A 56,213-nucleotide genomic window follows, 5' to 3' on the forward strand; every position below is an offset into this window, starting at 1 on the left:
CGGCGCAGTTCGTGTGCACCCCGAAGCCGTAGACGCTCTCGTAGAGGTTGGCGCTGCAGCGGGGGAACACCACGTCGTTGCAGTGCGCGGTGTCGGCGACGATGGCCATCATCGCCCGCTCCCGCGGCGGCGCCGACCAGAGGAAGTCGCCGGCGCCCGGGTTGATGCCGTGCAGCGTGCGGGTGCGCCCGGTGTGGAAGGCCTCCCGGTAGTCGTGCAGGTTGAAGCAGTTGAAGTCGACGCACTGCGCCCCGTCGATCTGCTCGATGCGCACGAGCTCGCCGGCCGGCACCTCGAGCGCCTTGCCGGTACCCGGCTGCAGCACGATCTCCTCGAGCAGCTCCCGCTCGGCCCCGACGGAGTGGCGGATGCGCGACCGCCAGTCCTCGGGCCGCGCCGAGGAGGCGGGCACCGGGAACCGCGCGAACTCACCCGCGAGCGACTCGGCGAGGGCGCGCTCGACCAGCGCATCGAGCGTCGCAGCCTCGCCCGCGGCCACGCTGCGCGAGAGCAGGGCGCGCTGCTGCTGATTGAGGCGCAGCTCCAGGATGCGCGGGGAGAGCAGGGTGTCGGTCATGCGTTAAGTATGCATGAATTCAGATTTTGGTATACGTAAACACTATGTTTCGTATTCCTGAGAGTGTTCGGCGCTTCGCGCATCCGTATACTGGCCCCATGTCCGATCGCAGCGCGACCGCGTACTCGGCCCTGCGCGAGGCGATCATGGAGAACGCGCTGAAGCCGGGCACCAAGCTCCCCGAAGAAGACCTCGGGGTGCACTTCGGGGTGAGCCGCACCCTCATCCGCTCCGCTCTGGCCCGACTGTCGGCCGAAGGCCTGGTCGACGTGGGCAAGACGAAGTCGGCGACGGTCGCACAGCCGAGCCCCGACGACGCGCGGGAGGCCTTCGAGGTGCGCCGCGCCCTCGAGCGCGAGGTCGTGCGCCTCGTCGCGCAGCGCTGGACGCCCGAGCTCGACGAGACCCTCACGACCCACATCGACGCCGAGCGCGAGGCCAGCGAGGCAGGCGACCACAAGCGCTCCGTGCGGCTGGGAGCCGAGTTCCACATCCTGCTCGCCGAGACGACCGGCAACTCGCTGCTGCGCCGCTACGTGTTCGAGGTGGTGGGCCGCACCACGCTCATCCTGGCCGTCTACGGGGTGGCGCACCCGCAAGACGAGAGCCTCGCCGAGCACGTCGAGCTCGTGGCCGCCCTGCGCCGTGGGGATGCGGCCGCTGCCGAGGCGCTCGTCGACGCGCACATCGGCTCGGTGCAGAGCCGCGCGCTGCCGGCCGAGGAGGAGCCGACCGACCTCGCGGGCGTTCTGAGAAGATTCACACACTGACAGTTCAGGCGACGGCAACCCCGTCGTGCCAGAATGACGTCGCTACCGCAACATCGTCAGCCGGGTCATCCCGACAGCCCCCGCAACAGAAGGTGCGAGCAACGAACGACATGGCACGCGAACTGAACATCGTCAGCTACAACCTGCGCAAACACCACGCCAGCGGTGAGCTGAACGATCTCGCCTCGCTCTACGACGTCGACATCCTCTGCCTGCAGGAGTGCGACACCGACGACATGCCCGAGCGCATCAAGCACCTCGTGCTCGCCGACTCCACCAAGACCAACCGCCTCGGCCTCGCCGTCTACCACCGCGAGTCGCGCTTCGAGCTGCAGGCCACCCGGGTGTTCGCGCTGCGCAAGTCGATGCACGACCGCGTGATGGCGCCGGCGCACGAGCGCCTGCTCGCCGCGAAGCTGTTCGACCGCGAGATCGAGAAGGAGATCCTCGTGGGCTCCTTCCACGCCGCGCCGCTCACCGCGTCGAACTCGCTGCGCCGCAAGCAGATCGCGGCGGCGCACCACGAGCTGCGCGTGATGGGGCCGGGGCTGCCGACCGTGATGGTGGGCGACTACAACTACCCCTGGTTCCGCTCGAGCCTCAGCGAGCGCATGGAGGAGTCGGGCTACCTGCTGTCGTTCAGCGACAAGCCGACCTACGCGCGCTACAAGTACTTCAAGGGGCACTTCGACTTCGTCACCTCGGCGCACACGCGCATCGACTCGATCGACACGCTGCCGCAGGGCGAGAGCGACCACCTGCCGATCCTCGTGCGTGCGGGCGTGGAGGAGTAGGGGTCAGGCGCCCTTCGGCACCGGGCCGGTGGAGTCGCGCACGAGCAGCGCGGTGTGCAGCCGCTGGTGGTGCACGGGCGGCTCGCCGGTCGACGAGATCGCCTCCACGAGATACTCGGCGGCGAGGCGGCCCTTCGTCTCGATCGGCTGCCGCACCGTGGTGAGCGAGGGCGACGCCCAGTTCGCCGCGACCGTGTCGTCGAACCCGCTCACCGACACCTGACCCGGCACCGACACGTCGGCCTCACGGGCCGCGTCGAGCACACCGAGCGCGATGATGTCGCTGAACGTCACGATGGCGGTCGGCCGCTCCCCCTCGGGCGCGCTCCACAGCTGCTGGAACGCCTGGGCACCCCCCGCCCGCGTGCACGCCACCTCGATGAGCGTGATGCCGGGGCTCTCCGGCGTGAGGTCGAGCGCAGCGAGAGCGGCGATCGCCCCCTGCATCCGCCTCAGCACCGGCCCGCGCCACCCGCGGTGCCCGCCACCCGTGCCCGACTCGAAGGCGACGAGCGCGATGCGCCGGTGCCCGAGGTCGAGCAGGTGGGTGACGAGGTTCTCCATGCCCTCGCTGTCGTCGATCTCGACCGAGGGAACGTCGCCGTGCAGCTCGCTGTCGACGAGAACGAACGGGATGCGCCGCTGCCGCAACGCGTCGACCTCACCTCGGTCGTGCTCCAGCCCGCTCACGATGAACCCGTCGACGGCCGCGTAGGGGATGGTCTTCAGCATCGATCCGCGCAGCGGCGGCGCGAGCAGCAGGGTGAAGCCCTCGCGCTGGCAGGTCTGGCCGATGCCCTGGAGGAACTGCGTGTAGTAGGGGTTCTCGAGCACCCGGTCGAGCTGCTGCGGCAGCAGCAGGCCGAGGCTGTCGGTGCGGCGGGTGCGCAGCATGCGCGCGGCCGGGTCTTGGGCGTAGCCGAGCTCGGCGGCCACCTCGAGGATGTTCTTCACGGTGGCCTCGGAGAGCCGCGTGGAGTTGTTGAACGCCAGCGACACCGCGGTCTTCGACACGTTGGCGCGGTCGGCCACGTCTTGCATGGTGACGCGGCGGTTGCGGGCGCTCATGCGGCGTCCGTCCGCGCGGAGTCCGCCCGAGCCGCGTCCGTCCGCGCGGTGAGCAGCACCGACGACCCGGCGGGCACGAGCACGGCGTCGCCCGCCACCCCCCAGCTCTCACCCGCGGCCAGCGGAGGCAACTCGGTGAGCGGCACCTCGACGGCGCCCCCGCGGTTCACGATCCGCACCGCGGTCTCGCCGTCCTGCATCCTCCGAGTCACCACTACAGTATCGCCGCCGATCGCCGACACCCGCTGCGAGCCCCGGCGCAGCGCCGGCGTCGCCCGCCGTTCGGCCCCGAGCGCGCGCACCCCGGCGAGCAGCCCCGCATCCCACACCGACTCGTCCCAGGGCATGGCCCCCCGGCAACCGGGATCGTTCTCGCCCACCAGCCCCACCTCGTCGCCGTAGTACATCATCGGCGCCCCCTCGGCCGAGAACAGCAGGGTGTAGGCGAGCAGCGCCGCCGCCCGGTCGCCACCGTGCCGGGTGAGCACCCGCTCGGTGTCGTGGCTGCCGAGCAGGTTGAGCATGCCGGTGCGGTAACCCTCGGGGATGCGGTCGGTGAGCCGGTTCATCCCCTCGGCGAACTCCGCCGCCGTCACCGAGCGGTCGGCGGTGAAACCCAGCACGAGGTCGCGCAGCGTGTAGTTCATGGTGCCGTCGGCCAGGTCGCCCTGCAGCCACTCCTCGGGCTCGCGCCACTCCTCCGCCACGATGTAGAGGTCGTCGCCCTGCTCCTTCACCACCTCGCGGAACCCGCGCCAGAAGCTGTGGTTGATGAAGTAGGGCACGTCGAGCCGCCAGCCGTCGATGCCCTGCTCGATCCAGTACCGCGCCACCCGGTGATGGTGGTCGCGCACCTCGGGGTTGTAGGCGTTCCACTTGGGCAGGTAGTAGCAGCCCGAGCAGGTGCGGTAGTTGGGCACCGGATGCGCGGTGACCGGGAACCCCTCCACCGAGAACCAGTTCACGTAGGCCGAGTCGCGCTCCTTCTCCACCACGTCGCGGAAGGCCCAGTGGCCGTCGCCGCAGTGGTTGAGCACCGCGTCGAGCACCACCCGCATGCCCCGCTCGTGCGCCGCGGCGAGAAAGGTCTGGAAGGCGGCGAGGTCGCCGAGCCGGTGGTCGATCGCGAAGTAGTCCTTGGCGTCGTAGCGGTGGTTGGTGTCGGCCTCGAAGATCGGCGTGAGGTAGAGGGCGTTCGCGCCGAGCGACTCGATGTGGTCGAGGTGGGCGGTGATGCCGGCGAGATCTCCCCCGAAGAAGTTCTCCCGGGTGGGCTCGGCGTTCCACGGCACGACGCCCGGCGGGTCGAGCGAGGGGTCGCCGTTCGCGAAGCGCTCGGGGAAGATCTGGTAGAAGGTCGCGTCGGCGACCCAGTCGGGTGTGCTCATCAGTCCTTGAGTCCTGTCGTGGCGATGCCGCGCACCAGGGCGCGCTGGAAGAAGAGGAAGACGACGATGCTCGGGATCGTCGCGGTGAGGGTGCCGGCCATGAGGTAGTTCCACGAGGTGCCGTAGCGGCCCACGAACGAGGCGAGGCCGATCTGGATCGTCCTGACCTCATCCGTGTTGGTCACGAGCAACGGCCAGAGGAAGTCGTTCCACGCGAACAGGAAGCTGAAGATGGCGAGGGTGGCGAACGCCGGCGTCGACAGCGGCACGATCACCCTGAAGAAGGTGCCGATGCGGCTGCAGCCGTCGATGCGGGCCGCGTCTTCGAGCTCGACGGGGATGGTGGAGAAGAACTGCCGCAGCAGGATGATGCCGAACACGTCGGCCAGCCGCGGCACGATCAGCGCCCAGTAGGTGTCGATCCAGCCCAGGTCGGCCACGATGGCGTAGGCCGGGATGATGGTGACGAAGGTGGGCACCATCAGGGCGGCGAGCAGGATGACGAACAGGGCGTTGCGAAACGGGAACCGCAGCCGCGCGAAGGCGTAGGCGGCGAACGCGTCGAGCACGAGGTGGCCGGCCACGATCCCCACCGCCATCACGATGCTGTTGAGGTAGTACTGGCCGAACGGCGCCGCCTCCCAGGCCTTCGCGTAGTTCTCCCAGTGCCATGAGGTGGGCAGGATGGAGGTGTTCGTGTAGGTCTCGGCGCGGGACTGCAGCGAGGTGGTGAACATCCACAGGAACGGCACGATCACGAAGGCGCTGCCGGCGATCAGCACCGCCTGCCGCAGAACGGTGAAGCGGGTCGCGCGCCTCATCGCAGCGACGACTTCCCGGCGCCCGAGACACGCCAGTTCACGAGCGAGACGCCCAGCACGAGCGCCAGCGTGACGAAGGCGATCGAGGTGCCGTAGCCGAAGTCGCCGAGCCGGAACGCCTCGCGGTACATGAGCATGCCGAGCACCTCGGTGCCGCCTTGCGGGCCCCCTCCCGTGAGCACGTAGACCAGGTCGAAGGCCTGGAAGCTCGTGATGAGCGCCTGCACCACCACGAAGAAGGTCATGGGCGCGAGCAGCGGGATGGTGAGGTGCCGCAGCCGGTGCCAGAACCCGGCGCCGTCGAGCTGGGCGGCCTCGAACACGCCCTGAGGCAGCGCCTGCAGGGCCGTGAGGTAGAGGATGGCGTTGAAGCCCAAGTTCTTCCACACCGTGAGGGCGGTGAGGGCACCGAGCGCGAGCCAGCGGTCCTGCAGCCAGTCGGGGCCGTCGATGCCCACGAGGGCGAGCAGGCCGTTCACGAAGCCGGCCGGGTCGAGCATGTACTTCCACACGATGGCGGCGGCCACCGAGGAGGTGACCGCGGGCAGGAAATAGATGCCGCGGTAGAACCCGCGACCACGCAGCGGGGCGTCGAGCAGCAGGGCGATGGCGAGCCCCGTGGCCACCGAGAGCACGCACACGCCGACGGCGTAGACGCAGGTGACCAGCAGGCTGTTCCAGAACTCGGGGTCGTTGAACAGCCGCACGTAGTTGTCGAACCCGATGAACTCCTTCACGGGGTCGAAGCCGTTCCACGAGGTGAGGCTGATCTGGCCCGCCGCGACGATCGGGTAGACGACGAAGACGCCGATCACGGCCAGGGCGGGCAGGAGGAAGAGGGCGGCGGTGAGCACCTCGTCGCGGGCGTAGCGCTCGCGGCGCGCGCCGCGCATCCGGCCCTCGTCGCGGGGGTGGGAGGGGGGAGCCCCGCCCCGGCCGCCAGCGCGACCGGGACGGGTGCCCGATTCGATCACGGCCACGGAGCCGCTCAGCCCTGCTCGATCACGTCGTCGACCGCGGCCTCGGCGGCGTCGAGCGCCTCCTGCACGGTGGCGTCGCCGCTCAGCGCCGTCTCGATCGCCGTGGCGAAGGCCATCGAGATCTTCGGGTAGAGCGGGGTGTTGGGGCGGGCGTGGGCGTCGGCCATCTGCTCCACGTAGGGCAGCAGCCGGGGCTCGGTCTCCTCCACCCAGCCGAGGTAGTCGTCGCTCGTGGCGACCGAGGTGGTGACGGGCAGCATGCCGGTCTGCTCGCTCCAGCTCGTGACCTGCTCGGGCTCGAGGAACCAGCTGAGGAAGTCGGCCGCGGCCTCGGTGGTCTCGTCGGAGTTGTCGAACACCATGGCCTGCTCGCCGCCGAGGTTCGTGGCCGGCACCCCGTCGGAGGGGTACGGCGCCTTCGCCGTGCCGAACTCGAAGGGCGGGTCGGCGGCCCAGATGCCCACCATCCACGAGCCCTCCTGGGCGGAGCCGCCCTGGCCCTTCTCGAACTCGCCCCACTTGGCGTACGGGCTCACGCCCGACTCGATGAGGTCGACCCAGAACTGCAGCGCCTTCTCGCCCTCGGGGGTGTTGAAGGCGGCGGCGGAGTTGTCCTCGGTGAGGAACTCGCCGCCGGCCTGCCACAGGTTCACCTGGAAGTTCCAGGTGAGACCCTCGCCGTTGTCGCCGGCCTGGGTGAACAGGTCGTAGCCCGGCAGGCCCGTCTTCTCGAGCACGGCCTTGCCGTCGGCCATCAGCTCCTCCCAGGTGGTGGGCGGGTCTTCGGGGTCGAGGCCGGCCTCCTCGAAGAGGGTCTTGTTGTACATGTAGGCCAGGTTGTTGGCCGAGACCGGCACCGACACCTGCTTGCCGTCGATCGTGCCGAACGAGGTGAGCGCCGGCGTGATGTCGGCGAGCGTGTCGGCCGGGATGTACGGGGTGAGGTCGGCGAGGCTGCCGATCTGCTCGATCTGCGGCACCCACACGAGGTCGCCGATGGCGAGGTCGGGCAGGGTCTTCGAGGTCGCCGAGGCGCGCAGCTTCGTGAGGAAGTCGGCGTTGGGCACCTGGGAGGTGCTGATCTCCACGCCGGGGTGCGAGGAGTTGTACTCGTCGACCATGGCGTCGAAGGTGTCGGCGTTGGTGCCGTCCCAGTAGTGCCACACGGTGACCTCGGTGGTACCTCCGCCGTCGCCGCCCGAGGCGCTGCAGCCCGTGAGGGCGAGCAGGCCCGCGGCCCCGATCGCGGCGAGTGTGAGTGGTGTGCGGTGCATCGTTGCTCCTTGGTGTGATCGCGGGCTCAGGCGCCTGCGGGGTGGTGAGGGGAGGGGTGCGAGTCGTCGTCGACTCCGTGGTGCGCCCCGGCGGTCGCCTCCGCGTCGGCGGCCGTGGGGTGTCGCGCGAACCAGGCCGCGCTGTCGGGCTCGACGAGGTAGGCCTCGCCGGGTCCGGGGTCGTGGGGGCCGCTGTGGGTGGCGGCAGGGATGGGCGGTGCGGAGTGGAGCACCGGGCGAACCGCCCAGTCGGCGGGCACCGTGACGGCGGCGTCGCCGAAATTCACGACGCAGACGCCGTCGCCGCGCCGGAAGGCGAGCACGTGAGGGTCGGGATGCTCGAGCCACTCGAGCGCAGGGGTGGCGGTTGTCGAGAAGAGCGATCGACGCAGCCGCAGCAGCTCCTCGGTGAGGCTGAGCGTGGAGGCGGGGTCGGACCGCTGCCGATCCACCGCGAACGCGTCGAACCAGCCGGGTTGCGGCAGCCACGGCGACGCGTCGGAACCCTCCGGCGTGAAGCCGAAGTTCGCGGCGCCCGCCTGCCAGGGCAGGGGCACGCGGCAGCCGTCGCGGCCGATCTCCTCGCCGCCCGAGCGCAGCCAGATCGGGTCTTGGCGCGCATCCGGTGGCAGGTCGAGCACCTCGGGAAGGCCGAGCTCCTCCCCCTGGTAGAGGTAGGCGGTGCCCGGGAGGGCGAGAAGGAGGAAGGCGGCGGCGCGGGCGCGGCGCATCCCGAGCTCCACGTCGACGGCGCCCGTGCGGCGGGCGGCCGAGATCATGTCGGTGGGGTCGGGGGCGCCGAGGTGCTGCTCCTGGCCGTAGCGGGTGGTGGCGCGGTGCACGTCGTGGTTGGCGAGCGCCCAGGCCGGGGCGCCGCCCGTGGCCGTGCCCTGCGCGAGCCCCGCGGTGACGGCCGCGCGCATCCGTTCGGCGTGCCAGGGCTGCACGAGCAGGTCGAAGTTGAAGGCCTGGTGCAGCTCGTCGGGGCGGAGGTAGGCGCCGAGGCTCTCGATCGAGGGCACCCAGATCTCGCCCACGAAGTACTTCGGCTCGGGGTGCCGTTCGCCGAGCGCGCGCCAGGAGCGGTAGATCTCGTGCACCTCGGGCTGGTCCCACATGGCGTAGTTGTGGCCGCCGGTGCCGTCGTCGGCGCCCGGCCAGTCGGCGAGTTCGGCGCTCTTCACGTGACCGTGGGCCACGTCGATGCGAAAGCCGTCCACGCCGCGGGCGAACCAGAAGTCGAGCACGCGGTCGAAGTAGTCGGCCACCTCGGGGTTCCGCCAGTTGAAGTCGGGCTGGCCGGAGTCGAAGGCGTGGAAGTACCACTGGCCCGGCCGGCCGTCGCCCTCCACCACCCTGGTCCACGCCGGGCCGCCGAAGACGCTCTGCCAGTTGTTCGGCGGGGTGTCGCCGCCGGGGCCGCGACCGTCACGGAAGAGGAAGCGCTCGCGCTCGGCGCTGCCCGGGCTCGCGGCCAGCGCATCCTGGAACCAGGCGTGCTCGAGGGAGCAGTGGTTGGCCACGAGGTCCATCAGCACGCGGATGCCCCGCTCGTGGGCGGCTTCGACGAGCTGTTCGAGGTCGGCCACGGTGCCGTAGGCGGGGTCGATGTCGAAGTAGTCGGAGATGTCGTAGCCGTGATCGCGCTGCGGCGAGACGTAGCAGGGGTTGAGCCACACGGCGTCGACGCCGAGGCGGGCGATGTCGTCGAGGCCGTCGCGGATGCCGGCGAGGTCGCCGATGCCGTCGCCGGAGGAGTCGCGGTAGGAGCGCACGTAGATCTGGTAGACGACGGCGTCGCGCCACCAGGGTGCGGGCGGGGTGGGTGCCGGGGGTGCGGTGGTGGCGGTGCTGGCGGCGAGGCCGCCGGTCGCGCTAGCGGTATCGGTGCCGGTGGTTGTCGTGTTCACGGATGCGGGCTTTCGGGTCAGGAGGCTGGGTGGCCCGTCCGGGCGGCGCCGTTCGCGGCCGCGCCGCCCGGACGGGGGCTGGGTTCCGGGTCAGAAGGTCGGATAGACGTCGATCACGTCTCCGCCCGTCCCGGTGAAGTTGGAGCCCGTCGACCACGTGGTGTCGTCGATGAGCGCCTTGAACTCGAAGGTCTCGCCGTCGGGGATGCGCTCCACCTCGAACTCCCACACGTCGGAGGCCACGTTGCGTGCGCCGCGCCCCGCCGTCCAGGTGAAGGGGTACTCGTCGCCGCGGATGGCGATGGAGTGCCCGAGACCCACGTTGTAGTGCACGCGGATCTTCGTGGTGTTGCGCGCCTCGGGCGAGTAGCTCGACACCGGGGTGCCGGGGGCGTACACCTTCGACTCGTGCTCGCCGAGGCTCACACTGATCTGCTTGCCCGTCACCCCGCCCGAGGTCACCGTGACGGTGTCGCTCGTGTTCATGAGGTTGGTGAGCACGGTGCCGACCGTGATGGAGCTCTCCGACCGCAGCGGGATGGTGCGGGTCTGGGTGCTCCACGAGTTCGACGACAGCGTGATGGCCTCCGCCCCGGTGGTGTCGACGCGGCGCGAGAAGCCGTACACCGAGGTGTCCGACCACATCTCGCGCTGGGTGCCCACCTGCAGGGCGGGGTAGGCCGCCTTGATGGTGGTGAGGCGCTGGATGTGGTTGTAGAGGTTGGAGTCGTCGTCGAACGTGGTCATGTCCTTACGGTTGTCCTTGTTCGCGATCGGAACCTCGTAGGGGTTGCCGTTGCCGTCATCCGCCTGCTCGGTGCCGTAGTAGATGACGGGCACGCCGCGGCTCGTGAGCAGGAAGGTGAGCCCGGAGCGCAGTCGCTGGTAGTTGTCGTCGGCCCAGGTGAGGAAGCGCGCCCGGTCGTGGTTGTCGAGGAAGGTCTCGAGCCGGTTCGGGTTGGAGTACTTGTAGTCCTGGTCGAACAGGTCGCCGAGGGCGTTCATGTCGGTGTCGGCCGAGAAGGCCTCGCGCACGGTGAAGAAGTAGGGGAAGTCGAGCACGCCCCACTCCGAGTCCTGGTACTCCGACACGTAGTCGACGTCGCCGACGAACACCTCGCCGAAGGTGGGCACGCCCATCTCGGTCTCGAAGTCCTCCAGCCAGTCCTTCGGAACCGAGCGGGCCGCATCCACCCTGATGCCGTCGAAGCCCATGTCGACCCAGTCCTTGTAGGTCTCCATGAGGTAGTCGTTGACGTCGGGATCGGACTGGTCGAGGTCGTCGAGGCCACCCAGGTCGCAGTTCTCGATCTGCGTCTGGGTCTCGAGACCGTTGAAGAGGCAGTCCCCGTTGTGGTGGAAATAGGACGGGTCGTCGAGCGGCGCGGCCGGCTTGTACGTGGAGGGCGAATAGGTGGTCGAGGTGCCGGCCAGGTAGTCGGCCGTGTGGTTGGGCACGGCGTCGAGGATCATCTTGAGGCCGAGACCGTGGGCGGTGTCGATGAGCTCCTGCAGCTCTGCGGTGTCGCCGAAATGCTCGTTGGGGGTGGCGAAGTCCTTCGTGAAGTAGCCGTGGTAGCTGGCCTCGAGGCCGTCGCGCGAGAGCGGCTGCTGCTCGGAGACCGGGGAGAGCCAGATGGCGGTCACGCCGAGGCCGGCGATGTAGTCGAGCTCCTCGGTGAGGCCGGCCCAGTCGCCGCCGTGGTAGAAACCGAGGTCGTCGGGGTCGTACTCGCCGTCGCCCTGGTCGTTGTTGGTGGGGTCGCCGTCTTTGAAGCGGTCGACGAGCACCTGGTAGATGACGTCGCCCTCGGCGAGCGGGCCCGGGGAGACGGGCGGGTCGGCGTAAGCGGGGGTGGAGAGTGCGGGGACGGTGAGCGCGGTGGCGCACAGGGCGAGCCCTGCGGTGACCGCGGTGGTGCGGCGCACGCGCTGCGATGCGCGTGCCCTCTGGCGTGTGGGTGACATTCGATACCATCCTGACTTCGTCGTCGGAAATGCATCTTGGCCGCGAGATACACAATTTACTAAATCGATAAAACAGGATGGCGTGGAGGTGTGTCAAGGGGGTGTTTTCGGGGGGTGCGGCCCGCGCGGCGGGCCGCGACCGAGCGCTACGGGGTGCTGCGGCGGCTGCCGGCGCCGTACACGACGATGCCGGCGATGGGGATGAGGGCGAAGAAGATCCACGACCAGCGGAAGCCGTCGGGGATGAAGTACCCGCAGAGGAAGAACAGGCCGAGCGCGATGAACGGCATGATGCTCACGATCACGACACCGGCGCTGCCCCAGAGGGGGCGACGCCGGGCGGAGTCGTAGTCGTCGCGCGGCGCTGGCGCGGCCGGGGCCGCCGCCGGCGCGGCGGGCTGGAAGCCCGAGGCCGGCGCGGGCTCACCCTCGTGCACGGTGTCGGGCAGATCGGCGAACAGCGGCGCGAGGTCGCCGCGCGTGACGGCGGCGCGGGCCGAGGCCGACCGCTCGGTGAACTCGTCAGCGGTGATCCGCCCGTCGGCGAGCGCACGCGACAACGCCGACACGGCAGCGTCGCGATCGGCGTTGCTCAGCCGCAGAGCAGCGGTCGCGGGATCGTCGTAACTGGCCATACCCCCACTTTGCCGCATCCCCCCACCCCAGCGCATCACCCCTCTGGCGATTTCCACCCACCCCGTCGCTCGCCTCACGCACACGGTTCTGCATAAGAATCCGGGGTGGCGTGTGCATAGTGTCGATGCCACCCCGGAATCCTATGCAGAACCTACGCGCCCCTGACCGAGCAAGCGGTCGACCGCCGCGACGGCTGCCGCGCGGCGCGACTCAGGGGTGGCGGAGGGGTCGGTGGCGAGCAGGCCGGCGGGCGCGAGCTGCCACGCCTGGGCGATGGCGTAGATCATGACGAGCAGGTCGACCGCCGTGAACACTGCCGGCACGCGCATCCGCACGGCCTCGGCCTTGGCGAGGTAAGTTTCGAGGGGTTCCGACGCCGACTCGGGACGCTCGAGCTGCGCCCAGAGGCAGATGCGCAGCACCTCGGGGCGGCGCTGGTGGAAGTCGAAGAGCTCGCCTGTCCACGCCGCGAGATCGTCGGCGCGCGGCGGCACCTCCTGCGCCATGCTCTCGATCGCGTGCGTGAGAGCGGCGTCGAAGAGGCCGCTCTTGTTGCCGAAGTAGGCGTAGATCATGCGCACGTTGCTGCCGGCGTCGCTCGCGATGCGATCGACCCTGCCACCCGAGTGCCCGTGGGCGGCGAACTCGGCCACCGCGGCGGCCAGGATGCGCGCCCTCGTCGCCTCCGCATCTCGCTGGACCATGCCAACCCCTCCCACTGCCGTTTGACAGCTCCGCTCTCCGCGCCTAGCCTATAAGTAAATAGATACTTACTTAGGAGCATGATGGATCCGCGAATCGCGCAGGCGCTCGCCATCACCCCGGCTTCACGCGCCCGGGAACGTACGATCGACATCACCACCACCGGAGCCCGCACGGGTCGCGCCCGCCGCATCGAGGTGTGGTTCTACCGGGTGGACGAGCAGGTGTACCTCAGCACGTCGCCCGCATCGCGGAGCTGGTACGCGAACATCCTCGCCAACCCGGAGTTCCTGTTCCACCTCAAGCACGGCGTGCGGGCAGACCTCCGCGCCATCGGCACCCCGGTGCTCGACCGGGCCCGCCGAACCGCCGTGTTCTCGGCGATCGTCGACGACCTCAATCAGCCGTGGAACCCTGCCGGCATCCGCCAGCCCGTCGAACCCGTCGAGGAGTGGGTTGCGGTGAGCCCGCTGGTCAGCATCCGCTTCCCCGACCTGGAAGAGTCCGACCGCGCCACCCCCGAAGGAGACCCACGATGACCGAGCCCACTGGGCCCACCGACTCCACCGCTCCCACCCCGAAGATCGCCACCGTCACGGGCGCCAACCGCGGACTCGGGCGCGCGACGGCGCTGGCGCTCGCGGCGGCGGGTTTCCGGGTGGTGCTCACCCACCGCGGCGGGTCCGACGAGGCCGATCGCGTGGTGGCCGCGATCCAGGATGCGGGTGGAGACGCGCTCGCTCTACGACTCGATCTCGCCGAGGTCGAGTCCTTCCCCGCTTTCGTGACCGCGCTCCGCCAGCAGATCGACATGCGATGGAACGCCACCACGATCGACGTGCTCGTGAACAACGCGGGCATCGGCCTCTTCGGCCGCCTCGAAGACGCGACCGTCGCCGACTTCGACACGCTCATCGGCACCAACCTGCGCGGCACGTTCTTCCTCATCCAGGCCCTGGTGCCGCTCATCGGGCAGGGAGGACGCATCATCAACGTCTCCACCTCACTCACCCGGCACGTGAGCCCCGCGACCTCGCTCTACGCCGCCTCCAAGACCGCGGTCGAGGCGCTCACCCGCAGCCTGGCCGTGGAGCTCGGGCCCCGCGGCATCCGCATCAACAGCATCGCGCCCGGCCCGACGGCCACCGACTTCAACGGCGGCGCCATGCGCGACGACCCCGAGCTGCGCAGCACTCTCGCGGCCCACACCGCTCTCGGCCGGGTCGGGCAGCCCGACGAGATCGCCGACGCGATCACCGCCCTCGCTTCCGTCGGGATGCGGTGGGTGACGGCCGAGCGCATCGAGGTCTCGGGCGGCAGCCTGCTGTAGGCCTGCGGCTTCGCACTGGTGCGGTGCCGGCGGATACTGGAGGCGTGCCCCTTTCCGGACCGATGGCTCAGGGGATCGCCGTGATCCTGTCGGTCGTCGCCGCCATGGCCGCCGGAATGCTGTTCCTGTACCTGTTCTACAGCCACGGGTACGAATGCCCGACTGTGGTGATCGACGGCGTCTTGGAGGCGACCGAGGCTCGCACGGGCTGGTGGCCGGTGGGAATCTCTTGCCAGCGATCGGACGGATCCGGCGCACCCGATTGGGGCCTCACCCTGTTGCTGCTCATCGGGCTGGGCACGGGTTTCGCCTCCATCCCGCTCTGGGTGCGCCTGGCCAGGACGCGCGGCACGGTCGGGGCGTAGCGGCGGATCGGCTGACGCGATCAGTGGCAGGAGTCCTCGGGGATGCCGCTGCCGTCAGGGTTGTTCACGACGAGCGAGATGGCGGGCGCGGTCGAGATCGTCGCGGCGGCCTCGCCCACGCTGCGCAGGGTGCCGGTGAAGCTCGGCGTGGTCGGATCGGCCGTGGTCGCCCAGGCGACTTCGACGGTCGCTCCGAAGTCGGTCGAGAGGTGGCCGGTGAGAATCCAGACGGCGGCGTCGGGGTCTGGATGCGCGCGGAGGCTGCCGACCGAGGCGGCTTCACCCGGCTGCGGGGTGGTGATGGTGGCGTTCACGGCGGCGACCGTGGCCGCACTCGCGTCTGTGCAGCGAGGCGTGTCCGGCGAGGCGCCGTCCGGCCAGAGGTCGCCGCCGGCGGGTGTCGGCGACGAGGGCGAGCCCGGTCCTGATGCCTCAGCGACAGCGGCAGGGGTCGCCGTTCGGCCCAGAATCAGGTCGCAAGGAAGCACGGCGTCCCATCCCTCCGGTGCCGTGGGGATCGTGGCCTCCGAGGCGCCGGCGCGGCAGCTCTCCAGCGCGGCGGCGTAGCCCGTCCCCCAGGCCGGGCCGTCGTCGCGGCGAGTGACCGGCGCGGTGAAGTTCAGCAGCTGCACCGCGACGCACGCGACCAGCACCACGGCACCCAGCACCCTGACCGCGATCGATCGGAAGGCGAGGAGCTTGTCGGCGGCGAGCACCACGAGTGCCAGCAAGAACATGGAGGGCACCAGACCGTATCGGAGGATGAACACCGATGCCAGCTGCTCCTGCGTCTGTTCCGAGTAGAGCAGTCGCGGGCCCGCGTTCGCCACGGCGCTCGCGACCCAGGTGACGGTCGCGCCCGCGAGCAGGGCGAGAAAACCCGGGTAGTCGGGCCACCGCGATCGCGCGGCTATGAGCCCGGCGGCGAGCACGAACGGCAGCGCGAAGACGAGCCCGATGGCCCATCCGTAGGTCGTGAGCAGCTGCCCGGTGTCGGCGGCGGAGCCGGTCATCCCTCCGACGAGAACGTTCTGAACATAACCGAGAAGCGCATTGAGGGCCGTCATGGGCGGTCCCGAGCTGGGATCACGCGGCGAGATCAGGGTGCCGATCACCTGAGCCGCGCCGCCCACGAGAAGAGCTGCCCCGACCGGCCAGGTCTTCTTGTGCCGGATCTGGAACGCGACGAGCGGAAGGAACAGCAGCGCCTGGATCTCGGTCAAGACCGTCGCCATCATGAGGGCCGCCAGAATCGCCGACTGCCACCATCGACTCGGTCGGAACAGCAGCAGCCACGGTGCCAGCCAGAGGCACAGCCAGTGGATGTTCGCGGAGTTGCCCAGCACCTCGAAAGGCAGCATCGGGGCGAGCACGGTGATCAGGGCGAGAGTCGCACGCGCCCAGAGCGACGAGACGACGTCTCGACTGAGGAGGAACACGAGACCCGCGATGGCACCGGTGAGGAGGCAGATGAGCCTCGTGACGGTGAGGCCGTAGTCCGACAACGGTGCGATCGCGGTGGCGGCGTCGGTCACGAGGCGGGGCACGAACTGCAGGTAGCCCTGGTAGACGTGGAAGAGGCTGCCCAGCATGCCGAGGTCGTACCGTTGCTCGAGGAAGAAGCGCCCGTCCTCTGCCCAGACGACCCCGCGGGCTACGGCGGGGATGCGCGCGTAGGCGATGAGCGCGCAGGCGAGGGAGATCGCGGCGGTCAACGTCGGGATGACCCATGGCCGGCCGGCTCGGCGCGCGCGATGGCGCTGGGGCTGGGGCTGGAGCTGCCTCGCTTCTGGCGCGGTCACACGAGGGCCAATCGAACCCGGCGGGCGGCGGTCTCCACGACAGCGGAGCTCGCTGAGAAGACCCCGAACCGAGCCCACATCACCACCGGAAACTCCCGCGCCTGGCCATCCACCACGATCGCTAACCAGAGCGCGCGTAGGGTCCAGAGCCCCTCTCTCGTGGTGCCTGCTGTCACGCTCACCACGCTCGCCGCATCCATCACCGCGTCGGCGGGCTCACGCCCACCGTGCCTGACTTGCAGCCCGTCGGGCGTCACGACCAGAAGGAAGTATCGGCCCAGCGGTCGCCGGGCAGCAAGCACCGAGCGCATCGTCCTGTCCTCGTCGAGCAGCCGCCTGAGGTGGGGTGATGCTCCGGCTCGCACGATGACCGCATCCGGTGTCTCTGTCGCCACCGCGCGGGCCGCCGACCACGACCAGGCCGAGATGAGTCCCACGGCCAGGCCGTAGATCGCCAGAGACCCGACGACCAGGCCGAGAATCGTCGTCAGCCGGTCGATGGCCTCGGACTGCGTCGCGTGGCTCAGGGCGAGGATCGTCGAGCCGGCCCCGATGATGCCGAGGGCGGCGAAGTACACGGCATTGCCGGTTGCGGGGTCGGCGTTTCGTGCCATGGTCACATCCTGCCGTCTTCGGCTGCCGTCGCTGCGCTCAGCACGGCCGAGATCTCGGCGGCCAGCGTCGAGGTCGCTGTCCCGCCGCGGGTCAAGATGCCTGTGCGGCCAAGCGGCGCGAGCCGCACGGGTTCAGCCAGCCCCGTGACGGTGATTTCGAGCACGTGCACAGGACTGGTGGTCGCGAGTGCGGCGTAGCCGACTCCGACGCTCGCGACATCGGATGCGGGGATCACGGCGACCGGCCTCGCTGCGGTGCCGCCCCACCACAGTTCGATCCCGTTCGAGCCCACGTGGACGGGCGTGAACACGTGGGGGCTGTCGGACGCACCAGTGCCGTAGCGAGTCCAGGCTTCGTGGATCGATCTGTCGCGGGCGGCGATGAAGCGGACGCCCGTGCCGGACCGTTCGCGCGTCATCACGCGAAAGGCGAGGCGGCCCGGTAGGAGCACCGCGAGGCCGACGGCGGCGCACAGTCCGATGGCGGTGAGCGCACCCCAGAGCGGCACCCAGAGGTCCGGCGTGCCTGACGAAGTCGACGAGCGGACGAGCGCCACGACGATGAGGAGTGCGACAGCAGCACCCCCTACCGCTACTGGCACGAGAACACGGAACCTGGACAATCGCCTTCAGCCTCCCGTGAATCGCACGACCCGCGCCTCGCGAATCCGAAGCCGCGTGTTGGTTCGGGTCACGCGCCGACCTTCAGGATTGCCGCGGTCAGGACAATGACGCTGATGAGGAGGAGCGAGCACCCGTAGAACACGAAGAAGCTTGGCGTCGACTTCTGTGCGGAGTCTCTGGGCAGGGGCGTCCGCTTCGTCTCGATTGTCACGGCAAGGAGTTCGGCGAGAGAACGTCGGAAGGCAATCGCAAGGACACCGGCTACCCCCGCTATAAGACTGAAGACGATCATTTCACCTCACTCTGATGGGTCGAGATCACGGAAGTGCTTGTCACATGGGTCGCGCGCCCGTCACCAGCACTCCGCACGATCGCCGCTATGGTCGCTCCCGCAGGATCAATTCGCCTGAAGACTTTCGCAGTTGATCCATGTGCGTCGACTGCGCAGGATCAAGGGGCCGAAAACCGGTCGGAACGGGCTGAGCAATCGGGAGTTCGAGTAGCACTTCGGGGAGCTGAAGTGCTAACGCGGCAAAGCGGTATGACCGCACTCCTTTGGTGCTCACGAATCCGACTACGACAGTATCGAGATCGATCCTCGCCAGTTCGACGGGCTCGCCCTCATCCGATTTGCTCTCCCAGAACACCAACGCTCCACCCTCAACAGTTGCAAGCCAGAACAAGCGACCACCGAGATACACGCTTGGCACCTTCGACTGCGAGAACGTTGCAAGTACAGCCGCGGTTTCGGGAGTGTTCATGACGATGAAACCGCGCTCAAACAGCTCCTTCGCAATCTTCGAATCGGATCGGGATCGGAGCATCCAGATGGCACCGACTCCTGTCACGACGATGGGCCCCCAGACGAGCCGGAAGACCGCGCTCGACGACCATGTGTCCAGCGACAACCCTCCGACCAACAGGCTGACCGAAGCGGGAACGATGTACGACAGCACGACCCCCACGATGAATCCCCAGCGCCGTTGGTTCGAGTGCACGGGCGATCTCCTCGAGCGCACGATCGATAGTCCGCTCTGACGTTTCAGAGCGATTGCCTCGGCTCTTCGCGCACGCCTGGTCGCAGGTGAGAGCCGCGGAGTACCCGCTTCGCGAATCACGTACCCGGTGCGCGGATCCACTTCGTCCAGATGAAAGTAGCCCACCGGGCTCGTTGTGTACCCGTTCGCAATCTCGGACTTCACCTTCTTCTCCAAGCGATTCACGGCGAACCAGACGAGGCCAACCCCAAAACCTGTCGTTGCCAAGGCCGCAAGAGCCAAGGGATTGTTCTGGATGACGACCTTGCCGCTCACGATCGCGAGCATCGCAAGTGCGAGGAAGATTGCAACAATCACAATGCCCACGATCATGAGCCTGTACCACGCGATTGAGCTGAGCCCTGGCACTTGTTTCACGAGCTTCATGTGGCTACCCCGCGTTTCCCGAGAACGACGTGTACGCGTCGATGTCGATACCCGTGTCAAGATAGCCCACTCCTGGCCCTGCCCCTGCCCCTGCCGCTGCCCCTGCCCCTGCCCCTGCCGAGATTCCCAACAGAGCGAAACGGAGTGCATGCGGGCACCCATCTCGATCGTGGCGATGGTTGAGGCGTGCCCGTACAGCTTCGAGTTCGCGCCCTGGCGCCGGGGCCACTCGTAACTACACGGACGCCGTTCGCGGCTGTCTTCATATGGATCTGTCCCTCAGCAGTCACGTCCTTGCCGCACAATCCACTTACGGGCAAGGAACGTCGGATAGCGATCCGTCAGAGAGAAGCCAGGTGCTCGAATCGACAGGGACGTCTGCGCTGAGGAACGCGGCCCTCATTGGGGGCTCCATGTAGTTCTCGTCACGATCCCAGATGGTGACTTCGATCACCATTCCGGGTGTGGGGGTGAACGGCGTGGCGTAGGAAACCCACTCCTCCGGATATCGCGAGGGTGAAAGCACATCCCCCTTGGTGAGCTCCGCGTCGTGGCCGGCATTCCAATACCCGCCCACCGTGGTCGCGGTTGATCCTTCTCGACTGATGGAGACAGAGATCCCACTCGACTTGAAATCGGCGCACACGGCGATCTGCAGTTCATCCCCTACAGCTCGCACCGCGAGCTTGTCATAGTCCGTGTAGCTGCACGCCGCTAGCAACATGGCGGCCGCTGCTACGCCGACGACCTCTCCGAGCCTCCGAAGAACTATCACGCGCACCATCTCGAACGCACACCGAACAGCTTCAACACAGAGCCGACCCCGCCTTGCAGTGCGAGAGCGGTCTCGCGCCCCCTGCGCTGCCCCTGAGCACTGTAGAGGGAATATAGGGTGCTAGAACCGACGAGCACAAATCTTGAACACAGAGTTCATTTTCGCTTCGCACATGAAAGGTCATACTCAGACTTTAATGATGTTTCGTCGCTTTTATGAGGGGCCGGCACGTTGACGCTCTCGCGCATCGGCGAGACCAAAGCTCGTCGGCACAATCGTCTGAGCAGGCGCGCCGGTTTTCGCGCATCCTGAACACGCCGAACCCAGAGAGTGCGACGCCCCGTGAACTGCGAGATCGCGCTGGCCACCCGACGGTCGGCCATTTCCCGACCGAAGCCAGCAATCCGCCAGGCGTCACGACTAGCCCGGCAAGAGGCCGTTTATCAGTTCCTTCAGGAGTGGAGCCTGGTCTGACTTCTTGAGCACCGACATCCCGGTGATGCCTGCCCCGTTCGGCGCGACGAACAGGTCACCTTCCGGATCGGCGAGCGAAATGCGGATGCCGGGGAAGGTCGCGCCCCGCTCGTACCTGATAGCTGGCTCGATGCTTGATATCTGTTCGGCCCGAACAGCGAAGATGCGGCGATAGCGGCTCCAGCCGTACCAGAATTCGAGTCTGCGTCCGTCGGCGACCACGGTGTAGTAGCGGGGCAAGAACCGCTCCGCAGGCTCTCCGTCCAATCGCTCCAGTCGGCGCAGGAATCGCAGTGTCGGGGAACCCGCGGCGAATCCGAAGACCACCGCATCCGTGTATCTGCGGGCGAGTGAACTGTCCCGTCGGCGAGCAGCCACAAGCACAGGCGTCACGGCGAGCGCGATCACGACACCGAGGAGGATGGCTCCGCCGACGGTCGTGATAGCCGCGCGGACGGCCTCCGGCCAGTCCGCCGCTGGGAGGCTTTGTGCGAGTACGAGTGCCCCGAGTCCACCGATTCCCGCCATGGCGAAGCACAAGACGACGAGCAGTGCTCGTGCTCTCGCTCGTCTCTTCTCACTCACGGGCAACGGCACTTCACCGACTCTCCTTGCAGTCCTCACGAAAGACCTCAGATTTTGGCACTCAGTGAATACAGTGCAGCCACGTCGTGAGCTAGATGCGCGACGTTTCTCTTGCTGGCAGTCAAGTATCCTGTCGGGCCGCGGACGACGAACGAGATCGTGTGCACTCCGTCCTCGGTGGCGACGTCGATATCGATGGTGTTGAACGGCCAGATGCCGTCACTAGTCCTGCCCACAGACACGCGCTCGATGGAGGTTCGCTCTACACTCCCGGTCAGTGCTCCCCGACCCGACCCGTGCCAGATCTGAATGTCGTCGACATCGAAGACCACGAGAAACTGCATGAACGGTGGGCGCCCTCGAGCGAGCGCCTTGCGAAGGGGTTCGCTCGATTCCAGAACACTCTTGAAGGCAGGCGACGAGCCGCTTCGGACGATGATGGCCGCGGGCCGTTCGCGGCGAATCCTCTTCGCCGCGCCGTAAGCCCAGAGCGAGATGAGGAAGAACAGCAGGAACGCAGAGGCCCAGATGACGAGTGACCATCCCAGGATGAAGCGCCAACGCTCTATGCCTTCACCGGGCGGGCCGCCGCGGAGGTTCACGATCGTGAATCCGATGCCGCCGAGCACGACGAGACCGATGCCAATGAGATACGTGCCAGGCGACCTATTCCCGGTCATTGTGTCCGGCTCCACATCCCGAAAGCTCCATCTGGATGGCTAATGCCGTCCGCACCGAGGCTGGCGATCATCCGTCGACCCGGCCGAGACGCACCGCCGCACGCAGATACGCCTCCAGCCCCTGTCGTCGACCGACGGCCACCGCCTCGACTGCAACCGCCTGGACCTCGTTGGGTGTAAATCGATAGACCAATCGAAAGCGCGGCTTGCGTGACCCGTCGGGATCGAAATAGAGCTTGAAGCAGTCGCCGAGGTCACCGGTTACGGCTCGCTCCTCGAGCGCCACCCCGCGCACGCGACCCGAGCGAACGTGCACGAGCATGTCGATCGCCATCTTCCGGGTCGCCAGGTCTGGCAGGTCGTTGATGTCGTCCTGGAATCCCGCCAGCGCGACGAGTGCGAGCTTGCGCCCCATCTACTCGTAATCGGCGGGATCGAGACCGATCGAGGCGGCCACCTCGGAGAGTGGAGTCACCGGACCAGCGGCGGATCGCGCACGAACGATCTCAGCGATCTCGAGGTCTTCAATCGCTGGCAGCAGCCGCGCGTACAGCTCGAAGGGGATGACGACGGCCTCAGGCTTGCGGTGCGACCCGAAGATCACCGGCGCGGCCAACTCCTTCTCGACGCGAAAGCGCCTGAGAACGGCCGGCAGTTGCTCGCGCACCTCACTGCTGGGCCACACGAGAGGCACCGAATTGGAGATCGACATGAAATGATCATAGTTTCCGTGCACTAAGTTGTACATATTATTGTGGATAAAGATGGATGCTTTAGCGCGACGGGCTGCGGTTATTCGAGGTGGCACGCAGCGAGAGTAGCCCGTATATGACTCTTCGTCACTATCGATCCCAGCCTACGATCGCCACCCAGTCGGGCTCGGCACCAATGAAGTCCCCGGAACCATCGGCTCCTCTACGAATGTCTCCATCGTCGCGGATTCGTCGCCCGAGGAGTAGGCGCAGGACCACTCCCAGCGACGGTCTGCCCGGTTCGGGTTGTCGGCGACAGTCTGACCGGTCACGACGAATCCGGTCGGAACGGTATTCACGGCGATCTCGTCGGACAACACGAGCACGGGGATCTCATTCGGCCAGTCCTCTGCCATTTCCAGCGCAAGCTCGCCACACGCTTTCGCTGGCAGCGGGAACTCGCCGGAGTAGTCGACGGCCACCCCATCTCTAGACTCGACACCCACGCATCACTGGCAGCCGAGAAGGATGGCCCCGCCGAACACCGAAACCACGATCGCCCGCCGCCATGTCACGCGCATCCCCCCTCGAACCCACGACGTCGCTCATCAAACCACTTCCGCGTCGGCGGAGTAAGTTCTGCATAGGAATCCGGGGTGGCGAGCGCTTATACGGCTTGCCACCCCGGACTCTTATGCAGAAGTTACACGCGCCCGCCCCAGCGAGCACGCACGATCCACCTTCCGCCGCGGCGGCACGCGGGTGTAGCTTCGCCGCATGGAGACGGTGGTGCGCACCGAGGCCCTGCGCAAACGGTACGGCCGCTCGGCCGCGCTCGACGGCCTCGACCTCGAGGTCGCCCATGGCGAGGTGCACGGCTTTCTCGGACCCAACGGCGCCGGCAAGTCGACCACCATCCGCATCCTGCTCGGCCTGGCCCGCGCGAGCGGCGGCACCGCGACCGTGCTCGGCGGCGACCCGTGGCGGGATGCGGCACGCCTGCACCGGAGGATCGCCTCCGTGCCCGGCGACGTGAGCCTCTGGCCCAACCTCTCGGGCGGCGAAGCGATCGATCTGCTCGCCCGGCTCCGCGGGGGCGCAGCGGCCCGCAGCGACACCTACCGCCGCGAGCGACAGCGCCTCGTCGACGCCTTCGAGTTCGATCCGCGCAAGAAGGGCCGCGCCTACTCCAAGGGCAACCGGCAGAAGGTCGCGCTCATCGCCGCCTTCGCGCTGCCCGCCGAGCTCTACGTGTTCGACGAACCCACGAGCGGACTCGACCCCCTCATGGAGCGCGTCTTCCAGCGCGAACTCGCCAGGGTGCGGGATGCGGGGGCGAGCGTGCTGCTCTCGAGCCACATCCTCTCGGAGGTGGAGCAGCTGTGCGACCGGGTGAGCATCATCCGCGCCGGTCGCGTGGTGGAGACGGGCACCCTCGACGAGCTACGCCATCTCACGCGCACCGAGGTGTCGTACGCGGCGGCCCCGGATGCGCGGGGCCCGACTCCAGGCGCGGAGGCAAGTGCGGCATCGGATGCGCACGAGGCGGTCGCAGCGATTGCACCGGAGGCGGACGGCGCGATCGCAGCCGCGGAGCGCATCCCCGGCGCCCACGACGTGACGGTTTCCGACGGACGGGTGCACCTCACCCTCGACTCCGACGCGGTCGCCGCCGCCCTCCCCGCGCTCGCGGCGCTCGGCGTGCGCGGGCTCCGCATCGAGCCGCCGTCGCTCGAAGAGCTTTTCCTGCGTCACTACGGCGAGCATCCGGCCGACACCTCTGTCGAGGGCAGAGACCCCGCCAAAACCACCACCCACCCATGACCGGCTTCCTCCCCCTCCTCGCCCTGCGCATCCGGCGCGACGCCACCCAGCTCACCCTTTGGATCGTCGGCACCGCCGCCCTCGCCGGCCTCAGCTACGTCGGCGTCACCGGCTCCTACGGCACCGAACAAGACCGCGCCGCCCTGCTCGCCGCCGCCGTCGCGAACCCCGTCATCCTCCTCTTCCGGGGTCTGCCCTCGGGAGCCGGCGAGGGCGCGTTCCTGGGGTTCCTCATCCTGCCGTTCCTCGCGATGCTCGCCGCCTTCATGAGCAGCTTCCTCGCCGTGCGCCACACCCGCACCGAAGAGGAGCAGGGCCGCGCCGAACTCGTCGGCGCCACCGCCGCCGGGCGCATCGCCCCGCTCGCCGCCACGGTCGCGCACGCGGTGCTCGCCAACCTCGCACTGGCCGTGCTCTGCACGCTCGCCCTTCTCGCGACGGGGCTCGGGATGCGCGGTGCCATCACCTCAGGCCTGGCCACCGCCGCCGCCGGGGTCGCCTTCTTCGCCCTCACGCTCCTCGCCGCCCAGCTCGTGCGCACCTCGCGCTCCGCGAACGCGGCGGGGGTGTGGATGATCGTGGTCACCTTCGTGCTGAGCGGCATGGGCAACGCGGCCGGCACTCCGAGCACCGACGCCACCCGGATCGAGAGCGGGTGGCTCGCGTGGGTGTCGCCGTTCGGCTGGATCGAGAACACCCGGCCGTACGCGAGCGACGACCTCGCCCCGCTGGCGCTGTGCATCGGGGTGCTGGTGCTCGGGTTGGGGGCGGCGTTCGCGCTGCAGGCCGGGCGTGACGTAGGCGGGAGCCTGCTGCCCGAGCGGCGCGGGCGTGCGAGGGCGAGCGTCGCACTGGGCAGCGGACTCGGGCTCGCGTGGCGGCTCAGCCGGGGTGCGGTGCTCGGGTGGGCGGTCGGCGGGCTCCTCACGGGCGTCCTGGCGACGCGGCTGTCGGCGGTGCTCGATCAGGTGAGCACCGAGATCCCGTCGGTGGCGCAGCTGACAGAGGCGCTCGCGCGGGGCGGGTCGCTCGAGCAGGCCGCCGTGGTCATCTTCTTCACGATGCTCGGGGTGCTCGCGTCGTGCTGTGCGGTGCAGGCCGTGTGCCGCGCGCGGCAGGAGGAGGTGCACGGTACGGCCGAGCCCGTGCTCTCGGCCGCGGTGGGGCGGGTGCGGTGGCTGGAGGCGTATCTCGTGGTGGCCGCCCTCGGGATGGTGGCGACGGTGGCGGCGGGTATGGTTGGGGCTCTCGCGGGGATCGCGTCGCTGCCCGAGCCCGACTGGTCGCTCACCGAGACCGTGGTCGTGACCGCGGGCGGGCAGGTGCTGGCGGCGGGGGTGTTCCTCGCGGTGACGGCGGTGGTGTTCGTGCTGGTGCCGCGCGTCACGGTGCCGGTGGGGTGGGCGCTCGTGGTGGTCGGGATGCTGCTGGGGCTGTTCGGGCCGCTGTTCGGGTTTCCGGAGTGGCTGGTCGATGTGTCGCCGATCGCGGTGGCGCCGACGGTGGCGGGCGACTCCGTCGAACTGCGCGGGGCGGTGTGGCTGGGGGTGGCCGTGGTCGCGGGGGTGGGCGGCGCGCTCGTGCTGATGCGGCGACGGGAGCTCGCGCCCGCGGACTGAGCGGGGCACCGCTCGCCTGCCGAGCCCGCCCGATCGGCTGGGTGACGTGTGTTGCGGACGGCTTCGGCGCATCCTGTACTCGGTCTTGCCAAGTAGTGGTACTCGGCGTTACTATCTAGCGGTAGTCAGCATCACCGAGTAGAGAGGGCCGCGATGGCGAAACTGATGACCGAGATGCTCAAGGGCACGCTCGAGGGCATCGTGCTGGCGATCCTCGCCGAGCGTCCGGCGTACGGGTACGAGATCACGGTGCGCCTGCGCGACGAGGGGTTCAGCGACATCGTGGAGGGCACCGTCTATGCCCTGCTCGTGCGGGTGGAGCAGCGCGGGCTGGTCGACGTGGAGAAGGTGCCCTCCGAGAAGGGCCCGCCGCGCAAGGTCTACTCGCTCAACACCGCCGGGCGCGGGTACCTCGACGAGTTCTGGGCCAGCTGGTCGTTCCTCGCCGCGCGCATCGACGCGCTCGCACCCACCGCCCCCACACCCGCACCCCGCGCCACGATCGAAGGAGACCACTGATGGCCGCGAAATGGATCGAGTTCCTCACCGGATCGCTCGAGCAGAAGAAGCAGTACCGACAGGCGATGGCGCGCATGGAGTCGCTGCCCGCCCCCTACCGCGACTCCGCGAAGGCCCTGCACCGCTACTTCATGTACGCGGGCGGACTCACCGACGGCGACGTGCTCGTGACGATGGTGGTCGACCACGTCGACCTCTGGGAGCGCGCGGCCGTCGACGGCACCCCGGTGCACGAGATCGTCGGCGACGACCCGGCCGAGTTCGCCGAGACCTTCGTGCGCTCCTACGCCGGATCGCAGTGGATCGACAAGGAGCGGGCACGGCTCGTCGCCGCGATCGAGGCCGCGGAGAGGATCGGCTCATGAGCGGGGCAGCTGCCGCCACGCTCACCCGGCCGGCCATCCGCATCCGGGGTCTGGTGAAGTCTTTCAAGGGTGTGGAGGTGTTGAAGGGCGTCGACCTGGAGGTGGCGCCCGGCAGCATCGTGGCCCTGCTCGGCTCGAACGGGGCGGGCAAGACGACGCTGGTGCGCATCCTGTCGACCCTGCTGCGCGCCGATGCCGGAGAGGCCGCCGTGAACGGGCACGAGGTGTCGGCCGAGGCGGCGGCCGTGCGCGAGCAGCTGAGTCTCACGGGGCAGTTCGCCGCTGTGGACGAGGTGCTGAGCGGGCGCGAGAACCTCGTGCTCATCGCACGGCTGCGGCACCTGCCCGACCCCGGGTCGATCGCCGACGATTTGCTCGATCGGTTCGGGCTCACCGAGGCCGGGCGGCGGCGCGCCGGCACCTACTCGGGCGGGATGCGGCGCAGGCTCGACATCGCGATGAGCCTCATCGGCGATCCGGCGGTGATCGTGCTCGACGAGCCCACCACGGGCCTCGACCCGCAGGCGCGGCTCGACGTGTGGGCGACCGTGCGGCAGCTCGCCGCCGGCGGCACGACCGTGCTGCTCACCACGCAGTACCTCGACGAGGCCGAGCAGCTCGCCGACCGGATCGCGATCCTGCACGAGGGCGTCATCGTGCACGAGGGCACGCTCGCCGAGCTCAAGGCACTGCTGCCGCCGGCGCGGGTGGAGTACGTGGAGAAGCAGCCCACCCTCGAAGAGGTCTTCCTCGCGTTGACCGGAGGTGCACGATGAGCACGCTCGCACTCGCCGACACCGCCGCCCTCACGGGCCGGTCGCTGCGGCACATCCTGCGTAGTCCCGACACCATCGTCACCACCGCCGTCACGCCCGTCGCCCTCCTGCTGCTGTTCGTCTTCGTGCTCGGCGGGGCGATCGACACCGGGTCGGCGGGTTCGTACATCGACTACCTGCTCCCCGGCATCCTGCTCATCACCGTGGCTTCGGGCGTCGCATACACCTCGTACCGACTGTTCCTCGACCTGCAGGGCGGCATCGTCGAGCGGTTCCAGTCGATGCCGATCGCCCGGCCCAGCGTGCTGTGGGCGCACGTGCTCACCTCGCTGGCGGCCAACCTCGCCGCCGTCGCGATCGTGACGGGGGTGGCGCTGCTGTTCGGGTTCCGCAGCGGGGCGTCGGTGCTCGCGTGGCTGGCGGTGGCGGGCATCCTGGTGCTCTTCACGCTCGCGCTCACCTGGATCGCCGTGGTCGCCGGCCTCACCGCGAAGAGCGTCGACGGGGCGAGCGCGTTCAGCTACCCGCTCATCTTCCTGCCGTTCATCAGCTCGGCGTTCGTGCCGACGGACTCGATGCCGGGGCCGGTCGCGTGGTTCGCCGAGAACCAGCCGGTCACGTCCATCGTCGACACGCTGCGGGCGCTGCTCGCGGGCACCGCCGTGGGGCCGGAGATCTGGGTGGCGCTGGCGTGGCTCGTGGGGATCGGAGCGGTGGCGTACGGGGCGGCCGCGGTGCTGTACCGGCGGCGGATGCGGTGAGCTGTCGGCCAGAAGTCGAGCTCGGGGTGCGGCTGGTGGTGTCTCCGATACCAGTTCAGCGAGTGCAGGAGGGTCATGCCACCGCCCTCCCCCGCAGGTGACGGCAGCACACCGCGCCGCGGCAGGGGACCGAGACGAGGTCGCCCGCACGCACATCGGCGGGCAGCACCATGGCGCCGTTCCCGACGGCGAACGCGGTGGCCCTCCGCGTCGACGCCCTGCCGATCAACCGGGCCTCGTCGAAGTGTGCGGCGACCTCCGAGAGCTCGGCGTCGAGCACGAGCATCCCGTCGCCCGTCACCTCGAGCACCTTCGTCACGACGACCGACGCCTGCTCCCGGTCGGAGGGGCGCCCGCCCGATCCGGGCACCACCGCGGCGGCGACGTGCACGCAGGGCGTCTCGCAGATGTCGACGAGGCGCCGCAGCGAGACACCGCCCACGACCACGTCGTCGACCGTGGGGTGCGTCTGCTCCGGCCAGCGGTCGAGCGCGATCGGGTCGGGGAGGGTGGTGCGCAGGCTGGGGAGGATCGTCGTGAGTGTCACATCCGGAGGTCTACGCCGCGGCCGTCGGCCGCACGGCGATCCTCACGGAATCCGAACGGCGGCGGGCCCGAATCCTGACGGGATGCGCCCCGCTCGCGGTTAGTGTGAGGTCGTGAAGCAGGGACGGCTGAGAGTGCTGCTCGGCGCCGCGCCGGGTGTGGGCAAGACCTACACCATGCTCGAAGAGGGCCGGCGCCTCAAGTCGGCCGGCCGCGACGTGGTGATCGCCGTGGTCGAGACCCACGGGCGCGCGGCGACGAAGGCGATGACACTCGGCCTCGAAGCGGTACCGAGGCGCCTCGTTCAGCACCGCGGCGTCTCCCTCGACGAGATGGACCTCGACGCCGTCATCGCCCGCGCCCCCGACGTGGCCCTCGTCGACGAGCTCGCCCACACCAACGCGCCCGGCAGCCGGCACGAGAAGCGCTGGCGCGACGTCGACACCCTCCTCGACGCCGGCATCGACGTCATCACGACGGTGAACATCCAGCACATCGAGTCGCTGAACGACGTCGTCGAGCAGATCACGGGCGCGCCGCAGCGCGAGACGGTTCCGGATGCGGTGCTGCGGGCCGCGGATCAGATCGAGGTCGTCGACCTGGCCCCGCAGGCGCTCCGCGACCGCCTCGCCGAGGGTGTGGTGTACCCGGCCGCGCGCATCGATGCCGCGCTCTCGAACTACTTCAGGCTCGGCAACCTCACGGCGCTGCGCGAGCTCGCCCTGCTCTGGCTCGCCGACGAGGTCGACTCCGCCCTACAGAAGTACCGCGCCGAACACGGCATCGGCGAGAAGTGGGAGGCCAGGGAGCGCGTCGTCGTGGCGCTCACCGGCGGGCCCGAGGGCGAGACGCTCATCCGGCGCGGGGCCAGGATCGCCGCCCGCTCCGCCGGGGGTCGTCTCGCCGCGGTGCACGTGGTGAGCCAGGACGGGCTGCGCGGCCCCGACCCGCGCGCGCTCGCGGCGCAGCGCACCCTGGTCGAATCCCTCGGCGGCACCTATCACCAGATCGTCGGCGACGACATTCCCGAGGCCCTCGTGCAGTTCGCCCGCAGCGCGAACGCCACGCAGCTCGTCATCGGGGTGAGCCGCCGCTCGCGCCTGGCCGCGCTGCTCACGGGTCCCGGCATCGGGGCGACCGTCGTCCGCGAGTCCGGCGACATCGACGTGCACATCGTCACGCACTCCGCCGCGGGTGGCCGGTTCGCCCTGCCCCGGCCGCACGGGTCTCTGACTCTGAGGCGGCGCATCCTGGGCTTCGCGCTCGCGCTGGCGGGCGGGCCGCTGCTCACGTGGTTGCTGACCGTCTTCAGGTCGGGCGAGTCGATCACCTCCGACGTGCTGAGCTACCAGCTGCTCACCGTGGTGGTGGCGCTCGTCGGCGGCATCTGGCCGGCGCTGTTCGCGGCGGTGCTCAGCGGGCTGACTCTCGACTACTTCTTCGTCGACCCGCTCTACACGGTGACGGTCGACGAGCCGCTGCACCTGCTCGCGCTGGTGCTCTACGTGGTGATCGCGGTGCTCGTGTCGATCGTAGTCGACCAGGCCGCGCGACGGATGCGGGCGGCGCGACGGTCGTCGGCCGAGTCGGAGCTGGTGGCGAGCGTGGCGGGCGAAGTGCTGCGGGGGCGGGATGCGCTGCAGGCGTTCGTGACGCGCACCCGCGAGGCCTTCGGGCTGACCGAGGTGCGGCTCGCGGTGGCGGGGCAGGAAGTCGCGTCGGCCGGGGAGGAGACGGCCCCGGATGCGGATGACCCGGATGTGGATGACCCGGATGCGGGTGACCCTGATTCCGGAACGAGAGACGGTGCCGCGGCGGCGCACGGGATGCGGGTGGACCGGGTGCCGGTGAACGACACGGCGGTGCTCGAGCTGGTGGGGCGGCCACTGCGATCGAGCGACCGACGGCTGCTCGCGGTGATCGTGGCGCAGCTCGCCTCGGCGCTCGAGCAGGCCGACCTCGAACAGGCCGCGCGCGAGATGGCACCGCTCGCCGCCGCCGACCGGGTGCGCAGCGCCTTGCTCGCAGCGGTGGGGCACGACCTGCGCCGCCCCCTCGCGGCCGCGACCGCCGCGGTCACCGGGCTCCGCGCATCCGGTTCTTCGCTCTCGGCCGCCGACCGCGACGAACTGCTCGACACCGCGGAGACGGGACTGCGGTCGCTCACCGAGCTGCTCACCGACCTGCTCGACGTGAGCCGTGTGCAGGCCGGTGTGCTCGCCGTCACCCCGCAGAGCGTCGATCTCGCCGACCTCGTTCCGTCGACGCTCGACGAGCTCGGAGTCGGGCCCGACTCCGTCGAGATCGATCTGCCCGCCGAGCTGCCGGCCGTCGTCGCCGACCCGGTGCTGCTCGAGCGGGTACTGGTGAACCTGCTCTCGAACGCGCTCCGGTACTCGCCGGCGGGCGAGCGGGTCGTCGTGGCCGCCTCCGAGTTCCACGGCTCGGTGCAGATCAGGGTGATCGACCGGGGGCCGGGGGTGGTGGCCGAGCGGCGCGACGACATCTTCCTCCCGTTCCAGCGGTCGGGCGACACCGACAACACGACCGGTCTCGGATTGGGGCTGGCGCTCTCCCGCGGTTTCGTGGAGGGTATGGACGGCACGCTCGAGTTCGAAGAGACCCCCGGCGGAGGTTCGACGATGGTCATCACCCTCAGGGCCGCGTCGTGAGAATCCTCATCGCCGACGACGACCCGCAGATCCTGCGCGCCCTCCGGGTGACGCTCGGCGCGCTCGGGCACGAGGTCGAGACCGCCGCCGACGGGCGGGAGACGATCGCGGCCGCGGCCGCGCATCCCCCCGACCTGCTCGTGCTCGACCTCGGCATGCCCGAGCTCGACGGGGTGGAGGTGATCAAGGCGGTGCGCGGGTGGTCGGCCGTGCCCATCCTCGTGGTGTCGGGGCGCACCGACTCGGCCGACAAGGTCGACGCGCTCGACGCGGGGGCCGACGACTACGTGACGAAGCCGTTCGCCATCGACGAACTGCTCGCGCGCGTGCGTGCACTCACCCGGCGCACACCGGCCGCCTCGACCGCGCCGGCGCCCGTGGTGACGATCGGCGACGTGACGATCGACCTCGCCGCGCACCTCGTGACGCGGGAGGGGGTGCGCGGGTCGGTGCGGTTGACGCCGACGGAGTGGAAGATCCTCGAGCTGCTCGTGCGCAACCCGCACCGGCTCGTGACGCACGCCGACCTGTTCACGCAGATCTGGGGAACGGCCGACGTGCGGGAGACGGGGTACCTGCGCCTCTATATAGGGCAGCTGCGCAAAAAACTCGAGGCCGACCCGTCGCGGCCGGTGCACATCCTCACCGAGGCGGGGATGGGGTACCGGTTCGAGGCCGACCCGGGGGCGTGAGTGCGGTTCTCGGAGCGGCCCCGCGTCAGCTGCGCTGGAGCTCGTGTCCGGCGAAGTACCGGGCATGGGTGCGACGGACGGTCTCGAACGAATCGCTGTTCAACGAGACGATCTCCACATCGTCATCGACTCGAGCGTCTTCTCGCTTCAGCCTCTCGAGAAGCGCATCACGATGACCATCGGGTCCGGGGAACTCCTGAACCGACCACTCCCCGCTCCGGCGGTGGTACTCGACCACGAATCCAGGCATCGGCTAGCCCTCTCCTTCATGTCGCATTCCCGCGAACGCTCTCTCCATAGCATTGATCTGGGTGCGCAGTTCGTGTTGCATCTGGAGGACGGTCGCTCGGAGCGACTCCAGACTACCGCCTGCTTCCTCATCGGAGCCTGATCGAAAGAACGCCTCCGCGCGTGGCGTCTTCTGCTTCTGGGCGATGTTGAGTTCCAGGAGATGAATCTCATTCCTCTGGCGCTCGATGCTCCGCACCCTGTCGTAGGAGAGCTCCTGCAGTTGCTCCACTAGAGTGCGGGCCGGCTCTTCGCGCGGCACCTGTCCATAGCGAATACCCCTGCCCAGCACGTCGGCCGCACGCTCGTACATGTTCGCCCACTCGCCTTGCAGAGTCGTCCGTACCTGCACTTCTACTCTGCCTGTCGTCTGGATCCAGACATGCACGGCCCGATAGCCCGAGTGGTGCGCATCCCGCAGGTCGTGGATGTATTCCGACTCGGGCCGCAACCCGAACACGCCCGCGATCGCCACTGCGACCGCCATCTGCTCGTCGAGAGTCATGTCGGCCTCGAACCTGACGCCCGCGATGTCCTGCACCCGGTGCAGAGGGATCGACTCCTCTCGCCGTAGCTTCTGCACGAGGGTGTCTCTCGTCTTTCCGCGAGAGGTGATGTTCGGCGTACGGGTGTCGAGGAGACTGCTCCAGTCGAGGTCTCGGATGCTCTTCTGCACGCTGGCGGCAAGCTCGTTGTACCAGAGCATGACGTCGACATAGTTCGGAAGAGTCGCCGGTACCTCTCGATCATGTTTGAGGCACGTGCCGAGGCGCCGCAGCTGGCTGTCGCTCCAGGGCCTCGTCATGAAGGGAGGTTACCTCATCTTAGGCCCTGAGGAGAGGCTACTTTGGTGCGCCGCAGCAGGGGCGGGTCAGGCGCCGGCGCGCTCCGCGGCCGCGAGGGCGGCGGGCGACACCGCGCGCGGAACGAGGCGCTCGAGCTGCGTCACGTGCGACGGGTTCAGCTCTTCGAGCGCGTTCACCCCGAGCAGCCGCATCGTGCGCGTGATCTGCTCCGACAGGATCGCGATCATGCGGTCCACACCCTCGCGCCCGCCGGCCATCAGTCCGTACAGGTACGCCCGCCCCACGAGCGTGAACCGCGCCCCCAGCGCCACCGACGCCACGATATCGGCGCCCGACATGATGCCCGTGTCGAGGTGCACCTCGTAGTCCTTACCGAACTCGCGCGCCACCTCGGGCAGCAGGTGGAACGGGATCGGCGCCCGGTCGAGCTGCCGCCCACCGTGGTTCGAGAGCGTGATGCCGTCGACCCCGAGCTCGGCGAGCCGCCGTGCGTCGGCGAGCGACTGCACGCCCTTCACCACGACCTTGCCCGGCCACTGCTCCTTGATCCACGCGAGGTCGTCGAAGGTGACCGTGGGGTCGAACATCGAGTCGAGCAGTTCGCCCACGGTGCCCGACCAGCGGTCGAGCGACGCGAAGGACAACGGCTCGGTGGTGAGGAAGTTGATCCACCACTCCGGCCGCGGGATGGCGTTGATGACGGTTCCCGCGGTGAGCTGCGGCGGGATGGAGAACCCGTTGCGCTTGTCACGCAACCGCGCGCCCGCGACCGGCACGTCGACCGTGACGAGCAGCGTGTCGAACCCGGCCGCCGCCGCGCGCTCGACGAGCGCCATCGAGCGCGGCCGGTCCTTCCACATGTAGAGCTGGAACCAGTTGCGCCCCGTCGGGTTGGCCGCTTTCACGTCTTCGATGGCGGTCGTGCCCATGGTCGACAGCGAGAACGGGATGCCCGCCGCACCGGCCGCACCGGCGCCTGCGACCTCGCCCTCGGTCTGCATCATGCGCGTGAACCCCGTCGGCGCGATGCCGAACGGCATCGACACGGGCGCGCCGAGCACGTCCCACCCGGTCGAGACCGTGGAGACGTCGCGGAGGATCGACGGGGTGAACTGGATGTCCTCGAACGCCTGCCGCGCCCGCTGCAGGCTGATCTCGGCCTCTGCCGCGCCCTCGGTGTAGTCGAAGGCGGCTTTCGGCGTGCGGCGCTTCGCGATGGCCCGCAGGTCCCACACCGTGAGCGCCGAGTCGAGCCGGCGCTTCTTCGCGTTGAGTTCGGGCGCCTTGAACTGCATGAGCGGGGCGAGGTCTTTGATCTTCGGGATTCTGCGCTGAACCATGGGGGCTCCTAGTCGGTGGTCGGGGTGTGGGGTGGAGATGCGACGAGGGTCTCGGCGTGGTACTCGAGGATGTGCGCGCGCACCAGCGCGCTCGCGAGTGCGGGATCTCCCGCAGCGACGGCGTCGACGACGGCTCGGTGCTCGGCCTGGAGCCGAGCACGCGTGACAGGCCACGAGGGCAGTGAGTCCGCACCGGCACGCACGTAGGACTCGATCGAGTCGCGGAGCCCGGTCATCATCGCCGCGATGACCGCGTTGCCGGATGCGTCGGCCAGCGCCGCGTGGAAACCCTGGTCGAGCGAGAGGAACTCGTCTCGCAGCTCGCCCTCGCGCGCGCCGGCGCCGTCATCCGTGCCGACCGCGCCGACCGCCTCCATCGCAGCCAACAGCTCGCGGACGGGAGCCAGCAGGGAGTCGGACTCCGCATCCGCATCCGCCACCCGCACCGCGAGCGCAGCCACGATCTCCGACTCGAGGGCCACGCGCGCCGCCACCACGTCGGGCACCGAGAACCCCTGCGCCGCCACCTGCAGCCGCAGGAATACCGCCATGCCGCCGGAGGGGCGCGCGACGATGACCGCGCCCGACTGCGGGCCCGAGCCTGTGCCGGTGCGGATGAGGCCCATCACCTCGAGCACGCGCAGCGCCTCCCGCACCGAGGAGCGGCCGACACCGAGTTCGACGGCGAGCGTGCGTTCGGCGGGCAAGTGGTCGCCGGGGGCGAGGGCGCCCGACACGAGATCGGCCTCGATGCGGCGGAGCACGGTCTCCCACGCGCGACCGCCGCCGTGGATGTCGGCCGGCGACGCTGAAATCAGCCCCGCATCCGGAGCAGCGGCGAGAGCACGCGCCGACACCGACCGATCGCTCACCGCGCCTCCTCCTGTGGTCTGACCATGTGGTCCGACCACAGTACCACGCCCTCGCCGGGCGATACTAGGAGCGATGTCCCGCCCCACGATCCCCGCCCCGCTGCTCGCCGTCGCCGCGATCTTCAGCGTGCAGTTCGGCAACGCCTTCGCGGGATCCTTCTTCGCCCAGGTCGGCCCGCTGGGCGCGGCGGCGATGCGACTGGCCTTCGCCGCCGTCATCCTCGTGGCGGTCGTGCGCCCGTCGCTGCGGGGGCGGGATGCGCGCACCTGGCTCGGCATCGTGCTGCTCGGCGTCGGACTGGCCGGCATGAACTGCCTCATCTATCTCGCGATCGCCGAGATCCCGATCGGGGTCGCCGTCACCGTCGAGCTGTTCGGCCCGCTCGCGGTCGCGGCCGCGGGCATCCGGCGCCCCCTCGACGCCCTCTGGGTGCTGCTGGCCCTCGGCGGTGTCGCTCTGCTCGGTCTCGAGTCGAGCGGCGGACTCTCGCTCGCCGGGCTCGCGCTCGCGGCGGCGGCCGCGGCGTTCTGGGCGCTCTACATCGTGGCGTCGTCGAAACTCGGCCCGCGGGTGCAGGGCGTCGACGGCATCGCGCTCGCGATGGTGGTCGCCGCGGTGATCGTCGTTCCGCTCGGCGCGGTGCCCGCGACGACGGCGGTGGTCGGCGCGCCGTGGCTGCTCGCCGTGTTCGCGGGAGTGGCGCTCGTGACCTCGGCGGTGCCCTACGCCCTCGAGTTCATCGCCCTGAAGTCCATGCCCGCCCGCGTGTTCGGCGTGCTCTCCAGCCTCGGGCCAGCCGTCGCCGCCCTCGCCGGCCTCCTCGTGCTGCACCAGCTGCTCACCCTCCCGCAGCTCGCCGCCATCGCCCTCGTCATGGCCGCCTCCATCGGCGTCGTGCTCACCGCCCGCCGCCGCGGTGCCCCACCCGCCGATCCCCCGCTCACCGCATCCGAACCCTCCCCCACCCCCCAGCTCTGACCCATCCCAATCCCTCACGATCCGCCAGAAAGTCTGCACATTCGCGCCTTCATCGAAGGATTTCTGGCGGATCGCGGGGTGGTGCCGGGCGCGTCAGCGCGCGGGGCGCGGGAGGTACCGGCGCGGCGGGTGGGTGCGCGCAACGAGGGCGCGGAGCGCCTCGAGCGAGCCCGACACGAGCCCCCGAGCGCGGGCCTGCACCAGCACGTTGCCGATCGCGGTCGCCTCCACCGGCCCGGCGAGCACGGGCAGCCCCGTGCGGTCGGCGGTCAGCTGGCACAGCAGCTCGTTCTGCGAGCCGCCACCCACCACGTGCACCACCGACACCGCGGCGCCCGACAGCTCGACCGCCGTACGGATCGACACGGCATACGCCTCCGCGAGGCTCTCCAGGATGCTCCGCACCACTTCGGCCCGCCCCGACGGCGCCCGCAGACCCCGCGACCCGAACCACCCAGCGATCCGCCCCGGCATGTCCCCCGGCGCGATGAACACGGGGTCACCCGCCGCGAACACTCCCACCGGATGCGCGACCGCCGCCGCCTGCGACAGCAGCGTCGGCAGGTCGAGGGACTCGCCGCCCTCCCGCTCCCAGGTGCGCACCGACTCGCTCAGCAACCACAGCCCCGACACGTTCTGCAAGAACCGCACACGCCCGTCGACGCCGCCCTCGTTGGTGAAGTTGGCCTCCCGGCTGGCGTCGGTGACCACCGGATGCTCTAGCTCCACACCCACGAGCGACCACGTGCCGCTCGAGATGTACGCGAAGTCGGGCGCCGTCGCAGGTACGGCCACCACGGCCGACGCCGTGTCGTGCGACCCGATCGCGATGACGGGCAGCGACGGCCCGGCAGCACCAGCGCCCGCGCCCGACCCCAGCCCGAGCTCCGCCCGCACCGACGGCAGCAGCTCCCCCACCACAGCGCCCGGCCGCACCAGCGGCGGAAACAGCCGCCTCGGCAATCCGAGCCGCGCGATCAGCCCCTCGTTCCACTCCCCCGTCGCCACATCCACGAGCCCCGTGGTCGACGCGTTCGTCGCCTCGGCCCGCCTCTCCCCCGTGAGCTGGAACGCCAGCAGATCGGGCACGAGCAACGCGGTGTCGGCCGCATCCAGCCACCCACCGTCGCGATCGGCCGCGAGCTGGTACAGCGTGTTGAACGGCAAGAACTGCAGCCCGTTGGCCCGGTACAGCTCCTCGAACGGCGCCACCTCGTGCACGAGCTCCACTCCCCGAGCCGTGCGGTCGTCCCGGTAGTGGAAGGGCGCCCCGAGCATCCGGTCACCGCGCAGCAGCGCGTAGTCGACCGCCCAGGAGTCGATGCCGATGCTGCTGACCCCCGGCTCCTCGCGCACCGCCGAGGTGAGCCCGGCGATCACGCTGCGGTACAGCTCCAGGATGTTCCAGTGCAGCCCGTCGACCGTGCGCACCGGCTGGTTGGGAAACCGGGCGACGGGCACGAGCCGCATCTCGTCGTGCCCCACGTAGCCGAGCATCACCCGGCCGCTGGTGGCTCCGAGGTCGACGGCGGCGACCGCGGCGGTCATCGGCGGGGCTCCGGATGCGGGAGACGGCTGGTCATCGGCGGCTCGCTGTCATGAGGGGAGAGGGATGAGGGAGACACGGTGTGAGAGGAAGAGGATTCCGCCGTGCCACCCACCACAGCGCACGGCGGAAATCGAGGAGGGGCGCAGAGCCCCGCGGGCTACGCGCCCCAGCCGGCCTGCACGCCACCGGCGCGCTCGGCCACGATCTTCTCCTGGTAACCGGAGGCCTTGAACGCCGCGATCGGATCGGCCGGCAGCTCGCGCGACTCGCGCCAGGCGGCGAGGTCGGGGCGCACATCCGTGTAGAAGGCGTCCATGAGGATGGCGTTGGCACCGAGCACGTCGTTGGCGTTCTGCGCCTCGAGCAGCGCGGCGCGGTCGACGAGGAGGGCGCGGGCGGTCATCTCCTGCACGTTGAGCACGCTGCGCAGCTGACCGACGATCTTCTCCTCGATGTTGTGGCACTGGTCGAGCATGAAGGCCACGGGCGAGTCGACGTCGTAGCCGCCGCCGCGCACCACCTCGTAGAGGATGCGGAACAGCTGGAACGGGTCGGCCGAGCCGACGATGAGGTCGTCGTCGGCGTAGAAGCGGGAGTTGAAGTCGAAGGAACCGAGCTTTCCGAGCCGCAGCAGCTGCGCCACGATGAACTCGATGTTCGTGCCCGGCGCGTGGTGACCGGTGTCGAGGCAGGTGAACGCCTTGGGGCCGAGCGCGGTCACGTGCGCGTAGGAGGTGCCCCAGTCGGGAACATCGGTGTGGTAGAACGCCGGCTCGAAGAACTTGTACTCGAGCACGAGACGCTGCTCGTCGCCGAGCGCGTCGTAGATCTCGCGCAGCGACTCGGCCAGCCAGTCCTGCCGCGAGCGGATGTCGCCCTGACCCGGGTAGTTGGTGCCGTCGGCGAGCCAGATCTTGAGGTCGCGCGAGCCCGTCTGGTGCATGATCTCGATGCACTCGAGGTGGTGGTCGATCGCCTTGCGGCGCACCGAGGCCTCGCCCGAGCTCAGCGAGCCGAACTTGTAGGCCTCGTCTTGGAAGGTGTTGGAGTTGACGGTGCCGAGGTCGACCCCGAGGTCGTTGGCGTAGGAGCGCAGGGCGGCGTAGTCGTCGACCTTGTCCCACGGGATGTGGATGGCCACCTTCGGGGCGAGGCCGGTGTAGGCGTTCACCTGGGCCGCGTCGGCGATCTTCTCCTCGGGCGTGCGCGGGGTGCCGGGGGTGCCGAACACGCGGAAGCGGGTTCCCGAGTTGCCGAAGGCCCAGCTGGGCAGCTCGATGGCCTGCCGCTCGAGCTCGGATGCGATGTCACTGAACTGCACCATTGGAATTCCTTTGCATCATGGCCGTGGACCGTTCCGCAGCCGAAATGAATCGTTTCACTATACGATCGGGCCCCCGGATGCGCAAGCGATCCGCTCGCAGAACACGAGATAGCGGCGCTCGAGTTCGGCGCTGAGGCGCTCGTCGGGGTCGACCTCGGTGCGCACGCCCGAGAAGCGCTCGGCGATCTCGGCGAGGGTGCCCGCGCCCGGCAGCGCCGAGGCCGCCAGCGCCGCCGCTCCCCGCACACTGCCCGCACCCTCCACCACCACGACCGGGCAGGCGAGGGCCGAGGCCCGGATGCGGTTCCACAGCGCGCTGGCCGAGGTGCCGCCGGCGAGGTGGTGGCGGCTCTGCTCGACGCCGAGGGCCGCGAGTCGCTCGAGTCCGAGGCGCTCGACAAAGGCGACCCCCTCGAACACCGCACGGAAGCGCTCGACCGGCGTCGCCGCATCCCGCGCATGGCCGTGGAGGTCGGCCGAGAACCCCGCGAAGGCCGGGTCGGCGACCGGGAAGCGCTCGCCCCGTCGCGCCAGCGGGTAGGTGACCACGGGCGCCGGGCCGAGAGCCTCGATGGCGGCGGCGACCACCGGGTCGGCGGGGTCGATGCCCTCGGTGAGACCGGTGCGCAGCACTCCGGCACCGGTGTTGGAGGCGCCGCCCGGCCAGAACAGGCCGTCGGGCGAGCCGTGGGAGTAGATGCCCGCGGCAGTGTCGATCACCTCGTGGGCCGAGACGGCCTTGAGCACGAGAGTGGTGCCGAGCACGCCGACGGTGTCGCCGGCCGCGACGGCGCCGGTGGCGATCTGGCCGGTGGAGCCGTCGGTCATGCCCGCCACGATGAGCACACCCTCGGGGAGGCCGAGTGTGCCGGGGTCGGCGACTTCGCCGATGACGGTGCCGGGTCGCAGGAGGTCGGGCAGCACCTCGCGGGGGAGGTCGAGGGCGGCGAGCGCCGCGTCGTCCCAGGTGGCGGTGACCGGGTCGATGCCGCTCTTCAGCGCGTGCGAGGTGTCGGACGGGAGCAGGCGCCCGGCGAGCGCCGCGGCGACGATGTCGGGGGTGAAGAGGTAGCGAGCGGGGAGGCCGTCGGAGGGCAGCACACCAGGAGCGGCGAGCGCGCGAGCGGCGGGTGAGGGCGCACGCTGCGCCACAGCCTCGGTGTGCATCCAGGAGGCGCGGGCGAGCGCGGCCAGCGGGCGGCGGGTGAGGCCCGCCTCGGCGAGCCGGCGGAGCTCGGCGGCCCCGCGCGGATCGTCGTAGAGCACGGCGTCGCCGAGCGGCCGGCCCGCGTCGTCGGCGGGGACCACGGTGCCCGAGGTGCCCGTGATCGAGAGCGCCCGCACCTCACGGGCGCGGCCACCGAGGTCGTGCGCCACCGCCGCGACGAGGTCGCGCGCCAGATCACCGTGCCGTGCGGGCTGCTGCCGCGCTCCCGGCTCCGCACCGGGCTCGCCGGCCGCGCGCACGGGCAGCGGCGCCTTGCGCTCGGCGAGCGCCGCCCCCGTCTCCACGTCGACGGCCTGCACCCGCACGTCGGCGGTGGCGAGGTCGATGCCCAGTACGACGGTCACGGGCGGCTCCCCGCAGTCCCGGCAGAACCGCCTCTCACGCCGCACCCCGCGAGGCGACGAGCGACTCCAGGCGCGGCGCCAGCCCCTCGAGGCCGGGCACCGCGATGTCGGGTTCGGCCAGCTGCTCCGCGGTCGGCTCGTCGGGAGCCTCCCCCCGCAGCACCCACACGGTGCCGAGCCCGAGCGCCGCGGCCGGCCGCACGTCGGTGTCGAGGCGGTTGCCGATGTGCACGGCCTCGTGCGGCTGCACTCCGGCGGCGTCGAGCGCCCAGCGGAAGAGCTCCGGCGACGGCTTCTCGTAGCCCACGATCGCCGATACCCCCCACACGTCTATATAAGGGGCGACGCCGTCGCGCTCGAGCGCCTCGACGACCGGCGCCTCCTGGTTGGCCAGCACCCCGACCGCCACGGGCGAACCGAGCGACTCGGCCACCTCGCGCAGGGAGCGGAAGAACGGCAGCACGTCGTCGTAGAGAGTTCCCGGCGGGTGGAACCAGTGCTCGCGCGTGCGCTCGTGCAGCTCGCCGCGCCGAGACGCCGACCCGAGGAACTCCTCTGCCAGCGCTCCGCGCAGCGAGACGCCCTGCGCCGCACGGCTGCGGTCGTAGAGCACCCGGAAGGCCCCGCGGTCGGCCGGGCCGAGCCCGTCGGCCGCCCGCAGCTCGTCGAGCGCGGTGAGCACGGCGGCCACGAAGTTCTCGTCGTCGTAGATCGGCCCACCGACGTCGCAGAACACGGCGCGCAAGCGCGCACCGGCACCCGCGCCGACACCCGCACCCGCACCCGCACCCGTCATCAGGCCGTGCCCGCCAGGTTCTTGCGCCGCTCCACCATGTCGGTGCGCTCGAAGTAGTGCGCCACGGTGTCGTCACCGAGCCCCTGCACCCCGCCGATCGACAGCGCGTCGAGACGCACCCGCGCGCCCTTCACGGTCATGAGCGTGATCGCCTCCGCCGCCTGCGCGCTGCCCGCCACCGCCACCATGCCGTGGTTGCCGAGCACGATCGACGACGGCAGCTCGCCGCGCTTCTCGGTGTACTCGCGCAGCCGCGACAGGAACACCCGCCCGAGGTCGATGCCCGGAGCAGCGTACGGCACGAACAGCGGCACCCCGATCACCACGGCCTCGTCGGAGTACACCCACTCGTCGAACGCCGTCTCGGCGTGCACGCTCGCGAGCAGCCCCACCACCGGGGTGGGGTGCGTGTGCGCCACGAACGCCGTCGGCGCCACCGACTGCACGGCGGCGTGCACGAGCGTCTCGATCGACCCGCGGCGACGCGCCCCGGACTGCACCCCCGCGTCGAGGAGCGCCGTGAGGTCCTCCTGCGTCTTCGAGGCGTCCTCCATCATCGCGATGAGCGGCTCCACCTCGGTCACCACGAAGTCGTCGCGCGTGGCCGACGACATGTACGAGCCGGAGGCCTTCACCACGATCCGCCCGTCGGGCAGGCGCTCGGAGGTGTTGCCCTCGGCGAGGATGACGAGGTCTTTCGCGGGGTCGCCGAGCGTGGTGGTGAGGGCGACGAGCTCGTCGCTCACGAGTTCGGGCTGCCAGGTGGTTGCCATGGGGTGTGTCCTTCGATGGGGGTTCGGATGAGGGTGTTCAGCGCCCGGGCGGTGCCGTCGACGACCGCACCACGAGCTCGGGCTCGAGCAGCACGTGTCCGTGCCGGTGCTCGTCGCCGCGGTCGATCTCGTCGAGCAGCAGCCGCACGGCCTCGCGCCCGAGTTCTTCGCGTGGCTGACGCACGGTGGTGAGCGGAACGGCGGCCGCTCCCGCCCAGGTGAGGTCGTCGAAGCCGACGACCGACACGTCGCCGGGCACGCTGATGCCGTGGCGGGCGAACTCGAGCAGGATGCCGAGCGCGATGAGGTCGTTCACGCACATGACGGCGGTGGGCAGCTCGGCCCGTGGCCGTTCGGCGAGCAGGGCGCCGACGCGCCTGCCGTCCTCGATCTGCCACGACTCGGTGGGGATGCGCTCAGGAACGACGCCGGCGGCCCGTGCCGCCCGTTCGAAGCCCTCGAAGCGGTGGTCGGTCTGGGTGGTCTCCCCGAAGCTGCCCGCGAAGGCGAGCCTGCGGTGACCGAGGCCCACGACGTGTTCGCCGGCGATGCGCCCGCCGGCCGCGTCGTCGGTCTTCACCCAGCACCGCGGCGAGGTGGAGGAGACCCGGTCGACGTAGACGAGCGGGATGCCCCGCGCATCCAGTTTGTCGAGCTTGGGGTCGTCTTCGTGCACGGGGGTGATGATGATGCCGTGCACCCGCTGCTGCACGAGGATGTCGAGGTTGTGCTGCTCGCGCGCGGCGTCTTCACCGTTGTGGATCATGACGACGCCCACGCCGAGGCTCTTCGCCTCGCTCTCGGCGCCGAGCGCCACGTCGACGAAGAAGGGGTTCGCGAGGTCGGCCAGCGCGAGGCCGAGGGTGCGCTGGCGCCCGGTGCGGAACCGGCGCGCCTGCTGGGTGGGGCTGAAGCCGAGGTCGGCGATCACGTCGAGCACCCGCTCGCGGGTCTCGGCGGCCACGTAGCTGGGCCGGTTGAGCACGTTGCTCACCGTGCCCGCGGAGACGCCGGCGCGCACTGCGACGTCGCGGATGGTCGCCATGGGCCGGCCTCCTCTCGGGGTGAGCCGGGGCCCGCCACGCGCGATGCGTCACGGGCCCCGGTTCTGGCTGATCGGTGTCAGAGAACGACTAGAACGAGAAGTCGCCCACGTTGTCCTTGTCGAACACGAACATCGGGCCGAGCACGATCTCGCCGTTCTCGCCGACGGTGTACTCGCCGAGCTTGCCCGCCTCGAAGGTGTCGCCCTCGGCACCGGTGATGGTGCCGTTGATGAGCGCGTCAGCCGCGTAGGAGGCCAGGTAGCCGAGGTCCTCGGGGTTCCACAGGCCGAACTGCTCGACGATGCCGCTGTTCACGTACTCCGCCATCTCGCTGGGGAGACCGAGGCCGGTCACCCACACCTTGCCCTGGTACTCCGGGGTGTCGGCGAGGTAGTGGGCCGCTTCCTTCACCGAGACGGTGTCGGGGGCGATGATGGCCTTGAGGTCGGGGATCGACTGCATGAGGCCCTGGGCCTCCTGGTAGGCCTTCTCGTCCTGGTCGTCACCGTAGGCGACCTTGGCCACCGTGATGTTCGGGTGGTCCTTCTCGATCAGCGCCTGGATCGCGTCGACCCACGCGTTGAGGTTGGCCGCGTTCGCGCCACCGGAGAGGATGGCGATGGTGCCGCCCTCGTCTCCGAGGTGGTCGGCGGTCAGCTGCACGAGACCCTCGGCGATGCCGTCGACGGTCGCCTGGTTGACGAACACGTCGCGGCAGTCGGTGTCGGTGTCGTAGGCGACGACCTTGATGCCCTGGCTCTGCGCCTGCGAGAGGTCGTTGCAGACGGCGGTGGGGTCGTTCGCGGCGATCGCGATCGCCTTCTGGCCGGTCTGGATGGCGGTCTGGATGAAGGGCACCTGGTCGGCCGAGCCGGTCGCCGTGGGTCCCTCCTCCTTGAACGTCATGCCCAGCTCCTCGGCGCCTTCGGCGGCACCCTTGTCGGAGGCCTCGAAGTACTTGTTGCCGAGGCTCTTCGGGATGAAGGTGACGCTCGCGTCACCGCCTCCCGCGCTGTCGGTCGACCCGGTGGTGCCTCCGCCGGCACAGCCGGCCAGCAGCAGCGCCGACGCGGCGAGCGCGGTGGCCCCGAGGACGGCCTTGCGGGAGAACCCGCGTGATGTGAACCTCATTGTTCTTCCTTCCCTTGCGGTGTGTGGTGCAGGTGTGTGACTCGTGATGGATGGATGGATGTCATGCCGCCGCGGTGACCGCGGAGGCCTTCGACCGTCGGCGCCGCGAGATGAATCCCGCGATGCTCGCCACGACGACGGAGAAGATGAGAGCAGCACCGGTGACGATGCTGATGGTGTCGGAGCCGATTCCGGCCAGCTGGAGAGTCTTGTTGAGGGCCGCGATGAGGAGGCCGCCGGCGAGGGCGCCGAGCAGGGTTCCCTTGCCGCCCCAGATCGAGACGCCGCCGAGCACGATGGCGGTCACCACCTGCAGCTCGAAGCCGAAGCCGTTGGTGCCGATGGCGTTGGAGTACTGGAGCGTGAAGTACACCCCGGTGGCTCCGGCGACCAGCCCGCTCAGCACGAACAGGATGAGGCGGGTGCGGTTCACCGGCACGCCCGAGAACGCGGCGTTCTCGGGGCTCAGGCCGATGGCGAACACCCCTCGGCCGAACGGCGTGAAGTGCAGCAGCAGCCCGAACGCGATGGCGAGCACGATGATCGCCACGGTCACCACCGGGAACGGCAGCCCGAGCAGCGGGGCGGTGAGGAACCGCGGGATCTCGGCCGGGAAGTCGGTGATGGAGGTGGTGCCGAGCAACCCGACCGCGATGCCGCGGAACAGCGCCAGGGTACCGATCGTGACCGCGAGGCTCGGCAGCCCCACCACCGTCACGAGCACCCCGTTGAGCACGCCGACGAGACCACCGGCCACCACGCCGATGACCGCGGCGAGCCCGACCGGCACGCCGGCCTGGAAGGCCAGGCCGAACAGCGCGCTCGAGAACCCGAGGATGGAGCCCACCGAGAGGTCGATGTCGCCCGTGATGATGATGAGCGTCACCGGCAGCAGCATGATGAGCACCGGGGCGGCGTTGAGGATCATCGTCTGGTAGGTGTACGGCTGCGCGAAGAACGGCACGGTGAGCGTGCCGACGATGAGCAGCAGCACGATCGCCAGGATGATGACCGACTCCGGCCGCAGCAGCGCGCGGCGCCAGAGCGGCCGGCCGTGGCGCAGGTAGCGCGTGGCGTCGGTGGGCGCGGTGGTCGTGGCGGCGGTCATGATGCGCTCCCGCTTCTCTTGGCCCGCCGGGTGCGGGTGATGAACAGGATGCGGTCGAGCAGGATCGCACCCACGATGAACAGACCCACCAGCGCCTGCTGCCAGAGGCTCGGCACTCCGAGTACCGGGAGGGCGCTGGAGATGGTGGCGAGGAAGAAGGCGCCGAGCGCGACGCCCCAGATGGTGCCGGAGCCGCCGACGATCGCGACGCCGCCGACCACCGCGGCCGCCACCGCCTCGAGCTCGTAGCCCGTGCCGACCTTCGCGTCTCCCGTGGCGTAGATGGCCAGGTAGACCAGGCCCGCGAGACCCGCGAGGGCACCACTGGTGGTGAAGGCGGTGAGCGTGAGCCGACGCTCGCTGAGACCGAAGAGCGTCGCCGCCTCGGGGTTCGAGCCGAGCGCGTAGAGGTCACGTCCCGCCCGCCGGCTCGTCATGAACCAGCCGACCAGCAGCACCACGATGAGCACCACGATCAGCAGCAGCGGGATGGTGAGGAAGGGCGTGGTGCCGAACTGGCGGAACTCGGGGGGCAGCCAGCTCGAACGGATGAAGTGCGGTCCGATCCAGAGGATCGCGATGCCCCGGTAGGCGTACAGCGTTCCCAGGGTGATCACGAGCGATGGCACCTTGAGGAAGGCCACGAGCAGACCGTTGATGAGACCGAGGAACGCGCCCAGCGCGACACCGATGAGCACCACCAGCGGGATCGGCATGCCCTCCACGTTCGCGAACAGGAATCCGGAGGTGTAGGTGGAGAGGCAGAGGATCGAGCCGACCGAGAGGTCGATGTTCCTCGTGATGATGACGATCGCCTCGCCGATGGCGATGAGGATGAGGATGGTCGGCTGCCGCAGCAGCTCGCGCCACCCGCCGTCGGAGAAGACGAAGGTCGGCTGGATGGCCGCCGTCACCGCGACGAGCGCGATGATGAGCACGACCAGGCCGAACTCGCGGGCTCTCAGCAGCTTCTGGATCCAGGATCTGCCCGCCTCGACGGGCGGGACGCTGTGGGTGACGCTCATGCGGCGGCCTCCCCTTCTTCGGTGGCGTGGGTCGCGGCGTACATGACGTTCTCGGGGGTGGCCTGTTCTCGGGAGAGCTCCGCGGTGATGCGGCCCTCGCGCACCACGAGCACGCGGTCGGCCATGCCGAGCACCTCGGGCAGCTCCGACGAGATCATGAGCAGGGCGACGCCCGTGCCGGCGAGCTCGGAGAGCAGGCGGTGCACCTCGGACTTGGTGCCCACGTCGATGCCGCGGGTGGGCTCGTCGACGATGAGGAACTTCGGCTGCGTGGCGAGCCACTTGCCGAGCACCACCTTCTGCTGGTTGCCGCCGGAGAGCATCGAGGCCTCGGTGTCGAGCGCGTGCGTCTTCACCTGCAGCCGCGATGCCCAGGTGCGCGCCGCCGGCTCCTCGAGCGACGAGGTGATGAAGCCGAACTTCGCCAGGTTCTCGCGGATGGCGAGGGTGATGTTCTGCTGCACCCCGGCCGCCATCGCGAGACCCTGCTTGCGCCGGTCTTCGGGAACGAAGCCCATCCCGAGCCGCATGGCGGCCATCGGGTTCTTGGGCGGAACCGCCTTGCCGCCGATCGAGACCGATCCGGAGTCGTAGCGGTCGACGCCGAACACGGCGCGGGCGATCTCGCTGCGCCCCGCGCCGACGAGTCCGGCGAAGGCCACGATCTCGCCCGAGCGCACGGTGAAGCTCACGTCGTCGAACACCCCGGCGCTGGTGAGGTTCTTCACTTCGAGCACGGGCTCGCCGATGGTGGTCTCCTGCTTCGGGAAGAGGTTCTCCACGCTGCGGCCCACCATCTGGCGGATGATCGCGTCTTCGGTGACCTCGGCCGCCTTGTTGGTGGCGATGTAGGTGCCGTCGCGCATCACGGTGATGGTGTCGCAGAGCGAGAACACCTCGTCGAAGCGGTGCGAGATGAAGATGAGCCCGCGGCCCTCGTCGCGCAGCTGCCGGGCGATGCCCATCAGCCGGTCGACCTCCACGCCCGAGAGCGCCGCGGTCGGCTCGTCCATGATGATGACCTTCGCGCCCACCGAGATCGACTTGGCGATCTCCACCACCTGCTGGTCGGCGATCGAGAGCCCGCGCGCCTCGCGCTCGGGGTCGATCGGCACGCCGAGCCGGCGGGTGAGCTCGAGGGTCTCGCGGCGCATCTTGGCGCGGTCGAGGCCGCCGAAGCGGGTGTAGGGCTGGCGGCCCACGAAGATGTTCTCGGCCACCGTGAGGTCGGGGAAGAGGGTGGGCTCCTGGTAGATCACCGCGATGCCCGCCTCCTTCGCCTCCTTCGTGTTGTGGAAGTCGACGCTCTGGCCCTCGAGGGTGAACTCGCCGTCGTCGCGGTGGTAGAGACCGCCGATGATCTTCACCAGCGTCGACTTGCCGGCACCGTTCTCGCCCACGAGCGCGTGGATCGATCCCGCCTCGAGGGTGAGATCGGCGCTGATGAGGGCCTTGACGGCGCCGAACGACTTGCTCACGCCGGTCAGCTGCATCAGTGGGGTGGTGTCGGTCATGCGGTCACCTCGATCTGGATGGAGTAGGAGCGGCTCTCCCCGGGCTGGAGCTCGGGGAGCCGGCCGTTCTCGCGGGCTGCAGCCCGGCCCTGAATCTCCGGCGTGTTCGCCGGCTCCAGGCCGAGCACGAAGTGTTTCGTGGCGGTGAGCTTCCACTGGAAGACCGCCGGGAGGGTGTCGGAGTACCGGAGGGTGAGCGCCATGCCGCGGGTGGGGTTCACCACGCGCGCCACGCGCTCGTCGCCCGCCTCGTGGATGTAGACCTGCTCACGGAACCCGACGGTCGGCTCGCCGATGCGGGTGCGCTCCTCGAAGCCCTCCACCGCATCCGGGTCGCGCGGCACGACGCTGCGGGCCGGGATGTCGACGGTGGTGCCGGCCTCGAGCAGGGGCCAGCCGAGGTTCACGTGGTAGAGCACCATGTGCGGGCTCGGGTTCTCGCCCTCGTTGGTGACGGTGTCGTCGATGGTGAACGAGTTCGACCCCACCTCCGACCAGATGCGGCGGGTGAGCACCAGGTTCTCGTGGAACACGGCGGTCTGCCGCACCTGGCCGCCCACGGCCACGATCTCGGGGGTGGCGGTCACCTCGCCGACGCGAGCCGGGATGCTGCCGATGCGTCCGTGCATCCCGACCACACCGGCCTCGTCGTCGGCCGGTGGGCCGAAGCTGTCGAGGCCGCAGGTGGTCACCAGGCCGCCGCCGAAGGTGCGCAGCCAGCCGCGGCCCTCGGGCTCGTAGGCGTCGGGCCGGGTGATGCCGGTCGACGAGATCCACGCCAGCGGCACCCCGTTGTATGAAGCGGCACCGATGTCGAGACCGCGGTCGGGGTGCACGTCGAACTCGAGCCCGCCGCCGTTGACCACCCTGAAGCGCCGGGCGCCCCGGGCCGGACCGTCGTCCTCGACGAAGCGGTCGACCCTGGCCACCTGCTCCAGCGAGCCGATGCGGGGCAGCGCCTCGGGCAGCGCTGTTCCGAAGATGTCAGCCAATGTGCCCCAGCTCCTGGTTCTCGGGCCCGAAGTGCTTCAGCACCACGAGGTCGTCGGTGGCGCTGCGGTTCGAGATGGTGACGCCGGCGCGGGCCGCCTTCTCCGACACGAAGAACTCGTCCTGGCTGAGCTGGCCGAAGCGGATGAGCGTGGCGGCCTGGGCGTCGTGGTCACCGAAGGTGCCCGCCCCCTGCACCACGATGGCGCCGTAGGCGTCCTGATCGGTGATGGTGACGGTCTGGCCGGGCTTCACGGTGAGCTCCTTCGCGCTGAAGGAGGTGGAGCGGAAGACGATCCAGTTCTCGACGTAGGCCGAGCCGCCGTCGGCCGCCGAGGCTTCCGTGGCGTAGGGGCGCATGAAGCGGTTCGCCACGAAGTCGGCGTCGACGTTCTTCTCCCAGTCGAGCAGGTCGAGCACGAAGTCGTAGTCGCCGTGGTGCTCGTGCGGAACGTCTTTCCAGAGCAGCTCCTCGGGCACCTCGCGGTTGTTGCTCCACGACTCGCACATGCAGAACACGTCGCTGGCCGACTGGGGCTCGTAGGTGCAGATGCTCGCGGGGGCGTGCAGCACGCCCGAGGGGATGTCCCATCCGGTGCCGAGCTGGGTGCGGTAGCCGAGGGAGTAGTCGGTGATGCGGTTGTCACCGCCGCGGGTGAAGCGCTCGAGGCGCTCCTTCAACTGCTCGCGGGTCGTAGCCGGCTGGAGGCCCAGGAACGACACGGCCTGGTCGCCGGTGTAGTTGTTCATGTGCGGCGAGTAGTAGTAGGCCTCCGGCTTTCCGACCTTGTCGACCAGCGCGGCCTTCTCGTCGCTGTGGTGCACGTGGAAGGGCAGCGGCTGCAGGTTGTCGTAGAACTTCGAGTACATCGTCCAGCCGCCGAACTTCTCCTGCAGGCGGGAGCCGATGACCTCGGCCTTGTGGTGCGACACGAACTCGTCGAAGGGCAGCAGGCCGCCGTCGGGGTCGACCACGAGGCTGAGGCCCTCCCACGGGCCGGTGAGCGGGCCGTTGTCGGCGCGCACGGTGGAGGCGAGCCAGCGCTCGTCGACGCCGCCGCGGGTCTGCTGGAAGGGGAAGTAGTCGTCGGGGTGCAGGCGGATGCGGCGGCCGGGAGTGCAGAACGCCCTGGGAACCCAGGCGGGTGCGAAGCGCACGATGCCGTTGCCCGCATCCAGTGCTCGATCGAATCCGCTCGCCGAGGAGGAGACGTTCTCGTAAGGCTCCGAGGTCATCGTTGACGCCCTTCATTGGGTCGAGGCGTCGACGATTCCCACCGCGACGCTGCTTACAGGAGATGGTTCAATGAACCACGTCGGAAATGTAACACCGGCCATTTTGTGTGTCAACGGTTTTTCTCAACACACGTTCGATCCCCGGTTTTTCAAGCGTTATAGACCTGTGATGTTAGATTTGCGTAAGATGTAACATCAATCTCACAGCAGGGCGGAATCACATGGCCACCACCAGCAGCACCGAATCCGAAGAGCGCCGCGCGCAGCTGCTCACCATCCTCGAGCGCGACAACGTCATCCGCCTGGCCGAGGCCGCGGAGTCGCTCGGCGTCTCGGCGATGACCATCCGGCGCGATCTGGCCGACCTCGAGGCCGACGGCATGCTGCGCCGGGTGCGCGGCGGAGCCATCTCCGTCATCGGCCCCCGCCCCTACAGCGACCGTCAGTCGGTGCACTCGCGGGCGAAGGACATCATCGCCGAGAAGGCGCTCGCCTTCGTGCCCCGCTTCGGCTCGGTGGCCTTCGATGCCTCCACCACGGTCGGCACGCTCGCCGCCCGGGTCGGCCCGCGCTCCGGTCTCGTGGCGAGCACGAACTGCTACCCCACCTACGCCACCCTCAAGGGCACCCACGGGGTCACCCCCATCCTCATCGGCGGCGAGACCGAGGAGTCGACCGACACCTTCGTGGGCCCGCTCGCCGTGCAGGCAGCGGAGTCGCTGCGGTACCTGCGCTTCTTCTCCTCGGCGAGCGCCGTCGACTCGAGCTTCGGCACCACCGAGGTGTCGCTCGCCGAGGCACAGATGAAGCGCGCTTTCGCCCGGGTGTCGAAGGAGGTGGTGCTCTGCGTCGACTCCTCGAAGCTGCAGCAGGAGGCCACCGCCGCGTCGCTCGAGCTGGGGCGCGTGTCGGTGCTCATCACCGAGCTGGCGCCGGGCGACTCGCGGCTCGACGAGTTCAGGGACGTCGTCGAGGTGAGGTGAGCGCATCCGGGGCCCGTGCATCCGGAGTTCACGCATTCGTGTCTTGTCCGCGACGTGATTACTTGTTACATTTCACATCGAAACGCACGTTTCGTAACAACCACAGCCGACATCGAGGTCGGACCATGAGCGGATTGAGGCCATGAGCGACACCAGAGCAGAACTCGTCGGGCGGTCGAACCGCCTGGGGAGCGACCCGAAGAACACCAACTACGCCGGCGGCAACACCTCTGCGAAGGGCGTCGACACCGACCCCGTCACGGGCGAGCCGGTCGAGCTGATCTGGGTGAAGGGCTCGGGCGGAGACCTCGGCACCCTCACCGAGGCGGGCCTCGCGGTGCTGCGACTCGACCGCTTCCGCGCCCTGCAGAACGTCTACCCCGGCATCGACCGCGAAGACGAGATGGTCGCGGCCTTCGACTACTGCCTGCACGGCAAGGGCGGCGCGGCCCCCTCGATCGACACCTCGATGCACGCGCTCGTCGACGCCGACCACGTCGACCACCTGCACCCCGACTCCGGCATCGCGATCGCCACCGCGGCCGACGGTGAAGCCCTCACCGCGACCATCTTCGGCGACAAGGTCGTCTGGGTGCCGTGGCGCCGGCCCGGTTTCCAGCTCGGGCTCGACATCGCCGCCATCAAGCGCGACAACCCGGATGCGGTGGGCTGCATCCTGGGCGGCCACGGCATCACCGCGTGGGGCGACACGAGCGAGGAGTGCGAGAAGAACTCGCTCTGGATCATCGACACCGCCGCCGCCTACATCGCCGAGCACGGCGTGGCGGAACCCTTCGGCGCCGTCGTGCCCGGCTACGAGGCCCTGCCCGAGGCCGAGCGCCACGCCAAGGCGGCGGCCCTGGCCCCCACCATCCGCGGCATCGCCTCGCGCGACAAGGTGATGGTGGGCGACTACAACGACTCGCCCGAGGTGCTGGAGTTCCTCTCCCGCGAGAAGCTGCTGCCGCTGGCCGAGCTCGGCACCAGCTGCCCCGACCACTTCCTGCGCACCAAGGTGAAGCCGATGGTGCTCGACCTGCCCGCCTCGGCCGGCATCGAGGAGTCGATCGCGCGCCTCAAGGAGCTGCACGAGCTCTACCGCGCCGACTACCAGGCCTACTACGACGCCCACGCCGACGCGTCGTCGCCCGCCATCCGCGGCGCCGACCCGCTCATCGTGCTGGTGCCGGGTGTCGGCATGTTCAGCTACGGCGCCAACAAGCAGACCGCGCGCGTGGCCGGCGAGTTCTACCGCAACGCCATCAACGTGATGCGCGGCGCGGAGGCGCTCTCGACCTACACCCCCATCTCCGACGAGGAGAAGTTCCGCATCGAGTACTGGGCGCTCGAAGAGGCGAAGCTGCAGCGCATGCCGAAGCCGAAGACGCACCAGGGCCGCATCGCCTTCGTCACCGGTGCCGCCTCCGGCATCGGCAAGGCCATCGCCACCCGGCTGGCCGCCGAGGGCGCCTGCGTGGTGGTGGCCGACCTCGACCTCGAGAAGGCGCAGGCCGCCGCGGCCGAGATCGGCAACGCCGATGTCGCGGTGGGCGTGGCCGCGAACGTGGCCGACGCGGCCGCCGTGCAGGCCGCCCTCGACGCGGCCGTGCTCGCCTTCGGCGGCGTCGACCTCGTGGTGAACAACGCGGGCCTGTCGATCGCGAAGACCCTGCTCGAGACCACGGAGGCCGACTGGGACCTGCTGCACGACGTCATGTCGAAGGGCTCCTTCCTCGTCTCGCGCGCCGCGGCGTCGGTGCTCATCGAGCAGGGCCTCGGCGGCGACATCGTGTACATCTCGTCGAAGAACTCGGTGTTCGCCGGCCCCAAGAACATCGCCTACTCGGCCACCAAGGCCGACCAGGCCCACCAGGTGCGGCTGCTCGCCGCCGAGCTCGGCGAGTTCGGCGTGCGCGTGAACGGCATCAACCCCGACGGCGTCGTGCGCGGCTCGGGCATCTTCTCCTCGGGCTGGGGCGCCGACCGCGCCAAGACCTACGGGGTGAAGGAGGAGGACCTCGGTCAGTTCTACGCCGACCGCACCCTCCTCAAGCGCGAGGTGGTGCCCGAGAGCGTGGCCGACGCGGTGTTCGTGCTCACCGGCCCGGAGCTCAGCCGAACCACCGGCGTGCACATCCCGGTCGACTCCGGCGTCGCCGCCGCGTTCCTGCGGTAGCCGGCCGTGCCGAACGGATCCGTCGCCGCCATCGATCTGGGGGCGACGAGCGGGCGCGTGGTCGTGGGGCGGATCGCCTCGGGTGCGGGTGCCGGCTCGGTCTCGCTCGAGATCGTGCAGCGCTTTCCGAACAACCCCGTGCACCACTGGGAGGGCAGCGCCGAGGGGCTGCACTGGAACCTGCTCGAGCAGTACCGCGCCATCAGGATCGGGCTGCGCGCCGCACTGAAGTCGGAGGGTGCGCTCGCGAGCGCCGCTGTCGACTCGTGGGGGCTCGACTACGGGCTGCTGCGGGCGGGCGGCGAGCTCGCCGGCAACCCCTTCCACTACCGCGACGAGCGCACGGCGCGCGGGGTGGAGGCGGTGTCGGCGCTCGTCTCCGACGAGGAGCTCTACGCGATCAACGGGCTGCAGTTCATGCCCATCAACTCGGTGTACCAGCTCGCCGATGACCGCCTGCAGGGGCGGTTGACGGCGGAGTCGCGGGCGTTGCTCATCCCCGACCTCATCACCTACTGGCTCACCGGGCAGCTCGTGGCCGAGCGCACCAACGCCTCGACCACTGGGCTGCTCGACGTGACCACGCGGGCGTGGGCGACCTCGTTGTTCTCCCGGTTGGGGCTGCCGACGGGGCTGTTCCCGACGCTGGTCGATCCCGGCACCTCGGTCGGGCCGCTGCTGCCGGGGCTCGCCGCCGAGGTGGGCGCGTCGATCCCGGTGCACACCGTGGGGTCGCACGACACCGCATCGGCGGTGGTGGGGCTTCCCGTCACCGACGAGTCGTTCGCCTACGTGTCGTGCGGCACCTGGGCGCTGGTGGGCGTCGAGCTCGAGCAGCCGGTGCTCACCGAGGCCGGCCGCCTCGAGAACTTCACCAACGAGGGCGGCGTCGACGGGCGCATCCGGTACCTCAAGAACATCATGGGGCTGTGGATCCAGTCGGAGAGCATCCGCACCTGGGAGCACGAGGGGCAGACCATCGACCTGCCCGTACTGCTCGCCGAGGCGGCCGCTCTGCCCGGAGGGTCGCACTTCGACGCGAACCACCCGCGGCTGCTCGCGCCCGGCGACATGCCGGCGCGCATCGCCGAGTGCTGCGAGGAGGCCGGGCAGCCGGTGCCGCGCACGCCCGCGGAGTTCGTGCGCGCCATCAACGAGAGCCTGGCCGATGCGTTCGCGGCGGCCGTGCACTCGGCGGCGGCGCTCTCGGGCAAAGACGTACGGGTGGTGCACATCGCCGGCGGCGGGTCGCAGAACGAACTGCTCTGCCAGCTCGCGGCCGACCGGCTCGGGTTGCCCGTCGTGGCAGGGCCCGTGGAGGCCACCGCGCTCGGCAACGTGCTCGTGCAGGCGCGCGCGGTGGGGCTCGTGCCCGCCGACGGCTCGCTCGAGTCGCTCCGCGCTCTCGTCGCCGCGAGCGCCCACACCCGCCGTTACGAGCCCCGCGCCCGCACATCCTGATCGCGGCGGCCCACCCAGCCCGCCGCCGACCCCCCTCCTCCCGCCCCCTGACCACGTCGGCCCACCCGGCTGCCCGGTGACCAGCCCACCCCCACCGCGCATCCCCGCACCCCACCCCGCACCCGCGTGCTGTGAACCGCCAGAAAGTTGTGGATGCGGGGGTTCAGTGAAGGAGTTTTGGCGGGTCGTAGGAGGTGGGGAAGGGGCTGGGGGATAGCGGCGCGGCGAAGGTATGCAGGTGGAGCCGGAGCTGGGCATGCGGGTGAGCGCGGGATGCGCGAGGCTGGATGCGGGCGGGGATGCGCGAAGCGGGTGGGATGACGGGATAATCGGAGGATGCCGGCTGCGAACGTGCGCGATGTCGCCGCCCTCGCGGGCGTGTCGGTGGGGACGGTGTCGAACGTGCTCACCGGCACCAAGCGCGTGTCGCCCGCGACCGAGCGCCGCGTGCTCGACGCCATCGAGAGCCTCGGGTTCGTGCGCAACGACGCGGCACGACAGCTGCGGGTGGGGCACTCGAGCACGGTCGGGTTCATCGTTCTCGACGTGGCGAACCCCTTCTTCACCGACGTCGCCTCGGGCGCCGAGGAGGAGCTCGCACCCGCACGCCGCCCCCTGCTGCTCGCCGACGGCCGCGAGAGCGCGGAGCGCCAGTTGTCCTATCTCGAGCTGTTCGAGGAGCAGCGGGTGTCGGGCCTGCTCATCACACCGGTCGGCGATCTGCGCGCCCGGCTCGAGCGAGTGCGATCACGCGGCATCCCGGTGGTGCTGGTCGACCACCACGACGACGCCTGGCCGTTCCCCTCGGTGTCGGTCGACGACCGCAGGGGCGGCGAGCTCGCGATGGGGCATCTGCTCGACACCGGCAGTCGGCGGCCCGCCTACCTGAGCGGGCCCTCCGCGATCCCCCAGATGCACGCCCGGTGGCAGGGCGCCCAGGCCGCCGCGGCCGCGCGCGGCGTCGCCGCACCGCTGCTGCTCGAGCTCGACTCCACCAACGCCGCGGCGGGCCGGGCCGGTGCGCGGCGGCTGCTCGACCTGCCCGCGGCATCGCGCCCCGACGCCGTTTTTGCGGCGAACGACCTCATCGCGCTCGGTGTGCTGCAGGCGCTCACGCTCGCCGGCGTGCGGGTGCCCGATGACATCGCCCTCGTCGGCTACGACGACATCGCGTTCGCCGAGACCGCGGCGATCCCGCTCACCTCGGTGCGGCAGCC

56 protein-coding genes (2 of these 56 cut by a window edge) are annotated in these 56,213 nt (G+C 69.8%); 18 read left to right on the forward strand and 38 right to left on the reverse strand.

Annotated features, from left to right (window positions below):
- Positions 1–577: the 5' portion of a DUF1989 domain-containing protein gene (locus N1031_RS03230; RefSeq protein ID WP_259478153.1), read on the reverse strand. It extends 542 nt beyond the left edge of the window; only the first 577 of its 1,119 coding nucleotides appear in the window; it begins with the start codon at positions 575–577; its stop codon lies beyond the left edge, outside the window.
- Positions 578–675: 98 nt separating this feature from the next.
- Between N1031_RS03230 and N1031_RS03235 the strand changes: the two genes are divergently transcribed.
- Together N1031_RS03235 and N1031_RS03240 are read left to right on the forward strand one after the other, a co-directional pair.
- The gene (locus tag N1031_RS03235; RefSeq protein ID WP_259478154.1) at positions 676–1,347 is read left to right on the forward strand and encodes a GntR family transcriptional regulator; all 672 of its coding nucleotides are present in this window, start codon (positions 676–678) and stop codon (positions 1,345–1,347) included.
- Positions 1,348–1,457: 110 nt separating this feature from the next.
- On the forward strand, positions 1,458–2,141 hold the full coding sequence (locus N1031_RS03240) for an endonuclease/exonuclease/phosphatase family protein (protein ID WP_259478155.1): 684 nt from the start codon (positions 1,458–1,460) through the stop codon (positions 2,139–2,141).
- Positions 2,142–2,144: 3 nt separating this feature from the next.
- Here N1031_RS03240 and N1031_RS03245 read toward each other — a convergent pair whose 3' ends face one another.
- The 9 genes from N1031_RS03245 to N1031_RS03285 all read right to left on the reverse strand — a co-directional run bounded on the left by N1031_RS03245 (position 2,145) and on the right by N1031_RS03285 (position 12,890).
- Entirely contained in the window at positions 2,145–3,209 is a 1,065-nt protein-coding gene (locus N1031_RS03245; protein WP_259478156.1) for a LacI family DNA-binding transcriptional regulator, read from the reverse strand.
- Positions 3,206–4,597: a glycoside hydrolase family 13 protein gene (locus N1031_RS03250; protein WP_259478157.1), complete on the reverse strand. Its 1,392-nt coding sequence runs from the start codon at positions 4,595–4,597 to the stop codon at positions 3,206–3,208. Before N1031_RS03250 ends, N1031_RS03245 begins: the two co-directional genes overlap by 4 nt.
- Positions 4,597–5,418 carry a carbohydrate ABC transporter permease gene (locus tag N1031_RS03255; RefSeq protein ID WP_259478158.1) on the reverse strand — a complete coding sequence of 274 codons (822 nt, stop codon included), beginning with the start codon at positions 5,416–5,418 and terminating at the stop codon, positions 4,597–4,599. Before N1031_RS03255 ends, N1031_RS03250 begins: the two co-directional genes overlap by 1 nt.
- Positions 5,415–6,311 (reverse strand): carbohydrate ABC transporter permease, encoded by an 897-nt coding sequence (locus N1031_RS03260; protein WP_259478159.1) that lies wholly within the window; start codon positions 6,309–6,311, stop codon positions 5,415–5,417. Before N1031_RS03260 ends, N1031_RS03255 begins: the two co-directional genes overlap by 4 nt.
- Before the next feature lie 95 nt (positions 6,312–6,406).
- Positions 6,407–7,672, reverse strand: coding sequence for an ABC transporter substrate-binding protein (locus N1031_RS03265; protein WP_259478160.1), 1,266 nt, complete (start codon positions 7,670–7,672; stop codon positions 6,407–6,409).
- Between the two features lie 26 nt (positions 7,673–7,698).
- Entirely contained in the window at positions 7,699–9,582 is a 1,884-nt protein-coding gene (locus N1031_RS03270) for a glycoside hydrolase family 13 protein (RefSeq protein WP_259478161.1), read from the reverse strand.
- A gap of 90 nt (positions 9,583–9,672) precedes the next feature.
- Positions 9,673–11,550, reverse strand: a complete 1,878-nt coding sequence (locus tag N1031_RS03275; protein ID WP_259478162.1) for an alpha-amylase family glycosyl hydrolase — start codon at positions 11,548–11,550, stop codon at positions 9,673–9,675.
- Between the two features lie 146 nt (positions 11,551–11,696).
- The gene (locus N1031_RS03280; RefSeq protein WP_259478163.1) at positions 11,697–12,185 is read right to left on the reverse strand and encodes a DUF1707 SHOCT-like domain-containing protein; all 489 of its coding nucleotides are present in this window, start codon (positions 12,183–12,185) and stop codon (positions 11,697–11,699) included.
- A gap of 141 nt (positions 12,186–12,326) precedes the next feature.
- Positions 12,327–12,890 carry a TetR/AcrR family transcriptional regulator gene (locus tag N1031_RS03285; protein WP_259478164.1) on the reverse strand — a complete coding sequence of 188 codons (564 nt, stop codon included), beginning with the start codon at positions 12,888–12,890 and terminating at the stop codon, positions 12,327–12,329.
- A 78-nt stretch (positions 12,891–12,968) separates the two neighbouring features.
- Here N1031_RS03285 and N1031_RS03290 point away from each other — a divergent pair, with 78 nt between their 5' ends.
- Genes N1031_RS03290 through N1031_RS03300 form a run of 3 tightly spaced genes read left to right on the forward strand, consistent with a single transcriptional unit; the run spans position 12,969 to position 14,583 of the window.
- Positions 12,969–13,427: a nitroreductase/quinone reductase family protein gene (locus tag N1031_RS03290; protein ID WP_259478165.1), complete on the forward strand. Its 459-nt coding sequence runs from the start codon at positions 12,969–12,971 to the stop codon at positions 13,425–13,427.
- Positions 13,424–14,218 carry an SDR family NAD(P)-dependent oxidoreductase gene (locus tag N1031_RS03295; protein ID WP_259478166.1) on the forward strand — a complete coding sequence of 265 codons (795 nt, stop codon included), beginning with the start codon at positions 13,424–13,426 and terminating at the stop codon, positions 14,216–14,218. The genes N1031_RS03290 and N1031_RS03295 overlap by 4 nt, the downstream gene beginning before the upstream one ends.
- A gap of 44 nt (positions 14,219–14,262) precedes the next feature.
- On the forward strand, positions 14,263–14,583 hold the full coding sequence (locus tag N1031_RS03300) for a hypothetical protein (protein WP_259478167.1): 321 nt from the start codon (positions 14,263–14,265) through the stop codon (positions 14,581–14,583).
- A 20-nt stretch (positions 14,584–14,603) separates the two neighbouring features.
- Here the strand turns inward: N1031_RS03300 and N1031_RS03305 are convergent, their stop codons facing one another.
- From N1031_RS03305 to N1031_RS03355, 11 genes are all read right to left on the reverse strand, one after another.
- Positions 14,604–16,298 (reverse strand): hypothetical protein, encoded by a 1,695-nt coding sequence (locus N1031_RS03305; RefSeq protein WP_259478168.1) that lies wholly within the window; start codon positions 16,296–16,298, stop codon positions 14,604–14,606.
- Positions 16,299–16,381: 83 nt separating this feature from the next.
- Positions 16,382–16,999 carry a hypothetical protein gene (locus tag N1031_RS03310; protein ID WP_259478169.1) on the reverse strand — a complete coding sequence of 206 codons (618 nt, stop codon included), beginning with the start codon at positions 16,997–16,999 and terminating at the stop codon, positions 16,382–16,384.
- A gap of 2 nt (positions 17,000–17,001) precedes the next feature.
- Positions 17,002–17,556 carry a hypothetical protein gene (locus N1031_RS03315; RefSeq protein ID WP_259478170.1) on the reverse strand — a complete coding sequence of 185 codons (555 nt, stop codon included), beginning with the start codon at positions 17,554–17,556 and terminating at the stop codon, positions 17,002–17,004.
- Positions 17,557–17,690: 134 nt separating this feature from the next.
- A complete protein-coding gene (locus N1031_RS03320) occupies positions 17,691–17,915 on the reverse strand; it encodes a hypothetical protein (protein WP_259478171.1) in 225 nt (74 codons plus the stop codon).
- An 85-nt stretch (positions 17,916–18,000) separates the two neighbouring features.
- Entirely contained in the window at positions 18,001–19,047 is a 1,047-nt protein-coding gene (locus tag N1031_RS03325; RefSeq protein WP_259478172.1) for a hypothetical protein, read from the reverse strand.
- Between the two features lie 310 nt (positions 19,048–19,357).
- Positions 19,358–19,831, reverse strand: coding sequence for a hypothetical protein (locus tag N1031_RS03330; protein WP_259478173.1), 474 nt, complete (start codon positions 19,829–19,831; stop codon positions 19,358–19,360).
- Positions 19,832–20,242: 411 nt separating this feature from the next.
- Positions 20,243–20,881 carry a hypothetical protein gene (locus tag N1031_RS03335; RefSeq protein ID WP_259478174.1) on the reverse strand — a complete coding sequence of 213 codons (639 nt, stop codon included), beginning with the start codon at positions 20,879–20,881 and terminating at the stop codon, positions 20,243–20,245.
- Positions 20,882–20,928: 47 nt separating this feature from the next.
- The gene (locus N1031_RS03340; RefSeq protein ID WP_259478175.1) at positions 20,929–21,561 is read right to left on the reverse strand and encodes a hypothetical protein; all 633 of its coding nucleotides are present in this window, start codon (positions 21,559–21,561) and stop codon (positions 20,929–20,931) included.
- A 67-nt stretch (positions 21,562–21,628) separates the two neighbouring features.
- The gene (locus tag N1031_RS03345; protein ID WP_259478176.1) at positions 21,629–21,976 is read right to left on the reverse strand and encodes a hypothetical protein; all 348 of its coding nucleotides are present in this window, start codon (positions 21,974–21,976) and stop codon (positions 21,629–21,631) included.
- The gene (locus tag N1031_RS03350; protein ID WP_259478177.1) at positions 21,977–22,273 is read right to left on the reverse strand and encodes a type II toxin-antitoxin system Phd/YefM family antitoxin; all 297 of its coding nucleotides are present in this window, start codon (positions 22,271–22,273) and stop codon (positions 21,977–21,979) included.
- Positions 22,274–22,417: 144 nt separating this feature from the next.
- On the reverse strand, positions 22,418–22,735 hold the full coding sequence (locus N1031_RS03355) for a hypothetical protein (RefSeq protein ID WP_259478178.1): 318 nt from the start codon (positions 22,733–22,735) through the stop codon (positions 22,418–22,420).
- A 295-nt stretch (positions 22,736–23,030) separates the two neighbouring features.
- Here N1031_RS03355 and N1031_RS03360 point away from each other — a divergent pair, with 295 nt between their 5' ends.
- The 6 genes from N1031_RS03360 (at position 23,031) to N1031_RS03385 (ending at position 28,117) form a co-directional block, all read left to right on the forward strand.
- Complete coding sequence (locus tag N1031_RS03360) at positions 23,031–24,077, forward strand: ABC transporter ATP-binding protein (protein WP_259478179.1); 1,047 nt, start codon at positions 23,031–23,033, stop codon at positions 24,075–24,077.
- Positions 24,074–25,696, forward strand: a complete 1,623-nt coding sequence (locus tag N1031_RS03365) for an ABC transporter permease (protein WP_259478180.1) — start codon at positions 24,074–24,076, stop codon at positions 25,694–25,696. Before N1031_RS03360 ends, N1031_RS03365 begins: the two co-directional genes overlap by 4 nt.
- 153 nt (positions 25,697–25,849) lie before the next feature.
- A complete protein-coding gene (locus N1031_RS03370) occupies positions 25,850–26,215 on the forward strand; it encodes a PadR family transcriptional regulator (protein ID WP_259478181.1) in 366 nt (121 codons plus the stop codon).
- Complete coding sequence (locus tag N1031_RS03375) at positions 26,215–26,580, forward strand: DUF1048 domain-containing protein (RefSeq protein WP_259478182.1); 366 nt, start codon at positions 26,215–26,217, stop codon at positions 26,578–26,580. The genes N1031_RS03370 and N1031_RS03375 overlap by 1 nt, the downstream gene beginning before the upstream one ends.
- Positions 26,577–27,356, forward strand: coding sequence for an ABC transporter ATP-binding protein (locus N1031_RS03380; RefSeq protein WP_259478183.1), 780 nt, complete (start codon positions 26,577–26,579; stop codon positions 27,354–27,356). The genes N1031_RS03375 and N1031_RS03380 overlap by 4 nt, the downstream gene beginning before the upstream one ends.
- Positions 27,353–28,117 carry an ABC transporter permease gene (locus N1031_RS03385; RefSeq protein WP_259478184.1) on the forward strand — a complete coding sequence of 255 codons (765 nt, stop codon included), beginning with the start codon at positions 27,353–27,355 and terminating at the stop codon, positions 28,115–28,117. The genes N1031_RS03380 and N1031_RS03385 overlap by 4 nt, the downstream gene beginning before the upstream one ends.
- A 73-nt stretch (positions 28,118–28,190) precedes the next feature.
- Here the strand turns inward: N1031_RS03385 and N1031_RS03390 are convergent, their stop codons facing one another.
- Positions 28,191–28,664, reverse strand: a complete 474-nt coding sequence (locus N1031_RS03390) for a hypothetical protein (RefSeq protein WP_259478185.1) — start codon at positions 28,662–28,664, stop codon at positions 28,191–28,193.
- A gap of 112 nt (positions 28,665–28,776) precedes the next feature.
- On the opposite strand from N1031_RS03390, the gene N1031_RS03395 reads away from it, so the two are divergent.
- A complete protein-coding gene (locus N1031_RS03395) occupies positions 28,777–31,335 on the forward strand; it encodes a DUF4118 domain-containing protein (RefSeq protein WP_259478186.1) in 2,559 nt (852 codons plus the stop codon).
- A complete protein-coding gene (locus tag N1031_RS03400; protein ID WP_259478187.1) occupies positions 31,332–32,027 on the forward strand; it encodes a response regulator in 696 nt (231 codons plus the stop codon). Before N1031_RS03395 ends, N1031_RS03400 begins: the two co-directional genes overlap by 4 nt.
- Before the next feature lie 25 nt (positions 32,028–32,052).
- Here N1031_RS03400 and N1031_RS03405 read toward each other — a convergent pair whose 3' ends face one another.
- The 4 genes from N1031_RS03405 to N1031_RS03420 form a co-directional block, all read right to left on the reverse strand.
- Positions 32,053–32,265, reverse strand: coding sequence for a hypothetical protein (locus tag N1031_RS03405; protein ID WP_259478188.1), 213 nt, complete (start codon positions 32,263–32,265; stop codon positions 32,053–32,055).
- Positions 32,266–32,280: 15 nt separating this feature from the next.
- Positions 32,281–33,120 carry a RelA/SpoT-related domain-containing protein gene (locus N1031_RS03410; RefSeq protein ID WP_259478189.1) on the reverse strand — a complete coding sequence of 280 codons (840 nt, stop codon included), beginning with the start codon at positions 33,118–33,120 and terminating at the stop codon, positions 32,281–32,283.
- A gap of 66 nt (positions 33,121–33,186) precedes the next feature.
- Entirely contained in the window at positions 33,187–34,461 is a 1,275-nt protein-coding gene (locus tag N1031_RS03415; RefSeq protein WP_259478190.1) for an alpha-hydroxy acid oxidase, read from the reverse strand.
- An 8-nt stretch (positions 34,462–34,469) separates the two neighbouring features.
- On the reverse strand, positions 34,470–35,333 hold the full coding sequence (locus N1031_RS03420; protein WP_310795662.1) for a FadR/GntR family transcriptional regulator: 864 nt from the start codon (positions 35,331–35,333) through the stop codon (positions 34,470–34,472).
- Positions 35,334–35,406: 73 nt separating this feature from the next.
- On the opposite strand from N1031_RS03420, the gene N1031_RS03425 reads away from it, so the two are divergent.
- Complete coding sequence (locus tag N1031_RS03425) at positions 35,407–36,312, forward strand: EamA family transporter (protein ID WP_259478191.1); 906 nt, start codon at positions 35,407–35,409, stop codon at positions 36,310–36,312.
- 93 nt (positions 36,313–36,405) lie between these two features.
- On the opposite strand, the gene N1031_RS03430 is transcribed toward N1031_RS03425, so the two are convergent.
- The 12 genes from N1031_RS03430 to N1031_RS03485 all read right to left on the reverse strand — a co-directional run bounded on the left by N1031_RS03430 (position 36,406) and on the right by N1031_RS03485 (position 50,376).
- Positions 36,406–37,860 carry a rhamnulokinase gene (locus N1031_RS03430; protein WP_259478192.1) on the reverse strand — a complete coding sequence of 485 codons (1,455 nt, stop codon included), beginning with the start codon at positions 37,858–37,860 and terminating at the stop codon, positions 36,406–36,408.
- 158 nt (positions 37,861–38,018) lie between these two features.
- A complete protein-coding gene (rhaI, locus tag N1031_RS03435) occupies positions 38,019–39,185 on the reverse strand; it encodes an L-rhamnose isomerase (RefSeq protein ID WP_259478193.1) in 1,167 nt (388 codons plus the stop codon).
- 57 nt (positions 39,186–39,242) lie between these two features.
- On the reverse strand, positions 39,243–40,757 hold the full coding sequence (locus N1031_RS03440) for an FGGY-family carbohydrate kinase (protein WP_259478194.1): 1,515 nt from the start codon (positions 40,755–40,757) through the stop codon (positions 39,243–39,245).
- 34 nt (positions 40,758–40,791) lie between these two features.
- Positions 40,792–41,553: an HAD family hydrolase gene (locus tag N1031_RS03445; RefSeq protein ID WP_259478195.1), complete on the reverse strand. Its 762-nt coding sequence runs from the start codon at positions 41,551–41,553 to the stop codon at positions 40,792–40,794.
- Positions 41,553–42,326, reverse strand: a complete 774-nt coding sequence (locus tag N1031_RS03450) for a class II aldolase/adducin family protein (RefSeq protein WP_259478196.1) — start codon at positions 42,324–42,326, stop codon at positions 41,553–41,555. The genes N1031_RS03445 and N1031_RS03450 overlap by 1 nt, the downstream gene beginning before the upstream one ends.
- Positions 42,327–42,363: 37 nt before the next feature.
- Complete coding sequence (locus N1031_RS03455; protein WP_259478197.1) at positions 42,364–43,371, reverse strand: LacI family DNA-binding transcriptional regulator; 1,008 nt, start codon at positions 43,369–43,371, stop codon at positions 42,364–42,366.
- Between the two features lie 88 nt (positions 43,372–43,459).
- Positions 43,460–44,503: a rhamnose ABC transporter substrate-binding protein gene (locus tag N1031_RS03460; protein ID WP_259478198.1), complete on the reverse strand. Its 1,044-nt coding sequence runs from the start codon at positions 44,501–44,503 to the stop codon at positions 43,460–43,462.
- Positions 44,504–44,564: 61 nt separating this feature from the next.
- Positions 44,565–45,611, reverse strand: a complete 1,047-nt coding sequence (locus N1031_RS03465; RefSeq protein ID WP_259478199.1) for an ABC transporter permease — start codon at positions 45,609–45,611, stop codon at positions 44,565–44,567.
- Entirely contained in the window at positions 45,608–46,636 is a 1,029-nt protein-coding gene (locus tag N1031_RS03470) for an ABC transporter permease (protein ID WP_259478200.1), read from the reverse strand. The genes N1031_RS03465 and N1031_RS03470 overlap by 4 nt, the downstream gene beginning before the upstream one ends.
- Positions 46,633–48,150, reverse strand: coding sequence for a sugar ABC transporter ATP-binding protein (locus N1031_RS03475; RefSeq protein WP_259478201.1), 1,518 nt, complete (start codon positions 48,148–48,150; stop codon positions 46,633–46,635). The genes N1031_RS03470 and N1031_RS03475 overlap by 4 nt, the downstream gene beginning before the upstream one ends.
- Entirely contained in the window at positions 48,147–49,142 is a 996-nt protein-coding gene (locus tag N1031_RS03480) for an aldose 1-epimerase family protein (protein WP_259478202.1), read from the reverse strand. The genes N1031_RS03475 and N1031_RS03480 overlap by 4 nt, the downstream gene beginning before the upstream one ends.
- Entirely contained in the window at positions 49,135–50,376 is a 1,242-nt protein-coding gene (locus N1031_RS03485) for a cupin domain-containing protein (RefSeq protein ID WP_259478203.1), read from the reverse strand. Before N1031_RS03485 ends, N1031_RS03480 begins: the two co-directional genes overlap by 8 nt.
- A 221-nt stretch (positions 50,377–50,597) precedes the next feature.
- Between N1031_RS03485 and N1031_RS03490 the strand changes: the two genes are divergently transcribed.
- From N1031_RS03490 to N1031_RS03505, 4 genes are all read left to right on the forward strand, one after another.
- On the forward strand, positions 50,598–51,359 hold the full coding sequence (locus tag N1031_RS03490) for a DeoR/GlpR family DNA-binding transcription regulator (RefSeq protein WP_259478204.1): 762 nt from the start codon (positions 50,598–50,600) through the stop codon (positions 51,357–51,359).
- A gap of 133 nt (positions 51,360–51,492) precedes the next feature.
- On the forward strand, positions 51,493–53,535 hold the full coding sequence (locus N1031_RS03495; protein WP_259478509.1) for a bifunctional aldolase/short-chain dehydrogenase: 2,043 nt from the start codon (positions 51,493–51,495) through the stop codon (positions 53,533–53,535).
- A 6-nt stretch (positions 53,536–53,541) separates the two neighbouring features.
- Positions 53,542–54,996, forward strand: coding sequence for a rhamnulokinase (locus tag N1031_RS03500; RefSeq protein WP_259478205.1), 1,455 nt, complete (start codon positions 53,542–53,544; stop codon positions 54,994–54,996).
- A gap of 336 nt (positions 54,997–55,332) precedes the next feature.
- Positions 55,333–56,213, forward strand: partial view of a LacI family DNA-binding transcriptional regulator gene (locus N1031_RS03505; RefSeq protein ID WP_259478206.1) — the 5' portion only. Its footprint extends 172 nt past the window's final position; 881 of the gene's 1,053 nt are visible here — the first part of the coding sequence; its start codon is at positions 55,333–55,335; its stop codon lies beyond the right edge, outside the window.

Source organism: Herbiconiux moechotypicola (assembly GCF_024979255.1).
Lineage (GTDB): Bacteria > Actinomycetota > Actinomycetes > Actinomycetales > Microbacteriaceae > Herbiconiux > Herbiconiux moechotypicola.

Excerpts from the sequence above, each read along its gene's own strand:
- N1031_RS03285 (WP_259478164.1), bottom strand. The coding sequence starts at position 12,890 with ATGGTCCAGCGAGATGCGGAGGCGACGAGGGCGCGCATCCTGGCCGCC.
- N1031_RS03475 (WP_259478201.1), bottom strand. The coding sequence starts at position 48,150 with ATGACCGACACCACCCCACTGATGCAGCTGACCGGCGTGAGCAAGTCG.
- N1031_RS03260 (WP_259478159.1), bottom strand. The coding sequence starts at position 6,311 with ATGCGCGGCGCGCGCCGCGAGCGCTACGCCCGCGACGAGGTGCTCACC.
- N1031_RS03330 (WP_259478173.1), bottom strand. The coding sequence starts at position 19,831 with ATGGTGCGCGTGATAGTTCTTCGGAGGCTCGGAGAGGTCGTCGGCGTA.
- N1031_RS03465 (WP_259478199.1), bottom strand. The coding sequence starts at position 45,611 with ATGACCGCCGCCACGACCACCGCGCCCACCGACGCCACGCGCTACCTG.
- N1031_RS03325 (WP_259478172.1), bottom strand. The coding sequence starts at position 19,047 with ATGAAGCTCGTGAAACAAGTGCCAGGGCTCAGCTCAATCGCGTGGTAC.
- N1031_RS03445 (WP_259478195.1), bottom strand. The coding sequence starts at position 41,553 with ATGACGGGTGCGGGTGCGGGTGCGGGTGTCGGCGCGGGTGCCGGTGCG.
- N1031_RS03380 (WP_259478183.1), top strand. The coding sequence starts at position 26,577 with ATGAGCGGGGCAGCTGCCGCCACGCTCACCCGGCCGGCCATCCGCATC.
- N1031_RS03385 (WP_259478184.1), top strand. The coding sequence starts at position 27,353 with ATGAGCACGCTCGCACTCGCCGACACCGCCGCCCTCACGGGCCGGTCG.
- N1031_RS03290 (WP_259478165.1), top strand. The coding sequence starts at position 12,969 with ATGATGGATCCGCGAATCGCGCAGGCGCTCGCCATCACCCCGGCTTCA.
- N1031_RS03255 (WP_259478158.1), bottom strand. The coding sequence starts at position 5,418 with ATGAGGCGCGCGACCCGCTTCACCGTTCTGCGGCAGGCGGTGCTGATC.
- N1031_RS03470 (WP_259478200.1), bottom strand. The coding sequence starts at position 46,636 with ATGAGCGTCACCCACAGCGTCCCGCCCGTCGAGGCGGGCAGATCCTGG.
- N1031_RS03340 (WP_259478175.1), bottom strand. The coding sequence starts at position 21,561 with ATGACCGGGAATAGGTCGCCTGGCACGTATCTCATTGGCATCGGTCTC.
- N1031_RS03425 (WP_259478191.1), top strand. The coding sequence starts at position 35,407 with ATGTCCCGCCCCACGATCCCCGCCCCGCTGCTCGCCGTCGCCGCGATC.
- N1031_RS03370 (WP_259478181.1), top strand. The coding sequence starts at position 25,850 with ATGGCGAAACTGATGACCGAGATGCTCAAGGGCACGCTCGAGGGCATC.
- N1031_RS03460 (WP_259478198.1), bottom strand. The coding sequence starts at position 44,503 with ATGAGGTTCACATCACGCGGGTTCTCCCGCAAGGCCGTCCTCGGGGCC.
- N1031_RS03455 (WP_259478197.1), bottom strand. The coding sequence starts at position 43,371 with ATGGCGACCATCCGCGACGTCGCAGTGCGCGCCGGCGTCTCCGCGGGC.
- N1031_RS03485 (WP_259478203.1), bottom strand. The coding sequence starts at position 50,376 with ATGACCTCGGAGCCTTACGAGAACGTCTCCTCCTCGGCGAGCGGATTC.
- N1031_RS03295 (WP_259478166.1), top strand. The coding sequence starts at position 13,424 with ATGACCGAGCCCACTGGGCCCACCGACTCCACCGCTCCCACCCCGAAG.
- N1031_RS03430 (WP_259478192.1), bottom strand. The coding sequence starts at position 37,860 with ATGACCGCCGCGGTCGCCGCCGTCGACCTCGGAGCCACCAGCGGCCGG.
- N1031_RS03250 (WP_259478157.1), bottom strand. The coding sequence starts at position 4,597 with ATGAGCACACCCGACTGGGTCGCCGACGCGACCTTCTACCAGATCTTC.
- N1031_RS03490 (WP_259478204.1), top strand. The coding sequence starts at position 50,598 with ATGGCCACCACCAGCAGCACCGAATCCGAAGAGCGCCGCGCGCAGCTG.
- N1031_RS03360 (WP_259478179.1), top strand. The coding sequence starts at position 23,031 with ATGGAGACGGTGGTGCGCACCGAGGCCCTGCGCAAACGGTACGGCCGC.
- N1031_RS03275 (WP_259478162.1), bottom strand. The coding sequence starts at position 11,550 with ATGTCACCCACACGCCAGAGGGCACGCGCATCGCAGCGCGTGCGCCGC.
- N1031_RS03450 (WP_259478196.1), bottom strand. The coding sequence starts at position 42,326 with ATGGCAACCACCTGGCAGCCCGAACTCGTGAGCGACGAGCTCGTCGCC.
- N1031_RS03280 (WP_259478163.1), bottom strand. The coding sequence starts at position 12,185 with ATGGCCAGTTACGACGATCCCGCGACCGCTGCTCTGCGGCTGAGCAAC.
- N1031_RS03320 (WP_259478171.1), bottom strand. The coding sequence starts at position 17,915 with ATGATCGTCTTCAGTCTTATAGCGGGGGTAGCCGGTGTCCTTGCGATT.
- N1031_RS03345 (WP_259478176.1), bottom strand. The coding sequence starts at position 21,976 with ATGGGGCGCAAGCTCGCACTCGTCGCGCTGGCGGGATTCCAGGACGAC.
- N1031_RS03235 (WP_259478154.1), top strand. The coding sequence starts at position 676 with ATGTCCGATCGCAGCGCGACCGCGTACTCGGCCCTGCGCGAGGCGATC.
- N1031_RS03365 (WP_259478180.1), top strand. The coding sequence starts at position 24,074 with ATGACCGGCTTCCTCCCCCTCCTCGCCCTGCGCATCCGGCGCGACGCC.
- N1031_RS03310 (WP_259478169.1), bottom strand. The coding sequence starts at position 16,999 with ATGGCACGAAACGCCGACCCCGCAACCGGCAATGCCGTGTACTTCGCC.
- N1031_RS03240 (WP_259478155.1), top strand. The coding sequence starts at position 1,458 with ATGGCACGCGAACTGAACATCGTCAGCTACAACCTGCGCAAACACCAC.
- N1031_RS03265 (WP_259478160.1), bottom strand. The coding sequence starts at position 7,672 with ATGCACCGCACACCACTCACACTCGCCGCGATCGGGGCCGCGGGCCTG.
- N1031_RS03410 (WP_259478189.1), bottom strand. The coding sequence starts at position 33,120 with ATGACGAGGCCCTGGAGCGACAGCCAGCTGCGGCGCCTCGGCACGTGC.
- rhaI (WP_259478193.1), bottom strand. The coding sequence starts at position 39,185 with ATGGTGCAGTTCAGTGACATCGCATCCGAGCTCGAGCGGCAGGCCATC.
- N1031_RS03375 (WP_259478182.1), top strand. The coding sequence starts at position 26,215 with ATGGCCGCGAAATGGATCGAGTTCCTCACCGGATCGCTCGAGCAGAAG.
- N1031_RS03245 (WP_259478156.1), bottom strand. The coding sequence starts at position 3,209 with ATGAGCGCCCGCAACCGCCGCGTCACCATGCAAGACGTGGCCGACCGC.
- N1031_RS03350 (WP_259478177.1), bottom strand. The coding sequence starts at position 22,273 with ATGTCGATCTCCAATTCGGTGCCTCTCGTGTGGCCCAGCAGTGAGGTG.
- N1031_RS03415 (WP_259478190.1), bottom strand. The coding sequence starts at position 34,461 with ATGGTTCAGCGCAGAATCCCGAAGATCAAAGACCTCGCCCCGCTCATG.